The sequence below is a fragment of the Lysobacter sp. N42 genome, assembly GCF_004344885.1.
The window spans coordinates 56,584-100,504 of the sequence record NZ_SKFB01000011.1; the positions used below are offsets into that span (position 1 = coordinate 56,584).

Sequence of the window (43,921 nt, forward strand, 5' to 3'; positions counted from 1 at the left end):
GAAGCCGTCGAAGTTGCGGGCGATGAAGAACCCGCGCGAGCGGCGTTACACCGAGCGCTGGGAGCGGTACAAGGCGAGCCTGCGCGCGAAGGTCGAGCATCCGTTCCGGGTGATCAAGCGCCAGTTCGGCTACACGAAGGTGCGCTACCGCGGCCTGGCGGAGAACGCGGCGCAGGTGCTGACGCTGTTCGCGCTGTCGAACCTGTGGATGGCGCGCCGGCGCCTGTTGCCGGCGATGGGGGTGGTGCGCCTGTAAGGCGGGAAAACCCGCCAGAAACCGCCTGAAAGGGCGGGAAATTGATCAAATCGACGCTGGTCCGGCGCTCTGACGCTGAAATCCAAGTGTCAGAGTGCGTTGTTCAGACCTTCCCTAGCGCGGCCGCAACCGAGCGAAAGCGCTATCGCAGAGAGAGTGCATAGACGCCGTACCGCTCCCCTCCAGTGCGCGCCTGACTTCGACGATAGCGCGGAGCGCCCCGAATACTGATTCGCGCTGGGCGCGGTCGAATGTCGGAGGCGGCTTCGCCAGCTCGTCCTGGAACACGTAGCCCCGGGTCGTCCCAAAGACGGCCTGCTCGGCGCAACTCTCGATGACCGACGCCGCCCATTCCTCGTCGACTTGCCTGCGCCGATGGAATGCCGCGACGAGGTGAGCCGATTCGTGGGCGACGCGCCGCACGGCGTGCCTCGCATACCGCTCATCGCCCTCGACGATCCGGACGACCAGCGGAAGCATCAAAGCCTCGCGGCCCGTGGCGCGGAAGCGCTGCACACCGACCGCGCGCACACCGGTCCCGACACCTGTGACTACGGAATGCAGCGGAGGCCGTAAATGAGCGGCGCGTGCGACGTAATCGGCTGCGTGGGCGGCCTGCGACGCGAGGCCTTCTGAAACCGGGAGTGGTCGCAACACCGGCCGCCCCGGATCGCCTGGCAACGCCGAACCGACCTCGTAGCGGAACACGCCTCCGCGCCAGCGGCCTTCGATGTAGTGCGCGCCCGTCTCCGACAGGTCGGCATTATCGACAATCGCGATCCCCGTCGAGCACCCCACCGCAGCACCCAGAACTGCCGGCGCGATGAGCGCCGGCAGCAGGGAACGACGAACTCTCACTGGGCGTGGCAACGGGTGTATCGACATGAGCCACCACTGCCGGTGTTGACGATCGTGACACTGGAGTTCGCCACACCTTCGTACATGGACGTCACCTGGAGCTCCCCATAGCTCGACGGCGCCGGAAATGGATGGAGCTTGTAGGTCAGCGAGTCCGCGCTTCCGCCGTGCGCGAGCGCCCACCGGTTCACGGAGTCCGGATCCGCCAACACGATCGAGGTACCATTTCGGCGCCAAGGCACCGTCGCCGATGTCACCGTCGCGCCGGACACAGTGTCCACGAGGTTGATGGTTACCAGCCCCGACGACGGTACGCTGAGCGTGCTACCGCCCGTGTCCAGGCTGAAGCTGGCGGCATCGAACGTCTCGGCCGACTCGTAGACGCGGGCGACGAGGGTTTTTGCGGAGGACTTGATGACGCCCTCGATGCTCCCCTCGACTTCGCACCCCCGGCCAGACTGGCACTTTCCGCTGACTCGCCATTTGGTCCCTGCGCACCCTGTAGCTGCCAAGGCAGCCATCAGCGTAGTCATAAGCAGCACGTTCTTCATTTTCCACTCCTTACGCCCACTCCCTGTAGGCACTGGTAGGGTGCCGCTAAGCGCTCGTCCGGCACAGGAGAGAAATCTGACGTGTCCGTAAGGGTTATTTGTCCGCAGGTTCGAACCGCGATCGCGCAGTGGGCGACCACGTGGATAACCAGGGCCAGAGTGGACATTCTCCACTAGCTAGGAGTACCCACTCCGGGCTCTTGCCATTGCCTAGAGAACCATCCATTGCGCCGATTGGCGCGCCTGCACCTCTCACGACAGCGCGTCCCGCTGCAGAGCTTGCTCTTGCGTGACCTGCGCCAGACGCTCCAGCGACTGCTCGGCTGGCGCGGCGAGGGCATCTTCGGTCTTCATGTAAGCAACTCGATTCGTGGTATCCGTCAGCCCGCCTTGGGCCACGAACACGTTTTCGCGTTTCTGGACGGTCGGCGTAGCGTTGCTGAGCACGACATGATCGATGCGGTCGAAGCCGTTCTTGCCGGCGAGATGGGCCAAGCTCGCGGCCATGCGATCACTCGCCTCATCATAGGTGCGGCCCAGTGATTGATCTAGCCCGCGCACCGCATCGCGCGATTGACGCAGCAGCGGATGGGCCGCTTCACCATGCGTGTTAACCGACGGCGAGTCTGCAACGGCGGGCGCTGGTCTGGTTGCCCTGAGTCCCTCCGTGCTCTGCGCCTCCACGTTGTTACTCGCGGAAACGCTATGGGCGAGCGCCCTGCGCGCTGGCGCGAGCGCCGCTTCCAGCGTCGGCACTCGGCCTATTCCGTTGAAAAACTCGCTGTCGCCAACGGGATGGTCGTCCGCTTCGGCCTGATCAGGCGAATCAGTCGATAGAAGCGAGCGATTTCTTCGGCGCGAAAGCGCCTGGCCGCCTCAGACGGCCAGTGCTTTTGATACTTCTTCGCTTTTCGGCATCAGCCACGCTGCCATCCGCCTCAGGTTCTGCGCGGTCGCGGCCAACAGGAACTCATCCCGGGCACCGCTCAGCCCTCGCAGGCGCAGCCGGTCCAGCCGCAGGATGCGTTTCAGGTGTGCGAACAGCATCTCCACCTTCTTGCGATGCCGCCGCGACTGCGCGTAACGCTCGGTGGTGGCAATCCGCCGGGCGACGTCTCGGGCGCTTTCGTGCCGCTGGCGCGTGATCTTGCGGTGCGTCGTATTCGGGCAGCAGCGCGGCTTCAGTGGACAGCCGGCGCAGTCCGCGACGCTGCTGCGGTAGATGAGCGTGTGGTCGCTGATGGGCTTGCCGGTCGAACGCAGCACGTTGCCTTGGGGACAGCGGTATTCATCCTCCGCTTCGTCCCACTCGAAGTCGGAGCGCCCCAGCGACCCGTCCTTGCGCTCGCTCTTGTCCCAGACCGGCACGTGCGGCTCGATCGACTTTTCTTCAACCATCCAGCCCAGCATCTCGGACGTGCCGTAGGCCGTGTCGCCGATCAGGCGCTCGGGCTTGATGTCGAACCGATCCTCGACGCGCTCCACCATCGTGCGCGTCGCCGCGACTTCATCGGTTCGATGCGCCGGCGTGGCCTCGACATCCATGATCACTCCCGACTTCACGTCGACCAGATAGTTGGTCGAATACGCATAGAAAGCAGGGCCACCCGGTGCGGCTGTCCACTGTGCTGCAGGATCGGTGATCGACACGTTCTTCGGCAATCGACGCTCTTCGCTGGATGTTTCCAGCGCCTCCAGGTACTCGCGCATCGGACGCGTCAACGACGCACCGTCGAAGGTCGCCTCAGCTCCGGGCACGCCACGCTGTCGGTTCGCGTCGGCCTTGATGACGCTGGCATCGGTTGCGAAGCCTTCGCCGCCGACCAGGCCTTCGGCCAGGCAACGCTGCAACACCTGCTCGAACACAAAGCGCAGCGTGTCGCTGTCGCGAAAGCGACCGTGCCGGTTCTTCGAGAACGTCGAATGGTCCGGCACGGAGTTTTCGAGCCCGAGCCGGCAGAACCAGCGGTACGCCAGGTTGAGATGCACCCCTTCGCACAGCCGGCGCTCGGAGCGGATGCCGAAGCAGTAGCCGACGATCAGCATGCGGATCAGCAGCGCAGGGTCGATCGATGGGCGGCCGGTGTGGCTGTAGTGCGGCGACAGATGCTGGTGCAAGCCGTCGAGGTCGAGAAACCGGTCGATGCCCCGCAACAGGTGGTTCGCGGGGACGTGGTCCTCGAGGTTGAACGCGTAGAACAACGGCGCCTGCGCTGCCTTCTGCCGACCCATCATCGCGTCGATTCCGCTCGCTCGATGGGATGTCAGTGGACCAGCTTCAGGACCATCGATCAACCGAGTTTTTCAACAGAATAGGCCGGAAGCGGAGACAGGTGGCCTTCACTGAGCACAGTACCCGCGATGCTGTACTCGGGCCCGCCCAGGCAGGTGGCCGAAATGAAAAGCCCCGCCGAAGCGGGGCTTTTCGTATATCAGACCGTCAGCGGATTGGGCTTATCCACATCCAGCTTGTACTGCTTGATCGCCCGCGCCACATCCTTCCCCGTCATCTTCCCCTCCGCCGCCAGCGCCGCAATGGCCGCATGCGCGATGTGGAAGCGGTCCACCTCGAAGTGGCGGCGCAGGTTCGCCCGCGTATCCGACCGCCCGAACCCATCCGTGCCGAGCACCGTGTAGCGCATCGGCACGTACTCGCGGACCTGGTTGGCGAAGGCGCGCACGTAGTCGGTAGCAGCGATGGCCGGGCCGGGGCGGCCCTGCAGCAGCGAGGTGATGTACGGGACGCGCTGGGTGTCCTCGGGGTGCAGGCGGTTCCAGCGCTCGCAGTCCACGCCGTCGCGGGCGAGCTCGGTGAAGCTGGGGCAGGACCAGATGTCGGCGGTGACGCCGAAGTCGCGGTCCAACAGTTCGGCGGCGGCGATGACCTCGCGCAGGATGGTGCCCGAGCCCATCAGCTGCACACGCACTTCGCCCTTCCTGGGCTTGGCGCCGCCCTGCAGCAGGTACATGCCCTTGATGATGCCCTCGGCCGCACCGATCGGCATCTCCGGATGGGCGTAGTTCTCGTTCATCAGGGTGAGGTAGTAGTACTCGTCCTGCTGCTCGGTGAGCATGCGCTGCATGCCGTGCTGCAGGATCACAGCGACTTCGTAGCCGAAGGTGGGGTCGTAGGCGCGGCAGTTGGGGATGGCGCTGGCGAGCAGGTGCGAATGGCCGTCCTCGTGCTGCAGGCCTTCGCCGTTGAGCGTGGTGCGGCCGGCGGTGGCGCCGAGCAGGAAGCCGCGGGCGCGCATGTCGGCGGCCTGCCAGGCCGAATCGCCGATGCGCTGGAAGCCGAACATCGAATAGAAGATGTAGAACGGCAGCATCTGCAGGTCGTTCGTGGAGTAGCTGGTGGCCGAGGCCATCCAGCTGGCGAACGCGCCCGCCTCGGTGATGCCTTCCTCCAGCACCTGCCCGGCGGCGTCCTCGCGGTAGTACATGAGCTGGTCGCGGTCCACCGGCTTGTACTTCTGGCCGTGCGGGGCGTAGATGCCGAGCTGGCGGAACAGGCCTTCCATGCCGAAGGTGCGGGCTTCATCGGCCACGATCGGCACGCAGCGCGGGCCCACCTGCTTGTCGCGCAGGATGATGTTGAGCGCCTGCACGAAGCTCATGGTGGTGGAGATCTCGCGCTCGCCCGAGGACTTGAGCAGGCGGTCGAAGGCTTCGAGCTTGGGCGCTTCGAGCGGCTGCGACGCTTTCCGGCGGCGCTGCGGCAGGAAGCCGCCGAGCGCGCGGCGGCGCTCGAGCATGTATTCGACTTCCGGGCTCTTCTCGCCCGGGTGGTAGAACGGCACGGCTCCGTCGGCGAAGGCGCTGTCCGGGATCGGCACCTGGAAGCGGTCGCGGTAGGCGCGCACGGCCTCGTCGTCGAGCTTCTTGGTCTGGTGCGTGGGATTGAGCGACTCGCCCGCCGCGCCCATGCCGTAGCCCTTCACCGTCTTGGCGAGGATGACGGTGGGCATGCCCTTCGTCTTCGTGGCGAGGTCGTAGGCGGCATAGACCTTGTGCGGATCATGGCCGCCGCGGTTGAGGCGCCAGATGTCGTCGTCGGACAGCGAGGCGACGAGCTGCGCCGTCTCGGGGTACTTGCCGAAGAAGTTCTCGCGCGTGTACTTGCCGCCGAAGGCCTTGCAGTTCTGGTACTCGCCGTCGACGGTCTCCATCATCAACTGGCGCAGGCGGCCGGTGGTGTCGCGCGCGAGCAGCGGGTCCCAGTAGCTGCCCCAGACGAGCTTGATGACGTTCCAGCCGGCGCCGCGGAACTGGCCTTCCAGCTCCTGGATGATCTTGCCGTTGCCGCGCACCGGGCCGTCGAGGCGCTGCAGGTTGCAGTTGACGACGAAGACGAGGTTGTCGAGGCCTTCGCGGCCGGCGACCGAGATCGCACCGAGGGATTCAGGTTCATCGGTCTCGCCGTCGCCCAGGAAGCACCAGACCTTGCGGTCGGACTTGGGCATGAGCCCCCGGCCTTCGAGGTACTTCCAGTTGCGCGCCTGGTAGATCGCGCCGATGGGCCCCAGGCCCATCGAGACGGTGGGGAACTGCCAGTAGTCCGGCATCAGCCAGGGATGCGGATAGGAGCTGATGCCGCGGCCGTCGACTTCCATGCGGAAGTGGTCGAGCTGGTCCTCGGTCAGGCGGCCTTCGAGGAAGCTGCGGGCATAGATGCCCGGCGAGCTGTGGCCCTGGATGCCGATGAGGTCGCCCGGGTGGTCCGCGCTCGGCGCGCGCCAGAAGTGGTTGAAGCCCACGTCATACAGCGTCGCGGCCGAGGCGAATGACGAGATGTGGCCGCCGAGGTCGCCGGGCTTGCGGTTGGCGCGCACGACCATCGCCATCGCGTTCCAGCGCAGGATGGAGCGGATGCGCCATTCCATCGCGGCGTCCCCTGGCGACTTGGCCTCCAGGTGCGGCGGGATGGTGTTGACGTATTCGGTGGTGGGGGAAAACGGCAGGTGCGCGCCGGCGCGGCGCGTGACCTCGACCATGCCTTCCAGCAGCTGGTGGGCGCGCTGCGGGCCGTCGCGGTCGATGACCGCGGAGATCGATTCCAGCCACTCGCGACTCTCGGCGGGATCCGGGTCGTCGTGCAGCATTTCGGAGATGGCGAGGGAAAGGTTGCCGATCATGCGCGTTGCGGCCCCTTGGCCGTTTCATCTGATGCGAGGGAAGGCCGGATTCTAGCAATGCGGCCGCCGCGGCCAGCCGCCCTGAAAACGTTCACAGGTGACAGCGTGAACGGGCGCGCACAGGCGACGGGGCGGTGCTGGCGTCAGCGGCCGCTGCAGGGCGCCATACCAGGGCGAATGGAGGCCAGTGGCCGAGGCCCACGATGAGCGAACGTCTGCAACGTCGGAAACGAATCCGACAACGCCGTGGCGGCCGGTCAGGCGGACGCCCTGCTCCCTTCGATATCCGCACCCGTCCGGGCCCGCGCTGACGCGAGCTGGCCGATCGCGGACGCCAAGCGCCCGGCGAAGGCGCGGTCGTTGTCCACGTACCAACGCCGCGCAGCCTCGCCGAGGCGTTCAAGGTGGGCGGTGTCGGCAACAACCAGGCGCTCGATGGCCTCCTCCAGCGCGTGCTCGTCCACGTAGTAGGTGGTCGCCAGCTGCTGGCGGCCGGTGCGGCCTGCAGGAATACAGACACCACGTCCCGCATCCACCAGCTCGTTCATGGGCTCGGCATCGGTGGTGAGCACGACCGCGCCTACGCTCATCGCCTCCACCAGGTAGTGGCCGAACCCCTCGGTTTCCGAGCAGCAGACGTGGAAGCGGCAGGCGTTCTGCAGGCGCCGCAGCTCGGCGTCGTCGATGTAGTCGACACGGTGTTCGATGTTCGCGGGCGCTGGATCCAGCGCCCGTGCCGTGCGCGGGCTCTGCAGCACGGTGAGCCGCGGCCATTCGGGATGGCGGCGCCAGAGCGCGATCAGCGCGTCGGTGCCCTTGTTGCTGCTGCGTCCGGCGAGGTGGAAGAAGCGCTGCTCGCGCGGAACGCTGGCGTCCAGCCGGTCCTCGCTGGTGAAGCCGATGAAGGCCGTGGCCACGCCCAGTTCGCGAAACAGCCGCTCCGCGTGCCGCGTCTTGGCGAGCACGCCATCGAGGCGAGGCAGCAGCGCGACGTCCACGGGCTGGCACCACTCGGGGTTCGGGATGAACAGGTTGATGCGCGCGCTGCCCAGGTCTTCGGCGCGCACGTGCTCGAGCATGATGTTCACATCGTACGCGGGTGGGCGGCGAAACAGCCGCGCCAGCCGCGAACGCGCACGCAGCAGCGGCGGGCGGAACCACTTGCGCAGCTTGCCGCGGCCGATGGCGGTGACGTGGACCACGTACCCGCTCTCACACAGCGCCTGTTCCAGCAGCCGCAGGTCACGCGTGAGCCCGACGCCGTTGTTCCAGCCGATCAGGTTCACGCGCAGTGGCATGCTCAGCGCCCCCGCGCCGACCGGATCTGCGCATCCACCGCCGCGATCGCCGTCATGTTGACCACGCGGCGCGGCGTCGAGGCCGGGGTGAGGATGTGGGCGGGCTTGTCCAGGCCCATCAGGATCGGGCCGATGGCCACGCCGTCGGTCATCACGCGCACCATGTTGTAGACGATGTTCGCCGCGTCCAGGTTGGGCATGACGAACAGGTTCGCGCGGCCCTTGAGCATGGAGTTGGGGAACATGCGGTGGCGCAGCTCGTCGTCCCAGGCGGTATCGGCCTGCATCTCGCCCTCGATCTCCAGCCTGGGCGCGCGCTCGCGCAGGATCTCCAGCGCGCGGCGCATCTTGCTGGCCGAGGGGTTGTCGTGGCTGCCGAAATTGCTGTGCGAGAGCAGCGCGACCTTGGGCTCGATGCCGAACAGCTTGAGGCGGTAGGTGGCCTGCAGCGTGGCCTCGGCGATCTGCTCGGCGCTGGGGTCGACCTGCACGTGGGTGTCGAGGAAGAACCACGCGCCCTGGTTGTTGATGACCGCGGTCATCGCCGCGGTGCCCGCCACGCCGCGGTCGAAGGAGAACACGCTGCGCAGGTAGCCGAGCTTCTTGTGGAAGCGGCCGACGATGCCGCAGATCATCGCGTCGGCCTCGCCGCGCTCGACCATCAGCGCGGCGATCAGCGTCGGCCGCGAGCGCAGCAGGTTCTTGGCCGCGGCCGGGGTGACGCCCCGGCGCTGGGTGAGTGCGTGGTACTGCTGCCAGTAGCTATCGAAGCGCGGGTCGGAGTTGATGTTGGTCAGCTCGAAGTCCACGCCCGGGCGCATGCGCAGGCCCAGGCGCTCGATGCGGCTGGCGATCACCTCGGGCCGGCCGATCAGGATCGGGCTCGCCAGGCCTTCGTCGATCACCGTCTGCACCGCGCGCAGCACGGTCTCTTCCTCGCCTTCGGCGTAGACCACGCGCTTGAGGTCGGCGCGGGCGCGGTCGTAGACCGGCTTCATCAGCAGGCCGGTGCGGTAGATGAACTGGCCGAGCTTCTCCTCGTAGGCGCGCATGTCGAGGATGGGGCGCGTGGCCACGCCGGAGTCCATCGCCGCGCGGGCCACGGCCGGCGCCAGCATCACCAGAAGGCGCGGGTCGAACGGGCGCGGGATCAGGTAGTCGGGGCCGAAGGTGGGCACGTCGCCGCCGTAGGCACTGGCGAGGTCGCCGGCCTCCATGCGCGCCAGCTGCGCGATCGCGCGCACGCAGGCCAGCTTCATCGCCTCGTTGATCTCGGTGGCACCCACGTCGAGCGCGCCGCGGAAGATGTAGGGGAAGCAGAGCGCGTTGTTGACCTGGTTCGGGTAGTCCGAGCGGCCGGTCGCGATGATGCAGTCCGGGCGCACCGCCTTGGCGGCCTCCGGCAGGATCTCGGGGTACGGGTTGGCGAGCGCGAGGATCACCGGCCGCTCGGCCATGGTGGCCACCATCTCGGGCTTGAGCACGCCGCCGGCGGACAGGCCCAGGAAGACGTCGGCACCGACCATGATGTCGGCCAGCGTGCGCTTGTCGGTGTCGCGGGCGTAGCGCTGCTTGTCCGGGTCCATGTTGTCGCGGCCAGTGTAGAGCACGCCGTCGCGGTCCACCGCGAGGATGTTCTCCGGGCGCATGCCCAGCGCCACCAGCATGTCCAGGCAGGCGATGCCGGCCGCGCCCGCGCCGGCGGTGGCCAGCTTCACGTCCTCGATCCTCTTGCCGACCACTTCGAGTGCATTGAGCACCGCGGCACCCACGATGATCGCCGTGCCGTGCTGGTCGTCGTGGAACACCGGGATCTTCATCCGCTCGCGCAGCTTGCGCTCGACGATGAAGCACTCCGGGGCCTTGATGTCCTCGAGGTTGATGCCGCCGAAGGTGGGCTCCAGGCTGGCGATGATGTCGACCAGCCTGTCGGGATCGCGCTCGTCGACCTCGATGTCGAAGACGTCGATGCCGGCGAACTTCTGGAACAGCACGCCCTTGCCTTCCATGACCGGCTTGCCGGCCAGGGGGCCGATGTCGCCCAGGCCCAGCACGGCGGTGCCGTTGGAGATCACCGCCACCAAGTTGCCGCGCGCGGTGAGCTCGCTGGCGGTGTTGGGGTCGGCGACGATCGCCTCGCAGGCATAGGCCACGCCCGGGGAATAGGCCAAGGCGAGGTCGCGCTGGGTCACCAGCGCCTTGGTCGGCGCCACGCGGATCTTCCCGGGCGGGTCCGCGCGGTGGTAGTCGAGGGCGGCCTGCTTGAGATCGTCGGAGCTGGAAGTCTGGGTCATCGCGATACCGCACCGGACGGGGAACCGATTCTACCCGGGCGGCCGGTGGAGGCTCGCCGGCAGGCAGTGCGTGGGCCACGGATCGACACGGGCCGACGCCGATCGGCGCATGGCCGGCGCGGGCACTCGGGGCGGCAGGGCGGATGGAGCGCCGTGGAGAGTTCTCCGTCAGCCACGGATGGACACGGATGGACACGGATCCGGTGCGTGACCGCTGCGCACGCGCCTGGAAGCACCACCGCACTTGCCATGGCGGGTCGAGCCGGAACGGCGCGTCGCACCCGCGACGGCAGCGATTCCGATCCGCGTCCATCCGTGTCCATCCGTGGCCGAACCCCGGCTCCACGGCCTAGAAATCGAGGAAGCCACCTTCGCTGGCCACGCTGTCCAGGCGAATGCGGTTGGCGAACAGGGAGAAGGCCAGCATGCCCGCCAGACCGCTGGTGCGCGTGAGCCACGGCGGCAGCCAGCGCGGCGGCACCAGCACGCCGGCGTCGAACATGGGCTCGAAGCGCTGCACGTCGGCGAGCGTCATCTTGCCGGCGAACAGGTCGCGGCAGAGCGCGAGCTTGCGTTCGCGCAGCGCCCAGCGAAAGAAGGTGTGCACGCCGACCAGGCCGCGCAGGTAGACCGCGTCCTTGGTGAAGGCGCTGCCGCCGGTGGTGGGCACGCCGCGGAAGATGCGCTGGGCCGAGGCGAAGCTCTCGTGTGGCGTCTGCCCGGCATCGAGGAAGTAGCGGAACACGTCGACGAAGTCGGCGCCGTCCAGCGCCATGGACACGGCCTCGATGCGCAGGCTGATGCGCTTCATGCGGCCGATGTCGATGGTGCCGGTGATCTGCTCGGCGAAGGTCGCCAGGCCCTCCTGCGTGGCCGTGGTGCGCGGCGAGGCCAGCGAGAGCGAGGCCAGCACCGGCTGCTCGCGGCCGTTGAGCGCGGTGAGCGAATGCACGAAGGCCTCGTGCTGCAGCAGCTGGCCGCGGTCGTAGTCGGAGAAGCCCGCGCAGGAGCGCAGGCGGATGCGCGTGGCGCCGGCGGCGGCCTTGGCGATGAGGTCCGGATCGAGCACGACCTCGATCACCCGGCCGTTGAAGTAGTCGTCCAGGTCGCCCTGCAGCTGCAGGCGCAGCGCGGTGGCGGAGATGCGCACGGTCTCGCTGGGCGCGAGCAGGCCGTGGTCGAGCTCGTCGGCGATCGAGATGAAGTGCTGCGCCGCTTCGCGCGTGGTGGGGCCGTTTCCCGGCAACGTCTCGTTCGGCGCGCCGTAGAGCTCGGTGGAATAGGCGGTGACGCGGTGCGTGCCCAGCACCTCGCACATGCGCGCGGCGGTGGCCCAGCTGCGGGCGGAGTCGATCAGGTACTGGCCGAGCGGGTGGCAGGGATCGGCCTCGCGGATGACCGCGTCGAGCTCGGCCCTCGCCTCGCTGAAATCCACCCGTCGATAGGCGACCTTCGGCGGCCGTGCATCGCCACGCGCGAAGGCGGCGAGGAAGTCCTGCTCCATGCCGGCGGGCCAGCTGACCAGCGCGAGCACGCGGATGTCGCGCGCCACGCGCACCAGGCGCGCGTCCAGCGCGGCATGGTGGGCGATGTCCGGCGCGCGGCCCGCCAAGTCAGCGCCTGCCGTTCTTGTCGTCCGCGCGCCTGCCCGCGGCCTTGCCGGGCACGCGCGCCTGCGCCTTCTGCGCCAGGCGCGTGGCCAGGCGGTCGCCCGCGGCGGCGACTTCGCCGGCGAGCTTGCGGAAGCTGGCCAGCCGCTGTGCGCCGAGCGCGCCCGCCTCCACGGCCGCGCGGACGGCGCAGCCGGGCTCCTTCTCGTGCGCGCAGTCGCGGAAGCGGCATTCGGCCGCCAGCGCCTCCACGTCGGCGAAGGTGTCGGTGACGTCCTCCTCGCCGGTGGGCTTGAGCTCGCGCATGCCGGGCGTGTCGATCAGGCAGCCGCCCTGCGGCAGCGGGATCAGCGCGCGATGCGTGGTGGTGTGGCGGCCGCGCGAGTCGTGCCCGCGCACCGCGCCGGTCTTCATGCGCTCGATGCCCAGCAGCGTGTTCGTGAGCGTGGACTTGCCCGCGCCCGAGCTGCCCACCAGCACCGCGGTGCGGCCCGGGCCGAGCCAGCGCGCGAGCGTGTCCACGCTGGCCGCGTCGCGCGCGTTGACGACGACCGACTCGACCCCCTCGGTCGCCACCTGCGACAGCGCCGCGCGCGCCTGCCCGACCGTGGCCGCGCCGGCCACGTCGGCCTTGGTCAGCACGATCACCGCCTGCGCGCCGCTGCCATGCACCAGCAGCAGGTAGCGCTCGATCCGGCGCGGGTTGAAGTCGCCGTCCAGCCCCGACACCACGAACACCACGTCGATGTTCGCGGCGATGAGCTGCTGCCTGTAGTGCTCGCCCGCCGCGCCGCGCTTGATGGCGCTGTGGCGCGGCAGCAGCGCGAGCGCCTTGGCGGCGTTCTCCGGGCCTTCGATCAGCAGCCAGTCGCCCACGCCGGGGCGGGCCTCCGGATCGGTGCGGCCGGCGCGGTAGCCGGGCGGGCGCAGCCAGTCGCCCAGCGACTCCACGCCGAAGGCCGCGCCCGGCGCGTCGGCCGCGATGTAGCCGGTGCGGTGCTGTTCGACCACGCGGGCCGGGCGGCTGCCGGGGTGCGCGTCCAGCAGCGCCTGCCAGGCCGGATCCAGCGGGCGGCCGGCCTCGTCCGACGGCCAGCCGATCGCCCGCAGGGCGGCGGCGTCGGGGCGGGGGGCGGGATCGGGGCGGGACATGGCCGGATTCTAGCCAGAGCGTGCGCGCCGCCCCGGCCGCGGCCGCCGGTTTTGCTAGGCTGGCCGCCATTTCGTCCACCGCCGCCTGCCGTGTCCAGCCTCAAGACCCGCGAACGCCTGTCCGAAGTCCGCTACGAGATCCGCGGCGAGCTCGCCCGCCGGGCCCGCGAGCTGGAGGCGCAGGGCCGCACGCTGATCAAGCTCAACATCGGCAACCCCGGCGCCTTCGGCTTCCGCGCGCCCGCGCACCTGCAGCGGGCGATCACCGAGCGCATCCACGACACCGACCCCTACACCCACCAGCAGGGCCTGCCGGCCGCGCGCGAGGCCATCGCCGAGTTCCACCGCCGCCGCGGCACGCCCAATGCGTCACCCGAGCGCGTGTTCGTCGGCAACGGCGTGTCCGAGCTGATCGACCTCTCCCTGCGGGCGCTGCTCAACCCCGGCGACGAGGTGCTGGTGCCCTCGCCCGACTACCCGCTGTGGACGGCCGCGACCATCCTCAACGACGGCCGCGCGGTGCACTACCGCTGCGCCGAATCCAACGGCTTCCTGCCCGACCCGGACGAGATCGAGCGCCTGGTGACGCCGCGCACGCGCGCGATCGTGGTCATCAACCCGAACAACCCGACCGGCGCGGTGTACCCGCGCGAGATCCTCGAGCGCATCGTCGCCATCGCCGCCCGGCACAAGCTCCTGCTGATGTCGGACGAGATCTACGACGCCATCACCTACGACGGCGCGGCCTTCGTGCCGCTGGCCACGCTGGCCGGTGACGTGCCCTGCCTGTCCTTCGGCGGCCTGTCGAAGGTGCACCGCGCCTGCGGCTGGCGCATCGGCTGGGCGGTGCTCAGCGGCGATCCGGTCACCGTGGGCGACTTCCACCACGCCATGGACCTGCTCGGCGCGCTGCGCCTGTGCGCGAACGTGCCCGGTCAGTTCGCCATCGAGGCGGCGCTGCATGGCGAGGACACCATTGCCGCGCTGTGCGCACCCGGCGGGCGCCTGTACGAGGCGCGCCGCGCCGTGGTCGAGAGCGTGGCGGCCAGCCCGCACCTGCGCATGAGCACGCCCGGCGGCGCGCTCTACGGCTTCCCGCAGGTGGTGGGCGAGGCGGCCGCGGGCTTCGACGACCATGCCTTCGCGCTGGAGATGCTGGAAACCGAGGACGTGCTGATCGTGCCCGGCAACAGCTTCAACGTGCCCTACCGCGACCACTTCCGCGTGACCCTGCTGCCCGAGCCGGACCAGCTGCGCGAGGTGTTCGCGCGCATCGACCGCGTGCTGGCGCGTCGCGCCGCGGCGGCCGGCACCAGCCGCGCGCAGGTGGCCTGACATGCGCCTGCGCTACCTCGCCCTGGGCGACAGCTACACCATCGGCGAGGGCGTGGACGAGCGCGACCGCTGGCCCGCGCAGCTGGTGCGCGGCCTGCGTGGCGACGAATTCCTGCTCGGCGATCCGCACTACATCGCCAGGACCGGCTGGACCTGCGAGGAGCTGATCGCGGCCATCCACGCCGAACAGCCCTCGCCGCACTGGGATTTCGTGACGGTCTGCGCCGGCGTGAACGACCAGTACCGGGGACATTCGCTGGCCGACTTCCGCGAGCAGTACGGGCGCCTTCTGGACATGGCGATCACCCTGGCGGGACATCGCAACGACCGCGTCATGGCGCTGTCGATCCCCGACTGGGGCGTGACCCGCTTCGCCACGCGCGAAGGGCGCGACCGGCAGGAAGTGCGCGAGCAGATCGACCGCTTCAACGAGACGGCCTGCCGGCTCTGCGAGGCCCGGCGCATCGCCTTCGTCGACATCACGCCCACCAGCCGTGCCGGGGGCGACGACGACGACATGCTCGCCGACGACGGCCTGCACCCCTCCGGCGCGATGTATGCGCGCTGGGTGGAGCTGGCCCTGCCGGTGGCCCATTCGCTGCTCGCACCCGAGGCATGAGCCGCGCCGAGGCCCGGCCGCTCGACGCGGCCGCCGCCCGCAGCATCGCCCGCGCCTTCCTGCCGGCCTCGCGCCTGGGCAGCCGCTGGAACTACCACTACGTGCAGGGAAAGCTGCGCAGCGACCCGCTCTACCCGGGCATCGCCGTCGCCCTGCGCGGCACGCGCGCGCCGCTGCTCGACCTGGGCTGCGGCCTGGGGCTGCTGGCGCATACCCTGCGCGCCGACGGCATCGCGCTGCCCTACCGCGGCGTGGACGTGGATGCCGGCAAGATCGCCAAGGCGCGCCAGGCGGCGACGCGCGCGGGCCTGGCTGACGTGGCCTTCGACACCGTCGACCTCGCATGCCAATGGCCCGCGCATTCGGGCAGCGTGGCCATCCTCGACGTGCTGCAGTACCTGGCGCCGGAGGCGCAGGTGGCCACGCTGGACGCGGCGATCGGCATGCTCGCGCCCGGCGGGCGGCTGGTGATCCGCACCGGCCTGGACGACGGCGGCGCGCGCGCCCGCTTCACCCATTTCGCCGACATGGTCGGCCGCCTCAGCGGCTGGATGTACTCGTCGCCGCGCCGCTACCCGCAGGCCGAGGCCCTGCGCACGCGGCTCGAGGCCGCGGGGCTGGCGGTGGCGTTCGTGCCGCTGCGCGGCAATACGCCCTTCAACAACTGGCGCATCGTGGCCGAGCGCCTCGGCTGAGCCCGCGCCGCCGCGGCTCAGTCCGCCTGCGTCGCCGCCGCGGCGCCCACCGCAGGCGGTTCCACGCGCGGCAGCACGCAGCGATAGCCCAGCGCGTCGAGCCGGGCCAGCAGCTTCGCCAGCGTCTCCACGTTGCGCCCGTGCGGCGCCCCCTCGTGCGCGAGCACGATCGCGCCGGGTGCGAGCTGGCGCTCGATGCGCGCCACCACGGCATCCGGATCGGCGCGCACGCCGTCGAAACCGCGCGCGCTCCAGCCCACGCGCGCCAGGCCATGCGCGGCGAGCGCGGGCGCGACGAAGGGATTGGCCATGCCGACCACGGCACGGAACCAGCACGGCGCGGTGCCGGTGAGCTCGGCGATCACGCGCTGGGTTTCGCCGATCTCGCGGCGCATGCGCGCAGGGCCCAGCGCCCAGAACGAGCCGGCCGGGTGCGTGGCGCTGTGGTTGCCCAGCTCGTGCCCGCGGCGGGCGATCTCGCGCACCAGCTCCGGCCGCCGGCGCGCATGCTCGCCGACGACGAAGAACGTCGCCTTCGCCCCGTGCGCGTCGAGCAGGTCGAGGATGGCGAGCGTTTCGTCGGAGGGGCCGTCGTCGATGGTCAGCCAGACCACGCGCCCGGCGTCCCCAAGACGCGTGAGCACCGGGCCGAACAGGCGCGAGTCGGGCCGCAGCGTGCCCCAGAGCGCGAGCGCGTGCGTGGCCAGCAGGGCCGGCAGGCCGATGCGCCAGCCCAGCCGCCACCAGAGCAGCGCGACGATCGCCTGGGACAGCAGCAGCAGTGCCCAGCCGGCATGCGGCGCGCGCGGCGGCCGGTGCACGACGGCGGGAGCAGGGGATGGCATGCGTTCATGATGCCACGCCGGTTCCTGGCGGCCCGCGCCGTAAAATGCCCGCCTCACTTCGAAGGATTCGCCCATGTCGCTCGATCCCGCCCTGCGCGCCCGCATCGACTCGCTGCTGCAGAGCAACCGCGTCGTCCTGTTCATGAAGGGCGAGCCCGGCATGCCGCAGTGCGGCTTCTCGGCCAAGGCCTCCGGCGTGCTGAACGAGCTGGGCATCGACTACGCGCACGTGAACGTGCTGGCCGATCCGGAGATCCGCGAGGGCATCAAGCTCTACGGTGACTGGCCCACGATCCCCCAGCTCTACATCGACGGCGAGCTGGTCGGCGGCAGCGACATCGTCGAGCAGATGGCGCGCTCGGGCGAGCTGCACGCGGCGTTGGGCCTGCAGGCGCCGGACCGCACGCCGCCGGCCATCGAGATCACGCCCGCCGCGGCGGCCATGCTGCGCGAGGCCATCGCCGGCGCGGGCGCCGGCTATGCACTGCTGGTGTCGGTCGACCGCGAGTTCCGCACGCAGCTGCAGCTGGGGCCGGTGGATGCGAACGCGATCGCGGTGGACGTCGACGGCATCCGCGCGCAGTTCGACCTCGCCAGCGCGCAGCGCGCCAGGGGCCTCCGGATCGACTGGGTGGACGATGCACGCGGCCGCGGGCTGGTGGTCGAGAACCCGAATGCGCCGGCCGCGGTGAAGGCGATCGGCGCGGCGGAAGCTGCCCGCATGCTCGCCGACGGCGCGCTGACCCTGGTGGACGTGCGGCCGGTCGAGGAGCGCGCGATCGCCTCCGTGCGCGTGCCCTTCTCCGTGCTCGACGGCGAGGCCGCGGCGGAAGTGGAGAACCTGCCCAGGGACACGCCGCTGGCGTTCCTCTGCCACCACGGCAGCCGCAGCGCCGCCGCGGCCGAGCATTTCCGCCGGCTGGGCTTCACCCAGCTCTACAACGTCGAGGGCGGCATCGACGCCTGGTCCCAGCAGGTGGATGCGGCGGTGCCGCGCTACTGAGCGGCGCCTCGCGACTCGTCCGGAACGGCCGCCCTGCGCGGCCGTTTTCATTGGCGCGCCCGGCGCGCGCACCGCGCCACCCGGGTCCGTGCACGCCGAGCGCACCGGGTCCACGCCGTCGGGCGTTCTTCCACCGGACCATCCACGCAGCCGCCGGGCGCCAAGCCACCGGGCGCGGCTGCGGCCTTGCGCGGCGAGTCGGCCGCTGCCTTCAGCCGGCGAAGCCACCCGCATCGAGGAACGCCTGTTCCTCCACGGTCGTCTCGCGGCCCAGCGCGGCATTGCGATGCGGGAAGCGCCCGAAGCGCTCGATGATGTCGAGGTGGATGCGCGCCCACCGGTCGGCATCGGGCCCGGGCAGCCGCGCATGCAGCGCCATCGAACGGTGCTGGTCGTCCAGCCGTTCGGAATGCTCGAAGGGCAGGTAGAAGAACACGCGCAGCGACGCGTCCACGGCGAGGTCGAAACCCGCGGCCACTGCATGCCCGGCGAAGCTGCGCGCCAGCGGGTCGGTCGCCCAGGCATGCGCGCTGCCGCGCCAGACGTTGCGCGGGATCTGGTCGAGCAGCACCAGCAGCGCGAGCGCGCCTTCGGCGTCGCCGAGCCAGGCGTCGAGTTCACGACGCGCGGCGGCGAAATGCAGCGGGAGAAGGCGCGCGCAGGCGGCATCGAACCCGGCATCGCGCGCGAACCAGCGCGCCGGGCCGGCCTCGCGCCAGAACGCGACCACGTCGGCGGCGGTGCGGGCTTCGTGCATCAGTCGCCTCCCAGCTGGGTCTCGAGCTCGGCGGCCCATGCGCTGGTCAGGCTCTCCAGGGTGACGGCCTGGATCAGCGCGCGGATCGGACCGCGAGCATAGGACTGCGCGATGAAGAGTGCATGGCGGTCGCGAAACGCCAGCCAGGCCGAGTGCGCGCGGTCGAAGGCGGCCAGCTCCTCGCCGTCGAGCTGCGCACGCACCGTCGCCACCACGCGGCGCATGCGTGCATCGGCCAGCAGGAGGCGCTCGCGGGCCTGCGCGGTGAACTCGTCGTCGTGCAGCACCTCCACGGCGCCGCGCTCGACGACCTCCTCCGCACGCGTGACGATGCCGTCGGCGATCTCCACGGCGCTCTGCGCCTTGCCGACCAGCCCGTGCTCGAAGCGCTGCAGCTCGCCCAGGCTGGTCTTCGCGCCTTCCAGGCCCTGCTTGAGCGCGAGCAGCTTCTGGCTGCGCTCGATGGCCTCGGTGGTGCGGCGCCTTTCCACGCGGCGCTGCACGAAGTAGAAGGCCCACGTCAGCGCCGCGCCGAGGACCACCAGGAAGGCCTGTTCCATGTCCTGCTCCTGTCCGGTGGGACAGTCTGCAGGGGCGGCATCTCAGCCGTCGCGACGTGGCGCGCCGCCGGTCGCCGCCGGGCGGGATGCGGAAAACGCCCGGACATCCCGGCGTCTTCCATGGGGCCGGACCACGCGCTGCGGCGCGCGACGGCTACTCGTCGAAGCGCAGGTGGCGCACCGACTTGCCGTGGCGGCGGATCAGGCGCAGCGCCTCGATGCCGACCTGGATGTGGTTGTCGACGAAGTCCGCGGTGACCTTCGCGTCCGACTCGGCGGTCTTCACCCCTTCCGGCGTCATCGGCGCATCCGAGACCAGCAGCAGCGCGCCGCAGGGAATGCGGTTGGCGAAGCCGGCCGCGAAGATCGTCGCCGTCTCCATGTCGATGGCCATGCAGCGCAGCCGGCGCAGGTACTCCTTGAAGGCCTCGTCGTGTTCCCAGACGCGGCGGTTGGTCGTGTAGACGGTGCCGGTCCAGTAGTCGTGGCCGAGGTCGCGGATCATGGTCGAGACCGCGCGCTGCAGGGCGAATGCGGGCAGCGCGGGCACCTCGGGCGGCATGTAGTCGTTGGACGTGCCCTCGCCGCGGATGGCGGCGATCGGAAGCACCAGGTCGCCGAGCCTGTTCTTGCGCTTGAGGCCGCCGCACTTGCCCAGGAACAGCACGGCCTTGGGCGAGATCGCCGAGAGCAGGTCCATCAGCGTGGCCGCGTTCGGGCTGCCCATGCCGAAGTTGATCATGGTGATGCCATCGCTGGTGGCGCTGGGCATGGGCCGGTCCAGCCCCACGATGGGCGCGCCGGTGAGGCGCGCGAAGGTCTGCAGGTAGCCGCCGAAGTTCGTGAGCAGGATGTGCTCGCCGAAATCCTCGAGCGCGACGCCGGTGTAGCGCGGCAGCCAGTTGGAGACGATTTCCGGTTTGTCCTTCATCTGAATTCGTTCACGTTTTCGGCCGATTGTCGCACCGCCCATGACGAAGGTCATGGTGACGCGGCAGGTGCGGCCGGCTAGGGTCGCCTGTCCACCCGTGCCCGATGTCTTCCATGTCCCGAACCCTGCTTTCGCTGCTCTGCGCCGCGGCGCTGGCCGCGCCGCTGGCCGTGCCCGCGCAGGACGCGCAGAAGCCGGCGCGCCCGTCGCGCTTCGTCCAGGACCCCTACCCCAGCACCTACCGCGCGCTGCCGAACCCGCCGGTGCTGCTGCGCAACGCCATCGTGCTCACCGGTACCGGCGAGCGCCTGGACGGCGCGGACGTGCTGATGCGCGAGGGAACCATCGTGCAGGTGGGCCGGGGGCTGCAGGCCCCGGCGGATGCCACCGTGGTGGACGCCACCGGCAAGTGGATCACGCCCGGCATCATCGACGTGCATTCGCACCTGGGCGTGTATGCCAGCCCGGGCACCAACTCGCACCAGGACGGCAACGAGGCCACCAGCCCGGTCACCGCGAACGTCTGGGCCGAGCATTCGGTCTGGCCGCAGGACCCGGGCTTTTCGGCCGCGCTGGCCGGCGGCGTGACCACCCTGCAGATCCTGCCCGGCAGCGCCAACCTCGTCGGCGGGCGCGGCGTCACGCTCAAGAACGTGCCGGCCACCACCTACCAGGCGATGAAGTTCCCCGGCGCGCCCTGGGGCCTGAAGATGGCCTGCGGCGAGAACCCCAAGCGCGTCTACGGCCAGAAGGGCGGCCCGAGCACGCGCATGGGCAACGTGGCCGGCTACCGCGCGGCCTTCATCGACGCCAGCGAATACCGCCGCAAGAACATGCCCAAGCCGCCGAAGAAGCGCTCCTGGTGGCAGCGCGGGGGCGATGCCGACAGCCAGCAGGACACCGGCGGCAAGCGCGACCTCAAGATGGACACGCTGGCCGGCGCCATGAACGGCGACATCCAGGTCCACATCCACTGCTACCGCGCCGACGAGATGGCGGTGATGCTCGACCTTGCCAAGGAGTTCGGCTTCAAGGTCGCCGCCTTCCACCACGGCGTGGAGGCCTACAAGCTGGCCGACCGCCTGGCCGCCGAAGGCGTCTGCGGCGCGCTCTGGGCCGACTGGTGGGGCTTCAAGATGGAGGCTTTCGACGGCATCCAGGAGAACATCGCCATCGTCGACAGCCGCCCGAACGGCTGCGCGATCGTGCATTCCGATTCGGAGGAAGGCATCCAGCGCCTCAACCAGGAGGCCGCGAAGGTGATGGCCAGCGCCCGGCGCGCCGGCATGGAGATCGCACCCGAGCGCGCCATCCGCTGGCTGACCAGCAACGCGGCGAAGTCGCTGGGCGTGCTGGACAGGACCGGCACGCTGGAGCCGGGGAAGATGGCCGACGTGGTGCTCTGGAACGGCAACCCCTTCAGCGTGTACGCCAAGGCCGAGCAGGTCTACATCGACGGCGCGCGCGTCTACGACCGCAACGATCCCTCGAGGCAGCCGGTGTCGGACTTCGTGCTCGGCCAGAACGCCCGCGGAGGTGTCCAGTGAGCCGCCTGAAGACCCTCGCCGGCGCGCTGCTGCTCGCGCTCGCCCCCGCGCTCCCCGCGCAGGAGCTGCTGATCCGCAACGCCACCGTGCACACCGCCACCGCGCGCGGCACGCTGCAGAACGCCGACATCCTGGTCAGCGGCGGCAAGATCGTCGCCGTCGGCCCCAACCTGTCGGCCGCCGACAACGTGCCCAGCGTGGACGCCGCCGGCCGCCCGGTCACGCCCACGCTGTTCGGCGGCATCACCCGCATGGGGCTGGAGGAGGTCTCCGGCGAGGCCAAGACGGTGGACGCCACGCTCACCCTCGGCCGCGGCACGCGCGAGATGACGGTGCGGCCGGAGTTCGACGTCACCCTGGCCTTCAATCCCGAGTCCTCGCTGCTGGCGGTCAACCGCGTCGAGGGCCTGGGCTGGACGCTGCTGGGCCCGGGCACGGGCGAGGGCGGCTCGATCATCGCCGGCCAGGGCGCGGTGGTGCGCCTGGACGGCTCGCCCGACCCGGCCGGCCCGAAGGTGCTGTTCGTCGAGCTGGGCAACGACGCCTCGGGCCTGACCGGCCAGTCGCGCGCGGCGCAGTGGATGCTGCTCGACCAGTTCTTCGACGAGGCCCGCGGGCGCATCCCGCTCAACGCGCCGATGGCGATGCTCACGCCCGCCGGGCGCGCGGTGCTGTCGCGCTTCCTCGAAGGCCGCGGCCGCGTGATGTTCAAGGTGGACCGCGCCGCCGACATCCGCCAGCTGCTGCGCTTTGCCGACCGCCACGGCCTGCGCATCGCGATTTCCGGCGGCGCCGAAGCCTGGAAGCTCGCGCGCGAGCTCGCCGCTTTGAGGGTTCCGGTGTTCGTCGACCCGCTGGCGAACCTGCCCGCCGACTTCGACCGCCTCGGCGCCCGCATGGACAACGCCGCGCTGCTGCGGGCGGCCGGCGTGCCGGTGGGCATCGTGCAATCGGGCGATGCCTCCCACAACGCGCGCAAGGTGCGCCAGCTGGCGGGCAACGCCGTCGCCCAGGGCCTGCCCTGGGAGGACGGCCTGGCCGCGCTCACCCGCGTGCCGGCCGAGGCCTTCGGCCTGGCCGGGGCGGGCGGTATCGCCCCCGGTCAGCGCGCCGACCTCGTGCTGTGGACGGGCGATCCGCTGGACGTGGGCAGCGTCGCGCAGCAGGTCTGGTTCGGCGGCCGCCCCATCGAAATGCGCAGCCGCCAGACCGAACTGCGCGACCGCTACTGGCGCAGCGAGGGCCCGTTGCCGCGCGCGTACACGGTGCCCGACCGCACGCGCTGAGCCCTGCCGCAGCGCAGCACGCCCGTGCATGACGGGCGTGCCGCAGGCCGCGCCCCCGGCGCGCGCCTGCCCGCGCGCGGCAGATGTGGCCGCCGCGCGTCGCCCGTGGCGGCGGTGCGTCGACCATACGGCGACGTCCGGAAAAATCCGCTGCAGCGCCGCCGCGGCGGGCCGATAATCCGCCCGACAGCGAACGATCCTCAAGGCCACAGGGGCCCCTCATGCGCATCGGACTGGTCGTCGACTCGGCCTGCGACCTGCCGCTGGACTACATCCAGCGCAACTTCACCATGCTGCCGATCACCGTGAAGATCGGCAGCGCCGTGCTGGCGGACCAGCGCAACGAACAGGCCACGCTCGAGTTCCTCGACGCGCAGTCGGCCGAGCTGATCGCCCAGGCCGAGACGCAGCCCTTCACGGTGCAGCAGGTGCAGGACCTGTTCCTGCGCAAGCTGGTCATCGACTACGACTACGTCTTCTGCATGACGATCACGAAGACGCGCAGCCCGGTGCACGACAACGCGCAGCAGGCCAGCTTCGCGATCCTCAACGACTACAAGGGCCCGCGCAGCGCCGCCGGCATCACCTCGCCCTTCTCGCTGCGCGTGATCGACACCCAGAGCGTGTTCTCGGGCCAGGCGATCTGCGCCGTGGAGGCCGTGCGCCTGCGCGATGCGGGCGAAGGCGCGCCGCGCATGCGCGCGCGCATCGAGCAGGTGGCGCTGGCCACGCACGCCTACATGGTGCCGCGCGACCTCAACTACCTGCGCAACCGCACCCGCCACCGCGGCGATCGCAGCGTGAGCTTCCTCTCGGCCGCGCTGGGCAGCGCACTCGACATCAAGCCGCTGCTGCACTGCAACCGCGGCGAGACCGGCCCGCTGGCCAAGTTCAAGGGCTTCGACACCGCCTCCGAGAAGCTGTTCGGGCTGGCCGCGCGCCGCGTGCGCGAGGGCCGGCTGCTCACGCCGACCGTGGCCATGAGCTACGGCGGCAAGCTGGAGGAAATGCACGCGCTGCCGGGCTACCGCGAGCTCGTCGACACCTGCCGCCAGCACGGTGTGGACGTGTTCGAGAGCATGATGAGCCTGACCGCGATGGTGAACGTCGGCCGCGGCTCGCTCACCCTGGCCTTCGCCTCGGAAGCGCCGGCCTACGACTGAAAACTGCGCACCCGTCGGCCGGAGGCAGGACTTCCGGCCCGGTTGCGGGCCAAGGGCCTGGGTTAGCCTCGACGGCTGGTCCAGGCCCTTCGTCCTCATGACTCCCAACCGCACGCTCCTCTCGCTGGCGCTCGCCAGCGCGCTCTCCCTCGGCCCCGTCCTCGCGCTCGCCCAGGACGGCAAGCACGCCCCGCCCCCGGACAAGGACCCGAAACTCGAGCAGGACGCGCTCGCACCCGTCGCCGTGGACAAGGCGCAGACGGCCAACGACGCCGGGCGCGGCAGCGCCAAGGCGGGCGCCACCGACGAGAAGAAGTGGGACGTCAACACGCCGCGCGGCGCGAGCAAGACGGTGAGCTTCAGCACCGACGAGGGCACCTGGCTCGACGTCGACGTCTCGCCCGACGGCCGGCAGATCGCCTTCTCGATGCTGGGCGACATCTACCTGCTGCCCATCGGCGGCGGCAACGCGCGCCGCATCACCACAGGGCTCGCCTGGGACGTGCAGCCGCGCTTCTCCCCCGACGGCTCGGAAATCGCGTTCACCAGCGACCGCGGCGGCGGCAACAACCTCTGGCGCATGCGCACGGATGGCTCGAACGCCGTGCAGGTGACCAAGGAGGACTTCCGCCTGCTCAACAATCCGGCGTGGACGCCGGACGGGCAGTTCATCATCGGCCGCAAGCATTTCACCGGCGAGCGCTCGCTGGGCGCGGGCGAGCTGTGGATGTACCACGTGGCCGGCGGCGCGGGCGTGCAGCTGACCAAGCAGAAGAACGACCAGCAGGACCTGGGCGAGCCCGCGGTGTCGCCCGATGGCCGCTACGTCTACTTCAGCGAGGACGTCACCCCCGGGCCGACGTTCCAGTACAACAAGAACCCGCACGAGGGCATCTACGCGATCAAGCGCCTGGACCGCGAGACCGGCCGCATCGACACGCTGCTCTCCGGCCCCGGCGGTGCGGTGCGTCCTCAACCGTCTCCCGACGGCAAGTCGCTCGCGTACGTGAAGCGCATCCGCGACAAGTCCGTGCTGCACGTGCTGGACCTTGCCAGCGGCGCCACGCGCCCGGTCTGGGACGGCCTCTCGCACGACCAGCAGGAAGCCTGGGCGATCTTCGGCCCCTACTCGAACTTCGCCTGGACGCCGGATTCGAAGTCCGTCGTGGTCTGGGCGCAGGGCAAGCTCTGGCGCGTCGACATGGCCAGCGGCAACGCAACGAACGTGCCGTTCACCGCGCAGGTCGAGCAGACCGTCTCGCAGCCGCTGCGCTTTGCGCAGACGATCGACGAAGGCCGCTTCACGCCGAAGATGATCCGCGACGTGGCCACCAGCCGCGACGGCCGCACGCTGGTCTTCCATGCCCTCGGGCACCTCTACCGCAAGACGCTTCCGAACGGCGCGCCGCAGCGCCTGACGAATTCGACCGGCGTCTACGAATACCAGCCGAGCTTCAGCCGCGACGGCGGCCGCCTGCTCTACACCACGTGGTCGGACACCGACCTCGGCGCGATCTGGGTGCGCGATGCGAACGGCTCCGGCCAGGGCCGCAGGCTGACCACCGAGAAGGGCTACTACTACAGCCCGAACTTCTCGCCCGACGGCCGCCGCGTGGTCTATGCCAAGACCCGCGGCACCGGCCTGACCGGCGCGCTGTGGACGCGCGACCCCGGCATCTACCTCGTGGACGCGAACGGTGGCACCCCCAGGCGCATCAGCCTCGAGGGCTACGACCCGCAGTTCAGCGCCGACGGCCAGCGCGTCTACTACTTCACCGGCTCGGGCCTGAAGAAGAAGCTGATGTCGGTGGGCTTGAACGGTGAGGAGCCGCGCGAGGTCTACGACCTCAAGTATGCCAACAACGTGCGCATCAGCCCCGATGGCAAGTGGATCGCCTTCACCGAGCTGTTCAATGCCTACGTCACCCCGCTGGTGAGCGCCGGCAAGTCCATCGAGCTGTCGAAGGACAACAAGGCCATGCCGGTGGTGCAGGTCACCGCCGACGTGGGCAGCCACCTGCACTGGAGCGCGGATTCGAAGTCGCTCAACTGGATGGTGGGCGACCGCTACTTCACGCGCCCGCTGTCGCAGACCTTCGCCTTCCTGCCGGGCGCGCCCTCGGTGCTGCCCAAGCCGACGTCGAGCGAGGGCGGCATTCCGGTGGGCCTGAGCGCCCCGGTCTACATGCCCGACCACACCGTCGCCTTCACCGGTGCGCGCATCGTCACCATGCGCGATGCCGAGCGCACGCAGGAGGTGATCGAGAACGGTACCGTCGTCGTGCGCGGCGACACCATCGTCGCCATCGGTCCGTCGTCATCGGTGCAGGTGCCGGCCGGGGCGCGCACGATCGACGCGACCGGCAAGACCATCGTCCCCGGCTACGTGGATGCCCATGCGCATTCGACGAACTTCGGCAGCGGCATCGTGCCGCAGCAGAACTGGGCGTACTACGCCAACCTCGCCTTCGGCATCACCACGATGCACGACCCGTCGGCGAGCACCGAGTTCGTGTTCTCGCAGGCCGAGCTGCTGAAAGCAGGAAAGATGGTCGGCCCGCGCCTGTTCTCGACCGGCACGATCCTCTACGGCGCCGACGGCGACTTCAAGGCGGTGGTCAACTCGCTGGAGGATGCGCGCAGCCACGCCCGCCGCATGAAGGCTGCGGGTGCGTTCTCGCTCAAGAGCTACAACCAGCCGCGTCGCGACCAGCGCCAGCAGATGAACCAGGCCGCGCGCGAGCTCGGCATGCTGGTGGTGGAGGAAGGCGGCTCGACCTTCCACCACAACATGACCATGGTGCTCGACGGCGCCACGGGCGTGGAGCACAACATCCCGATCGCGCCGCTGTACAAGGACGTGCTCGGCCTGTGGTCGCAGACCGACGTGCGCAACACGCCCACGCTGGTGGTGAGCTACGGCGGCCTGTCGGGCGAGTACTGGTGGTATTCGCGCGATGCGGTTTGGGAGGACAGGAAGCTCGCCCGCTTCTTCCCGCGCGAGACGCTCGACGCACGCTCCATCCGCCGCGAAACCGGCCCGGACTGGGACTACTGGCACATCGAGGTCGCCAAGGCGGCGAAGAAGATGCGCGACGCGGGGATCAGGATCCAGGTCGGCGGACATGGCCAGCTGCAGGGGCTGAGCCCGAACTGGGAGGCCTGGTCGCTGGTGCAGGGCGGCTTCACCCCGTTCGAGGCGCTGCGCGCCTTCACGATTGATGGTGCCGACTACCTCGGCCTGGGCAAGCAGCTCGGCTCGCTGGAGGTCGGCAAGCAGGCCGACCTCGTGGTGCTCAATGCCAATCCGCTGGAGAACATCCGCGCCACCATCGACACGCGCTACGTGATGGTCGACGGCCGACTGTTCGACGTGGAGAAGGACATGGCGGAAGTCGGTGGCCTGAACGCGAAGGCCCCCGAGTTCTTCTGGCACCGCCAGGCCGACGGCCTGACCTTCGGCGAGGGCGGCACGGAGGCGCACAGCCACACCGAGGACTGATCCCCGTCCCCGCGTTCGACCCGACGGCCCGCCTCGCGCGGGCCGTCGTCGTTGGAGCCGACGTCGGACCCGCCTGCGCGCTTACGGCGTCATCGCCTTGATGACGAAGCGCCCCGCGCGCCCGTCCGCCCCGCGCTCGAGCACGATCTCGCGCATGCCGCCGGCGTTCTGCCAGCGGATCGCGTCCGCATCGGCCTGCTGCGGTTCGGCACCGGCCAGCCCGATGCGCGCGATGGTCGCGGCCTCGAACGGCGCGCCGCCCAGGTCCGCCACCACCATGTGGTCGGCCATGCCATTGATGTAGACGATCTCCACGCCGCGCGCATACGTGCAGCGCCGGCCCTGCGCCACGTCGGCGCAGGCCTGCGGCGCGCCCAGAAGCGCCGCCACCCCGGTCTCGGTCTGGCCGGCCAGCGGATGCACGTCGATCGGCCCGCTGGGCGCAGCCGGCGTCGCGCCCACGTCGGGCGCGGCCTCGGCGGTGCCGGGCGAGTCCGCGTCGGCGGAGGGCTGTTCGCGGCTGCAGGCAGCGAGCAGCGCGAGCGCGAGCAGGGGCGCCAGGCGCGCCCGGGAAGCCTTCGTGGTCATCGTGCACCTCCATGCGGATCCGCCCTCGATCGTCGGACCTGCGCGCACGCGCGTCCAGCGCCGTCCGTCCGTTCACCGCCCGCGGATGGCATGCTCCCTAGCATCACGGAACCGCAGGAGATCCCGATGCCCACGCGCTACTACATCAGCCTTCCCGACGGCGCCGCCGCCCGCGGCAGCGATCCGGCGCTCTCCTTCACCGCGCACGGAGCCGAGGAGTTCGCGCACCAGCTGCAGTCCGCGCTGCGTTCGACGGACCTGTTCGACCGCTGGCGCGCGATGCAGGAAGATCCGGACGACGTGGACCCGGGCCTGGGCGCGACCGATCCGGGCGCGACGGTCAAGGGCGAGCAGCACGACCTGCACATCGACCTCGTGCTGGTGACCTCGCTGCCCGGCGACGTGGTCCGCCATCGCCTGCGCCTGCTCGCAGGCAGCGGCTGGCAGCTGCGCGACGTCACCGCGGCCTGAGCGGGGCCGTGGGCCCGCAGGAGCCCGTGCTGCTCGCCTGGAGTGGCGGGAAGGACGCCGCCTGGGCGCTGCACGTGCTGCGCCAGCGCGGCGTGGAGGTGGTGGCGCTGCTCACCACCGTCAATGCCGACCACGACCGCGTGGCCATGCAGGGCATCCGCCGCGACGTGCTCGCCGCGCAGGCGCGCGCGGCGGGCCTGCCGCTGCTCGAGGCCCCGATTTCCTCGCAGTGCGACAACGCGGCCTACGAGGCGTCCTTCGCCGACGCACTCGCACGGGCGCAGGCGCGCTGGCCGCGGGCCGGCACCGTCGCGTTCGGCGACCTCTACCTGTCGGACATCCGCGCCTGGCGCGAGGCACTGTGCGCGCGCCACGGCTGGCGCATCCACACGCCGCTGTTTCCCGCCGACACGGCCGCGCTGGCCCGCACCATGCTGCGCGAGGGCCTGGTCGCGCACCTGACCTGCGTGGACACCACGCAGCTGGATGCGGCCTTCGCCGGCCATGCCTTCGACGATGCGCTGCTCGACGCGCTCCCGCCCGGCTGCGATCCCTGCGGCGAGAACGGCGAGTTCCACACGCTCGTCAGCGCCGGGCCCATGCTGGCCTCGCCCCTGCAGCTCGTGCCCGGCGACCGCGTGCTGCGCGACGGGCGCTTCATGTACGCCGACTTCGCGCTGGCGTCGTGAGCCTCAGCCGTGGCGGCGCAGCCAGCCGCGGCGCAGGAAGAAGGCGAGCGTCATCACCGCCAGGAACACGCCGTAGCCGGTGGCGGTGGCGACCACCTGCCGCCAGATGTTGCCCGCGCTGCCGGTGGGCTCGGCGATCGCATGGCCCCAGCGGATGGTCACCACGAACGCGATGACGGCCACCGCGAGCGAGGCGATGTCGAACGCGCGGCGCGCCGGCGTACGCGGCGCGCGCGGATAGAACCAGAACAGGCCGCCCAGGATCGCGAACCAGGGCAGGAAGAGGATCAGCGCCAGGTGCAGTTGCACCTGCGGGCTCATGCCGCGGCCTCCGCGAGCTCGGCGAGCGCGGCGTCGGCTTCCTCGCGCGTGGCGCCGTCGGCCAGCAGCGCCTCGTCGTCCAGCCGGCCCGCCTGCCTGAGCGCGGCCACGCGCTGGCCGGCCTCGCGCGGCGCGTCGAAGCCGCCGCTCTGCAGCAGCACGCGGTCGCCGCGCACGAGCTTGAAGTAGAACTTCCCGTCGGCCTCGCGGTACTGCTTGAACGTCGCCGGCGCGGGCTTCTCCGCCTCGCTGGACACGGCCATCACCGCCTTCGACAGGTCGCGCAGGCCCACCGCCTCGCGCAGCCGTGCCAGCCGCGGCGTGGCATAGGTCGCGCGCAGGCGCGCGGCGCCGTCGCGCAGGATGGCCTCGATCTCGGCCGGCCGGGCGATCAGCGCCTCGTACTTCTCGCGCAGCGGCGCGATCTCGGCATCGATGCGCTCGAACAGCGCGGCCTTGGCCTCGCCCCAGGCGATGCCGGCCTCGAACGCGCGCCGCATGTCCGCGGCCTGCTCCGCGGTGGCGAAGGCCTGGTAGAGCTGGAACACGTTCGACGCGTCGGCGTCCTTGGGCTCGTTCGGTGCGCGCGAGTCGGTGACGATCGAATAGATCAGTTTCTTCAGCTGCTCGCGCGGGGCGAACAGCGGGATGACGTTGTCGTAGCTCTTGGACATCTTGCGGCCGTCCAGGCCCGGCAGCGTGGCCACGTGCGCCTCGATGGCGGCCTCGGGCAGCGTGAAGTGCTCGCCGAAGAGGTGGTTGAAGCGCTGCCCGAAGTCGCGCGCCATCTCGATGTGCTGGATCTGGTCGCGGCCCACCGGCACCTTGTGCGCGTCGAAGACCAGGATGTCGGCGGCCATCAGCACCGGGTACATGAAGAGCCCGGCGGTGATACCGGCATCGTCGTCCTCGCCCGCCTCGCGGTTCCTGTCGACCGCCGCCTTGTAGGCATGCGCGCGGTTGAGGATGCCCTTGCCCGCCACGCAGGTGAGCAGCCAGGTGAGCTCGGGGATCTCGGGGATGTCGCTCTGGCGGTAGAACCAGACCTGCTGCGGATCGAGCCCGCAGGCCAGCCAGCTCGCGGCGATCTCCAGCGTGGAGCGCTGCACGCGCGCGGGGTCGGACACCTTGATCAGCGCGTGGTAGTCGGCGAGGAAATAGAAGCTTTCCACCGACGGATCGCGGCTGGCCTCGATGGCCGGGCGGATCGCGCCGGCGTAGTTGCCCAGGTGCGGCGTGCCGGACGTGGTGATGCCGGTGAGGACGCGGGTGCGGGTCATTGCGATGCGGCGAACGGGCGGTGCGCGAGTTTACCCCGCGCCGTCGGTGGCCCCGGGCGGCCGGCCCGGCAACACAGCGTGAACGCGGACGGCACGGAGGGCGCGCGATCGCAACCCCGTTAAGCCCGGGCGTGCGTTAGTTCACACACCTTCCACCCCGGCCACCGCCATGAGAACCCGCGCCTTCGCCCTCGCCTCCCTGCTCGCCCTCGCCGCGCCGCTGGCGCAGGCCCAGTACCACCGCGACGGTCCGGTCGAGCTGTCGATCGTCGACCGCGAGGAAGGCATCGAGCTGCCGCAGTACGCCCACCGCGGCCAGCGCTGGGTGCCCGGCATGCCGGGGCACCGCTACGCGGTGCGCCTGACCAACCACAGCCCCGCCCGCGTGCTGGTGGTGCTCAGCGTCGACGGCGTCAACGCGATCTCCGGCCAGACCGCCGACACCGGCCAGGGCGGCTACGTGCTCGAACCCTGGCAGACGACCGAGGTGGCGGGCTGGCGCAAGTCCCTGCGCGATGTCGCCCAGTTCTACTTCGCCGACTTCGGGGACAGCTACGCCGCGCGCACCGGGCGGCCGCACGACGTGGGCGTGATCGGCATCGCCGTGTTCCAGGAAGCGCGTCGCCTGCCGCCGCCGCGCGTGTACCTGCCACGCGCGCAGGCCGGCCAGGACGCCGCGGCCGAATCGGCGCCGGCCGCGCCGACGTCGGCGCCGGAGCTGGCGAAGTCGCGCGCGCAGGAGCTGGGCACCGGCCACGGCCGCCGCGAGTACGCGCCCGCATCGCGCACCGGCTTCGTGCGCGCCAGCCGGCATCCGGTGCAGGTGGTCGAGCTGCGCTACGACGACGCACGCGCGCTGGCCGAGCGCGGCATCGGGCCCTACCGCGGCTACGGCCGCCACCGCGACGAGCCGCGCGCCTTCCCCGGCGGGTTCGTGCCCGATCCGCCGCGCGGCTGGTAACGCCGCCCGCAGAGCCGTGGAAACGGAAAGGGCCGGATCGCTCCGGCCCTTTCCATGTTCAGGCGATGGCGGATGCCTGGATCAGCACTTGCCGTCCTTGCAGTCCTCGGCCTTGTCCTCGACCTTGTCGCCGACCTTCTGCACGTCCTTGCCGACGCCGGCCATGGTGTTGCAGGCGGTGAGGGTGCTCATCGAGAACAGGGCGAGCAGCAGCAGGGCAGTCAGACGCTTCATGGTGTCATCTCCTGGGAGTCCACCCCGCGGGCGGGGCATGGGGAATTTCGTGGGGCGATGACACGCCAGCCGCCGTGAAACGGATGTGGACTGCCGCCTGCAGTGCCGTGCGCCTCCTCATGCGCGGTTCATCCCGGTGGCCGCATCGCGCGCGCGGCCGGCGGAGCCGGCGCCTGCACCCGCCAAGGCCGCGGGCGCGGTTACGAACGCGATGACGGCCCGCCCGCTTCGCGACGCGACGACGCCGCGGCGGCTCAGTCGCGCAGCAGCGTGGACTTGCCGAACAGGCTCTCGACCAGATCCACGGCCAGGACCGCGGTGCGGTTGTGGTCGTCGATCAGCGGGTTGAGCTCGACGATGTCCAGCGAGCCCAAGCGGCCGGTGTCGCAGACCATCTCCATGACCAGCTGCGCCTCGCGGTAGGTGGGGCCGCCCATGACGGTCGTGCCCACGCCCGGCGCGATCGACGGGTCGAGGAAGTCGACGTCGAAGCTCACGTGCAGGTGCGTGTCCTCGTCGAGGCCGGCCAGCGCTTCGTCCATCGCCGCGCGCATGCCCACCTCGTCGATGTAGCGCATGTCGTAGACGTCCAGCCCGTACTGCCGGATGAGCCGGCGCTCGCCCTCGTCGACCGAGCGGATACCGATCTGGCGGATCTCGTCCGGCCGCACCGCGGGCGCCGTGCCCGACAGGTGCGTGAGCGGTTCCGGGCCCAGCCCGCAGAGGCAGGCCACCGGCATGCCGTGGATGTTGCCGCTGGGCGTGACTTCGCTGGTGTTGAAGTCGGCATGCGCGTCGAGCCAGAGCACGCGCAGCTTCTTTCCGTTCTCGCGGCACCAGCGGGCCACGCCGGTGATGGAGCCCAGCCCGAGGCAGTGGTCGCCGCCGAGCAGGATGGGCATGCGGCCGCCGGCAAGCTCGGCGTACACCGCGTCCATCACGTTACGGTTCCACTCGGTGACCTCGGCGATGTGGCGGTAGCCGTCCACCGCATCGGCCCAGGGATTGCGCGGGCCGTCGAGGTTGCCACGGTCGAGCACGTCGAGCCCGCGCGCCAGCAGCGCCTCGCCCAGCCCGGCGATGCGCAGCGCCTCCGGGCCCAGCCGTGCGCCGCGGTGGCCGGCGCCGACGTCGGTGGGTGCGCCGATGAGGGTGACGGCGGTACGGGACTTCATCGCTCGGCCTGCGGCATGGGGGATCGATGCGATTGTAAGCGGCGCTCGGGGCGTGCTCCCGGCAGGCCCGCATGAACGCCCGCCGCGGGCAGCGGCCGTGCTGGCATGCGCTTTGGCCGGGATTCATCGCGCATGCGCATGCTGGCGCCGGCACCGGGCGTGCAACTTCCGCGATGGGCGCCCCGTCGCGCGAGGCCAAGCGTCCGGGGCTCTTTGCCGCGCTGGTGCCGGCTGTCGGAATCGAACCGACGACCTACCGCTTACAAGGCGGTTGCTCTACCAACTGAGCTAAGCCGGCGCGCCGATAGTGTAGCGCCCGTCACGCAGCACGCCGGCGCAGGGAATCGCGGTACCGGTCATGCCGAGCGTGCCCGATGCGGGGTCGAAACCCTGCGCGGCGGCGACGTCGAGCCACAGCACCTCGCGCGCGCCGACGGGTTCGGCGACGGCCGGGAAACCCGCGGCCGACAGGGCCTGCACGCGATCGCGCGCGGCCGCCTCGCTGCCGTAGCGGCCGAGCGCAATGGTGTTGGCGTCCGCCCCGGTGGCGGGCAGCACGAGGTAGTCGGAAAAGCCCGCGGCGCCGATGCGCGCGGCGGTGGCCACGGCCTGTTCGCGCGTGGGCTGCGGCAGCACCACGCGCCAGCCCCGCGCCGCGCCGGCGAGCTCGCGCGCGGTCGCCGTCCACAGCACGTCGCCCGCGATCGCATCACGTGCGGCTTCGAAGGCGCGCGGGTTGCGGAAGGGGCCGTAGCGGTAGCAGGCCGCCGGCTGCGGGCTCGCGGCCTGCGCCGACGCGCCACCGGGGCCGACGAGTTCCAGCCGCGGCACGCCCGGCGGCAGCTCGACAGCGGACGCAGGCTGCGGGGGCTCGCGCAGCGCCCACCACGCGGCCACGCCCGCGTTGAGCACCACCAGCATCACGAGCAGGGCACGCAGCAGCATCGGGCGATTCTAGCCAGCGCGCCGATGCGGCCGGGATGGACGCAGGTCGCAACGTCGCCGCCTGGGGCATGCCCGTGCGTTCCGGGCGCCGGTCATCGCACCGCGCCGGCCCAGATGGCGAGTCCGTCGAGCACCAGCGCGGGCAGTTCGCGTGCCTGCGGCAGCGCAGGCAGGAGCGCCCGCGCGCCGCCGCCATGCATCAGCAGCGGAACGCCGCTGCCGAGCGTCGCGGCGGCCGTGGCCTGGGCCTCGCGCACGAGCGCCGCGGCAGCGCCCAGGCAGCCGGAGGCCAGCGCATCGCCGGTATCGCAGGCCCAGTCCACCCAGGAACCGGCCTGCAGGGGCAGGTGCGGCGCGCGCGCATGCAGCGCCTCGCGCATGAGGTCCGGCGAGGGCGCGATGCGACCGCCGCGGTGGCGGCCGTCGGCGTCCACGAGGTCCAGCGTGATCGCGGTGCCCACGCCGCAGACGAGCACCGCGCCATGCACCTGGCGACGCGCGCCCAGCATGGCCAGGAAGCGGTCGACGCCCAGCCGCGAGGGCTCGGCGTAGGCGATGCGCAGCCCGTCCAGCCCGGGCAGCGTCCGTGCCAGCTCGATGCGCGCGCATCGACGCGTCAGCGCGTCCAGCAGGGCCACGCGAAGCGGTTCGCGGGCGACGCTGGCCACGTGGGCGGTTCCGATGCGCGCGGGCAATGCCGCGTCCAGGCGCGCGTGCAGCGCGTCGGCATCGAGCCCCTCCAGCCCGTCGTGCGCGAGCGCGGTCACCGCGCCGGCGCGATCGCCGGCCAGCGGCGCGCACTTCAGGCGCGTATTGCCCAGGTCGAACAGCCAGGCGCTCATGCGCCGCGCCCGCGCAGGCTGACTTCGCCGGCGTGCACGTCGCGCTCGCGGCCGTCGGCACCTTCCACCCGCAGCGCGCCGCCCTCGCCCAGGCCGAGCACGCGCACGGGTTCGACGCCGGCGGGCAGGTGCAGCTCGGCGTCGCGGCCGCGCAGTGCGTCCAGCGCGCCCCAGCGCCCGGCAAACGGCGCGAAGCCCTCGCGGTCGAAGGCCTCGAGCGCGGCCGCGAGGTGGCGCACCAGCGTGGCCGCCAGCGCGGTGCGTGCGGGCGCAGGGCCCAGCGTGGCGAGGTCGATCCAGGGCTGGTCGATGCGCGCGCCGCTCTCCGGCGGCATCGCCACGTTCAGGCCCAGCCCGATCACCGCGCTCACCGGCCCGCCGTGCTCGCCGCCCCCCTCGACCAGCAGGCCGCCGAGCTTGCGCAGCACCCGGCCGTCGTCGACCACCAGGTCGTTGGGCCACTTGAGGGCGACCTGCGGGAAGCCCAGCGCATGCAGCGCCTCGGCCGCGGCCAGCCCGGCGACCAGGCTGAGCCCGCCCAGCCGCGCCAGGCCGCCCTCGAAGGCGCGCGAGAGCGAGAGGTAGAGGTTGGCGCCCAGCGGCGACTGCCAGGGCCGCCCGCGCCGGCCACGCCCGCCGGTCTGGCGTTCGGCCAGCAGCACGTCGACTCCGCGCGCCGGCGCGCCGCGGCGCAGCAGTTCGGTGTTGGTCGAGTCAATGGACCAGGCCACGTCGAGCCGGGCCACGCCCGCATCCCCGAGCGCCGCGCGCAGGGCGTCGGCGTCCAGCAGGTCCAGCGGGCGCGCCAGCCGGTAGCCCTGGCCCGGCGCGGCCTCGATGGCCACCCCGGCCTCGCGCAGGGCCTCGATGCGCTTCCAGACCGCGGCACGGGTCTGGCCCGCCTCGCGGGCCAGCACGTCGCCCGAGGCCGGCCCGGCGGCCAGCCGCCTCAGGATCGCCTGTTCATCCATGCGGGGCGGGAGCGGGCCGGGTCATCCGCCGATTATGCGCGACGGCCGCCGCGTGCCGACCTGCGGCCGCCCCGGGGGGCCGAATCGCGCTATGCTCGCCCGGCTTCGCTCCCGGTATCCGAGGACCGCCCGCATGCGCCGCATCTGCCTGTGCCTGCTCATCGCCTTCGCCAGCGCGGGCGTCGCCGCGCGCGAGGTCAAGCTGAGCAGCCCCGACGGCGGCAGCTGCGCGGACGAGGACGCCTCGCCGCGCCCGGCCAAGCAGAAGATCGCGCCGGCCGCGCGCGCCTCGGGCCCGGCCCGCGAGACGCGCACGCGCCCCAGCCTGCACAGCGACAGCGACCCCGCCTCCGGCCGGCCGCGCTGGCACAGCTTCCTGCCCGGCATGTTCCGCTGAGGCGGCGCGTCGTCCTGCTTGCGTAGCCTGCTTGGCCGCCTCCTGCGGCGCGATGCCCCCGATGTCCCGCTCGACCCCGCGCTCTGGGCGCAGGTGCGCGCGCGCCTGCCGTGGGCGGCGGCGCTCGACGAGGCCCGCGCGCAACGCCTGTCGGCGCTGGCCGCCTGGTTCCTGCGGCGCAAGGCGATCACCCCGGTGGGCGGGCTGGAGCTCGACGCGGCCGACCGCGCCCTGCTCGCCACGGCCTGCTGCCTGCCGGTGATGGAAGTCGGGGTGGCCGGGCTGCGCGGCTGGTCCGAGCTCGTCGTCTATCCCGATGCCTTCCGCGTCAACCGCAGCCACGTCGACGCCGCCGGCGTGCTGCACGAATGGGAGGACGAGCTGATCGGCGAGGCCTGGGAAGCCGGCCCGCTGATCCTGTCCTGGGCCGACGTGCAGGCCGACTGCGCCGAGCCCGATGCGGGCTTCTGCGTGGCCGTGCACGAGATGGCGCACAAGCTCGACGCGCTGGACGGCATGCTGGACGGCACGCCCCCGCTGGCCGCGGACTTCAACACCGCCTGGGTGCGCGACTTCCAGCAGGCCTTCGACGCCATGAACGCCCTGCTCGACCGCGGCCGCGCGCCGCCCATCGACGAGTACGCCGCCGAATCGCCCGAGGAGTTCTTCGCGGTGGCGAGCGAGTACCATTTCAGCGCGCCCGCGCTGCTGCGCGACGCGTATCCGCAGGTGGCCGCGCACCTGCAGCGCTTCTACGGCCCCTCGCCTTTCGGCTAGCCGCGGCAGGCCGCGCTATTCCAGCAGGCGCGCCCAGCCTTCCATGCCGTCCAGCCGCGACAGCACCAGCTTGATGCAGACCAGCAGCGGCACGGCCAGCAGCAGGCCCACGATGCCCCACATCCAGCCGAACACCATCAGCGCCAGGATCAGAATCAGCGGCGACAGGCGCATGCTGCGGCCGAGGACGATCGGCGTGATCAGCTGGCCTTCCAGCGTGTGCACCACCAGGTAGATGCCCGCCGGCGCCAGCGCCATCCAGTTCTCGAAGCGCAGGAAGCCCATCACCAGCAGCGTGAGGATGCCGATCAGCGGGCCCACGTAGGGCGCGAAGTTCAGCAGCGCGGCCATCGTGCCCCACAGCAGCGCCTCCTGCGGCGGCACGTCGATCCAGATCAGCAGGCCGGCGATCACCATGCCGACCACCGCGTTGATCACGCTGATGGTGAGCACGTAGCGCGAGATCTCGCGCTCGATGGAGGTCAGGATGTCGACGGTGAGCTTCTGCTGCTGCCGCGTGGGCAGCAACGCGAGCGCATGCTTCTGCAGGTTCTCGCCGTAGACCATGAAGAAGAAGGTCAGCAGCACCACCGCCAGCACGGAGCTGATGAGCTTGGGCGTGGTGACCAGCAGCTTGTAGGGGTCGCCCGACTCCTGTACCACCTGCACCTGGCGCTGCTCGCCCCCGACCGCGCGGGCCACGCGCTGGGCGGCCTGGTTGGCCTCGTGCACGGGCTTGACCATGTCGCGGACCTTGGGCGCGAACTGGCGGATGCCGCGTGGCGCCTCGCGGATCCATTCGGTGGCCGGCTGCACGAGCTGCTCCACCAGCAGCACGGTGGTCGACAGCCCCAGCACGATCACCAGCAGCGCGCCGACGAAGCGCGGCACGTAGGCCCGGCGCAGCACGCGGATGATGGGGTTGCCGATCAGGGCGAAGAACATCGCCAGCAGCACGGGCAGCACCAGCCCCTGCGCGGCCCACAGGGTGAAGCCCAGCGCCAGCACGGCCAGCACCAGCACGGCGGCAGGCGCGCGCGGACGCGGCGGAGGCGGCGCACTGCGCGGCGCGGCCGCAGGCGCGTCGCCGGCCACGGCATCGACCGGCAGCGTCGGATCGTGGGAGGTCATACGGCCGCTATACCGCGTCGACCGGCGGTACGGTGTCAACGTGCGCGGCGGGCGCCACGCTCTCGACCTGCTGCGCCACGTGCTCGACCTCCGTGGCCGCCTCCTGCGCCCGGGTGCTGGCGAGCAGCCCGGAGATCGCGGTGATCATCTGCATGATCGTGCCGCCCTTGGCGCCGGCCTTGATCGGCTCGATGCGGCCGATGACGAAGCCGCTCACCAGCCCGGCGATGACGATCCGCCCCGGGGTCCAGCCGGCCTTCCACGAGCCCTTGAGCTGGCGCCAGTCGGCGGCGACGCGACGCTCCTGCGCCTCGAGTGCGGCCTCGGCCTGCGCCACCTTCTGGATGAGTTGCTTGAAGGAGGTGCCCATGGCTCAGGGAGGCGTCACCGGGACGCCGCGCTTGTCGGTCACCGGGTGGCCCGCCGCGTCGCGTTCGCGCAGGTTCTCGGTGGCCTCGCGCGCGGACTGCGGCGAGTCGGGCGTGGGGGTGAGGTCGGCGAGCTCGCCGATGCCCAGCCGTGCCAGCTGGCGGCGCGTGGCCTTGAGGCGGGTGTGCTCGAAGTAGCGCATCGCGGCCCAGGAGGCGAGCGCGGCCACCAGGATGCTCAACGCGGCGCCGGCGAGCATGGAGGTGGTCCACGCCCAGCCGAAGGCGCCGCGCAGGAAGGCGATCAGCGTGGCCATGAGCAGCAGCCAGGCGCTGGCGCCGCAGGCGATGGCCAGCCCGGCGAAGGCGATGGTGCGCCCCAGCGCGCTGCGCGCCAGCGAGACGTCGGCGAAGAACAGGCTGCGGAAGGCCTTGGCGGCATCGCCCGCGGCCTCGAAGCTGGACTTGCCTGCAGCGCCGACCTGGCGCAGCGATTCGGCAAGATCCGGCGCCGGCGTGGACGCAGCCGCGGCCGACGCGCCGGCCTGCGCCGACGCATCGCTCGCCGATGCCGGCCCCGTGGGACCGGCGCCGCCCGCGCCCCCTGCCCCCATGGCGCGTGCTTACTTGCCGCTGCGCGCGAGCTTGGCCAGCACCCAGCCCGTGGCGAAGGCGACGCCGAAGCTCACCAGCGGGCGCTCGCGGATCAGCTCGGCGGCACTGTCGACCAGGTCGCGTCCCTTCTCCATCAGCGCGTCGACCTGCTCGCGCGCCGCGCCGCCCGCGGCCTCGGCCGCGGCGAGGCTGGCGATCGCGCTGTCGGCGAGGTCGGCCTTGAGGTTGGCCTTGCCCACGCGCAGCTCCTCGCCGGCGGCGACGGCTGCGTTGCGCAGTGCATCGCCGGTGTCGACCGCGGCCTGCTTGAGGCTGCTGCCCGCCTCGGAGAGGTTCGAGGTGAACGCGCCGGTGCCCGTCGTGGTGGTGGCGCTGCTGGAGCCGTTGCGGTTGTTCGTGGCCATGCCTGTCTCCTGGGGGTTCGATGGATCGGTCAACGGATGGGCAACACGCCTTGGCGTCCCCCGCGCACGATCTGCAGCGCCAACTCTGACGGCCGCTGCGTGAAGCCGGCGCGGAAGCCGGCGAGGTCGGCGAACGCGCCGGTATTGGCGGCGACCACCACGTCGCCCGGCTGCAGGCCATTCTGCGCCGCGCGCGAGCCGCGCGCGACGGCCTCCACCAGCACGCCGCCCAGGCCCGCCGCGCGCAGGCGCTCGGGCAGCTCGGCGAAGGTGGCGCCGGCCAGGCGCGGGTCGAGCTCGCCGCCGGCGAGCGAACGCGGCAGTTCCTGCAGGCCGGTGGAAAGCTGCAGGCGGCGGCCGTCGCGCAGCACGTCGAGGGTGACGCGGCTGCCCAGCGTCTGCAGGCCCTCGAAGTTGCGCAGCGCATCGCGCCCGGCGATGCGCTGGCCGTTCGCGGCGGTGATCACGTCGCCCGAGCGCAGCCCCGCGCGCTCGGCCGCCGAGCCCGGGTAGACGCGGGTGACCACCGCGCCGCCGTCGGCCGGCACGCCCAGCGCGCGCGACAGGCGCTCGTCGATGTCCTGCGATTCCAGGCCCAGCGTGCCGCGGCGCACCACGCCCTTGTTCTTGACCAGCTGCTCGGCGATGGAGCGCGCGAGGTTGGACGGGATCGCGAAGCCCAGGCCGATGTTGCCGGCGTAGGAACCGCGCGGATTGAAGCTGGCGGTATTGATGCCGACCAGCTCGCCGTTGAGGTTGACCAGGGCGCCGCCGGAATTGCCGGGATTGATCGATGCGTCGGTCTGGATGAAGTTCTGGAAGCCCAGGCCCGGCAGCCCGCTGCGGCCCACGGCGGACACGATGCCGCTGGTCACCGTCTGCCCGATGCCGAAGGGATTGCCCACGGCGACCACGAAGTCGCCCACCCGCAGCTGGTCGGAATTGGCCAGCGGCAGCGCGGACAGGCGCTCGCTGCCCAGCACGCGCATCACCGCCACGTCGGTGTCCGGGTCGCTGCCCAGCGACTCGGCCTGCAGCGTGCGCCCGTCGGCCAGGGTGACGCTGACCTGGTCGGCGCCTTCGATCACGTGGTGGTTGGTGAGGATGAGCCGGCGCTCGGCGTCGACGATCACGCCCGAGCCCAGCGACTCGTTGATCCGCTCCTGGGTGAGCTCGGGGAACATGCGGCGGAAGAACGGGTCGGCGAACGGGCTCACGCGCACGCGCTGCTTGGTATGCACGCTCACCACCGCCGGGGTGACGCGCGCGAGCATGGGGGCCAGCGAGGGCAGCGGCTGGCCGGCGACGGAGGCCGGCAGCGCGCCCACCGTGGGCGCGGGCAGCGCCAGCGCGGGCGGGGCCGGCGCGGCCTGGGCGTCGCGGTCGAACAGTTCGCGCGCGCCGGTGGCGACGAAGCCGCCGAAGGCCGCCGCGGCGGCGAGGACGAGGAGCGTGGTGCGGGGACGGGTCGGGGTCATCGTGGGGAGATGCTTCGATCGACGTTCGGGGATGTCGCGGCGCTGGCGCGACGATTCAAGCGCAGGCCGCGAGCATGCCGCAGCCGCCGCCCTGGCAGGCGGCCGTGCCGTTCGTCGGACCTGCCGCGGTGCAGCAGCGGTTCACGGGAGAAACGCCTGCAACAACGCCCGTCAAGTCGTTGACGCGCAGCCACCGGTGAGCGTAGCGTGAGGGTCCGTCGCAGCCACAAGATCTTGTGGCTCACGACGTGCTTACGGGGAATAGGTTGAGATGCGAGGCGTCGGAACGACGGTTCCGGCCCACGCCTCGCGACGCCCCGGAAGCGGTTCCACGGCCGCTTTGGCGAAGCTTCGGCGCGTGGAACACCCGCCCTATTCCGGCCGCCGCCGAGGCGTCGGTCGACCCCTCACCGGCCGCCCTGTCGCGGCCTCGACCGGAGATGACGCAGGAATGAGCACGGTGCGCCTGGAGGTAGTCGGAATGTCCAAGAGCCCGCACAGCGACGGGGACATCCCGCTGCAGCCCGCGTCCCTCGACATCTGGGACAAGAAGTACCGGCTCAAGACCAAGACCGGCGCCCCGGTGGACGCCGACATCGACGCCACCTACCAGCGCGTGGCCAGGGCCCTGGCGGAAGCCGAACCGACCCCCGAGAAGCAGCGCTACTGGAACGAGCGCTTCCTGTGGGCGCTGCGCCGCGGCGCGATTCCCGCCGGCCGCATCACCTCCAACGCGGGCGCGCTCGAGCACAAGCCGGCCACGTCGACAATCAACTGCACCGTGTCCGGCACCATCGAGGACTCGATGGACGGCATCCTCGAGAAGGTGCACGAAGCCGGCCTCACGCTGAAGGCCGGCTGCGGCATCGGCTACGAATTCAGCACGCTGCGCCCGCGCGGCGCGTTCGTGGCGGGCGCCGGCGCCTACACCTCGGGCCCGATGTCCTTCATGGATATCTACGACAAGATGTGCTTCACCGTGAGCTCGGCCGGCGGCCGCCGCGGCGCGCAGATGGGCACCTTCGACGTCAGCCACCCCGACGTGCGCGACTTCATCCGCGCCAAGCGCGAGGACGGCCGCCTGCGCCAGTTCAACCTCTCGCTGCTGATCACCGACGGCTTCATGGACGCGGTGAAGAACGACGGCGACTGGCCGCTGGTGTTCCCGGTGCACGTCAAGGAGCAGGCCGACCTCGACCTGTCCGACGAGGAGCAGGTGGTCTGGCGCGAATGGCCGACCCACCGCAACTACGTCACGCGCGACGACGGCCTGGTGGCCTGCAAGATCTACGGCCACATCCGCGCACGGCACCTGTGGGACATGATCATGGTCTCGACGTACGACTACGCCGAGCCGGGCTTCATCCTCATTGACCGCGTCAACGAGATGAACAACAACTGGTGGTGCGAGAACATCCGCGCCACCAATCCCTGCGGCGAGCAGCCCCTGCCGCCCTACGGCGCCTGCCTGCTGGGCTCGGTGAACCTCACCAAGTTCGTGCGCAATCCCTTCACCGAGCAGGCCGAGTTCGACTGGGGCGAGTACCGCGAGGTCGTGCGCGTGTTCACCCGCATGCTCGACAACGTGGTGGAGGTCAACGGCCTGCCGCTTGCGCAGCAGCGCGACGAGATCATGCGCAAGCGCCGCCACGGCATGGGCTTCCTGGGCCTGGGCAGCACCATGACCATGCTGCGCATGAAGTACGGCTCGAAGGAGTCGTGCGAGTTCACCGAGCAGATCGCCCGCGAGATGGCCGTGGCGGGCTGGGAGACCGGCCTGGAGCTGGCCCGCGAGAAGGGCCCGGCGCCGATCATGGAGGAGCGCTTCACCGTCACCGCCGAGATGCTGCGCAAGCGCCCGGAAATGGCGCGCGATGGCTGGAAGATCGGCCAGGAGATCCCCGGCAAGGTGCTGCATGCGAAGTACTCGCGCTACATGCAGCGCGTGGCCGAGGTGGCGCCGGAGCTGGTGGAGGAACTGGCCGAGGTCGGCAGCCGCTTCACCCACCACAGCTCGATCGCGCCCACCGGCACGATCTCGCTCTCGCTGGCCAACAACGCCTCCAACGGCATCGAGCCGTCGTTTGCCCACCACTACTCGCGCAACGTGATCCGCGAGGGCAAGAAGTCGAAGGAGAAGGTGGACGTCTGGTCCTACGAGCTGCTGGCCTACCGCGAGCGGGTGAACCCGAAGGCGATGCCGTTCTCGGACGACCCCGAGGCGGCCCTGCCCGACTACTTCATCGCCGCCGACGACATCACGCCGAAGGAGCACGTGGACGTGCAGGCCGCGGCGCAGAAGTGGGTGGACAGCTCGATCTCCAAGACCGCGAACGTCCCTACCGACTACCCGTACGAGGACTTCAAGGACATCTACCGCTACGCCCACGAGAAGGGCCTGAAGGGCTGCACCACCTTCCGCTTCAACCCGGCCGCCTTCCAGGGCGTGCTGGTCAAGGAGAAGGACCTGGAGAACACCACCTACCGCTTCGAGCTCGAGGACGGCTCGGTGGTGGAAGTGCGCGGCAACGAGGAGATCGAGTACGACGGCGAGACCCACACCGCCGCCAACCTGTTCGATGCGCTCAAGGAAGGCTATTACGGCAAGTTCTGATGCAGGCCGACGCGCCGGGCCACGTACCCGGCGCGCGGCACGCGATGCGTCGTCAGCAACGCATCCGCCCCGTGAAAAACCCCGATGCAGTAGGCGTAGTTTTCACACCGTGTTGTGCGCACCGGCTGTATAGCAACCCGCGATAACGCGCACCGTTATCCCGATTCGCAAAAGCAGCGCCCCTAAGGAAGGTCTGAACAACTCCGCCCGATTGCGCGACAATGCCTCACCGTGATCGGGGTGAGTGCGATGCAGCTGTCGTT

General features: G+C 71.0%; 41 protein-coding genes and 1 tRNA gene (1 of these 42 cut by a window edge). 15 read left to right on the forward strand and 27 right to left on the reverse strand.

All coding sequences use genetic code 11. The features are described from left to right. Positions 1–256, forward strand: partial view of an IS5 family transposase gene (locus EYQ95_RS15670; RefSeq protein ID WP_132328156.1) — the 3' end only. Its footprint begins 725 nt before the window's first position; only the last 256 of its 981 coding nucleotides appear in the window; its start codon lies beyond the left edge, outside the window; it ends in the stop codon at positions 254–256. Positions 257–370: 114 nt separating this feature from the next. Here the strand turns inward: EYQ95_RS15670 and EYQ95_RS15675 are convergent, their stop codons facing one another. From EYQ95_RS15675 to rsgA, 9 genes are all read right to left on the reverse strand, one after another. Then, a complete protein-coding gene (locus tag EYQ95_RS15675; RefSeq protein ID WP_132328157.1) occupies positions 371–1,114 on the reverse strand; it encodes a hypothetical protein in 744 nt (247 codons plus the stop codon). Beyond that, positions 1,111–1,665 carry a hypothetical protein gene (locus tag EYQ95_RS15680; RefSeq protein WP_132328158.1) on the reverse strand — a complete coding sequence of 185 codons (555 nt, stop codon included), beginning with the start codon at positions 1,663–1,665 and terminating at the stop codon, positions 1,111–1,113. The genes EYQ95_RS15675 and EYQ95_RS15680 overlap by 4 nt, the downstream gene beginning before the upstream one ends. Before the next feature lie 252 nt (positions 1,666–1,917). Then, positions 1,918–2,421, reverse strand: coding sequence for an XVIPCD domain-containing protein (locus EYQ95_RS15685; RefSeq protein WP_132328159.1), 504 nt, complete (start codon positions 2,419–2,421; stop codon positions 1,918–1,920). A 120-nt stretch (positions 2,422–2,541) separates the two neighbouring features. Next, positions 2,542–3,900: a transposase gene (locus tag EYQ95_RS15690; protein WP_132328160.1), complete on the reverse strand. Its 1,359-nt coding sequence runs from the start codon at positions 3,898–3,900 to the stop codon at positions 2,542–2,544. 197 nt (positions 3,901–4,097) lie between these two features. Continuing rightward, entirely contained in the window at positions 4,098–6,767 is a 2,670-nt protein-coding gene (gene aceE / locus EYQ95_RS15695) for a pyruvate dehydrogenase (acetyl-transferring), homodimeric type (RefSeq protein WP_370451268.1), read from the reverse strand. 290 nt (positions 6,768–7,057) lie between these two features. Beyond that, on the reverse strand, positions 7,058–8,098 hold the full coding sequence (locus tag EYQ95_RS15700) for a glycosyltransferase (RefSeq protein ID WP_132328162.1): 1,041 nt from the start codon (positions 8,096–8,098) through the stop codon (positions 7,058–7,060). Between the two features lie 2 nt (positions 8,099–8,100). After that, positions 8,101–10,392 (reverse strand): NADP-dependent malic enzyme, encoded by a 2,292-nt coding sequence (locus tag EYQ95_RS15705; protein ID WP_132328163.1) that lies wholly within the window; start codon positions 10,390–10,392, stop codon positions 8,101–8,103. Between the two features lie 349 nt (positions 10,393–10,741). Then, positions 10,742–12,004, reverse strand: a complete 1,263-nt coding sequence (locus EYQ95_RS15710) for a flavohemoglobin expression-modulating QEGLA motif protein (protein WP_132328164.1) — start codon at positions 12,002–12,004, stop codon at positions 10,742–10,744. Between the two features lies 1 nt (position 12,005). After that, complete coding sequence (gene rsgA / locus EYQ95_RS15715) at positions 12,006–13,154, reverse strand: ribosome small subunit-dependent GTPase A (protein ID WP_132328165.1); 1,149 nt, start codon at positions 13,152–13,154, stop codon at positions 12,006–12,008. 90 nt (positions 13,155–13,244) lie between these two features. Between rsgA and EYQ95_RS15720 the strand changes: the two genes are divergently transcribed. Genes EYQ95_RS15720 through EYQ95_RS15730 form a run of 3 tightly spaced genes read left to right on the forward strand, consistent with a single transcriptional unit; the run spans position 13,245 to position 15,803 of the window. Beyond that, a complete protein-coding gene (locus EYQ95_RS15720) occupies positions 13,245–14,489 on the forward strand; it encodes an aminotransferase class I/II-fold pyridoxal phosphate-dependent enzyme (RefSeq protein WP_132328166.1) in 1,245 nt (414 codons plus the stop codon). Between the two features lies 1 nt (position 14,490). Continuing rightward, entirely contained in the window at positions 14,491–15,108 is a 618-nt protein-coding gene (locus EYQ95_RS15725; RefSeq protein ID WP_132328167.1) for a GDSL-type esterase/lipase family protein, read from the forward strand. Next, a complete protein-coding gene (locus tag EYQ95_RS15730) occupies positions 15,105–15,803 on the forward strand; it encodes a class I SAM-dependent methyltransferase (protein WP_132328168.1) in 699 nt (232 codons plus the stop codon). Before EYQ95_RS15725 ends, EYQ95_RS15730 begins: the two co-directional genes overlap by 4 nt. A gap of 17 nt (positions 15,804–15,820) precedes the next feature. On the opposite strand, the gene EYQ95_RS15735 is transcribed toward EYQ95_RS15730, so the two are convergent. Then, positions 15,821–16,648 carry a polysaccharide deacetylase family protein gene (locus tag EYQ95_RS15735; protein ID WP_132328196.1) on the reverse strand — a complete coding sequence of 276 codons (828 nt, stop codon included), beginning with the start codon at positions 16,646–16,648 and terminating at the stop codon, positions 15,821–15,823. A 73-nt stretch (positions 16,649–16,721) separates the two neighbouring features. On the opposite strand from EYQ95_RS15735, the gene grxD reads away from it, so the two are divergent. Then, positions 16,722–17,651, forward strand: a complete 930-nt coding sequence (grxD, locus tag EYQ95_RS15740) for a Grx4 family monothiol glutaredoxin (protein WP_132328169.1) — start codon at positions 16,722–16,724, stop codon at positions 17,649–17,651. Positions 17,652–17,862: 211 nt separating this feature from the next. Here grxD and EYQ95_RS15745 read toward each other — a convergent pair whose 3' ends face one another. The 3 genes from EYQ95_RS15745 to EYQ95_RS15755 all read right to left on the reverse strand — a co-directional run bounded on the left by EYQ95_RS15745 (position 17,863) and on the right by EYQ95_RS15755 (position 19,899). Further along, positions 17,863–18,408: a DUF924 family protein gene (locus EYQ95_RS15745; RefSeq protein WP_132328170.1), complete on the reverse strand. Its 546-nt coding sequence runs from the start codon at positions 18,406–18,408 to the stop codon at positions 17,863–17,865. Continuing rightward, positions 18,408–18,968, reverse strand: a complete 561-nt coding sequence (locus tag EYQ95_RS15750) for a lysozyme inhibitor LprI family protein (protein ID WP_132328171.1) — start codon at positions 18,966–18,968, stop codon at positions 18,408–18,410. The genes EYQ95_RS15745 and EYQ95_RS15750 overlap by 1 nt, the downstream gene beginning before the upstream one ends. A 154-nt stretch (positions 18,969–19,122) precedes the next feature. Continuing rightward, positions 19,123–19,899 carry an AMP nucleosidase gene (locus EYQ95_RS15755; protein WP_132328197.1) on the reverse strand — a complete coding sequence of 259 codons (777 nt, stop codon included), beginning with the start codon at positions 19,897–19,899 and terminating at the stop codon, positions 19,123–19,125. 113 nt (positions 19,900–20,012) lie between these two features. Here EYQ95_RS15755 and EYQ95_RS15760 point away from each other — a divergent pair, with 113 nt between their 5' ends. From EYQ95_RS15760 to EYQ95_RS15775, 4 genes are all read left to right on the forward strand, one after another. Further along, entirely contained in the window at positions 20,013–21,446 is a 1,434-nt protein-coding gene (locus tag EYQ95_RS15760) for an amidohydrolase (RefSeq protein ID WP_165924756.1), read from the forward strand. Continuing rightward, positions 21,443–22,732, forward strand: coding sequence for an amidohydrolase family protein (locus EYQ95_RS15765; RefSeq protein WP_132328173.1), 1,290 nt, complete (start codon positions 21,443–21,445; stop codon positions 22,730–22,732). The genes EYQ95_RS15760 and EYQ95_RS15765 overlap by 4 nt, the downstream gene beginning before the upstream one ends. 221 nt (positions 22,733–22,953) lie before the next feature. Then, a complete protein-coding gene (locus EYQ95_RS15770; RefSeq protein ID WP_132328174.1) occupies positions 22,954–23,895 on the forward strand; it encodes a DegV family protein in 942 nt (313 codons plus the stop codon). 97 nt (positions 23,896–23,992) lie between these two features. Continuing rightward, the gene (locus tag EYQ95_RS15775) at positions 23,993–27,397 is read left to right on the forward strand and encodes an amidohydrolase family protein (protein ID WP_132328175.1); all 3,405 of its coding nucleotides are present in this window, start codon (positions 23,993–23,995) and stop codon (positions 27,395–27,397) included. Positions 27,398–27,478: 81 nt separating this feature from the next. On the opposite strand, the gene EYQ95_RS15780 is transcribed toward EYQ95_RS15775, so the two are convergent. Beyond that, complete coding sequence (locus EYQ95_RS15780) at positions 27,479–27,985, reverse strand: hypothetical protein (protein WP_132328176.1); 507 nt, start codon at positions 27,983–27,985, stop codon at positions 27,479–27,481. 126 nt (positions 27,986–28,111) lie between these two features. On the opposite strand from EYQ95_RS15780, the gene EYQ95_RS15785 reads away from it, so the two are divergent. Together EYQ95_RS15785 and EYQ95_RS15790 are read left to right on the forward strand one after the other, a co-directional pair. Continuing rightward, on the forward strand, positions 28,112–28,456 hold the full coding sequence (locus EYQ95_RS15785) for a hypothetical protein (RefSeq protein WP_132328177.1): 345 nt from the start codon (positions 28,112–28,114) through the stop codon (positions 28,454–28,456). 26 nt (positions 28,457–28,482) lie between these two features. Continuing rightward, positions 28,483–29,145, forward strand: a complete 663-nt coding sequence (locus tag EYQ95_RS15790; RefSeq protein WP_243699949.1) for an ATP-binding protein — start codon at positions 28,483–28,485, stop codon at positions 29,143–29,145. Positions 29,146–29,148: 3 nt separating this feature from the next. On the opposite strand, the gene EYQ95_RS15795 is transcribed toward EYQ95_RS15790, so the two are convergent. Beyond that, positions 29,149–29,466 (reverse strand): hypothetical protein, encoded by a 318-nt coding sequence (locus tag EYQ95_RS15795; RefSeq protein WP_132328179.1) that lies wholly within the window; start codon positions 29,464–29,466, stop codon positions 29,149–29,151. Then, the gene (locus EYQ95_RS15800) at positions 29,463–30,746 is read right to left on the reverse strand and encodes a tryptophan--tRNA ligase (RefSeq protein ID WP_132328180.1); all 1,284 of its coding nucleotides are present in this window, start codon (positions 30,744–30,746) and stop codon (positions 29,463–29,465) included. The genes EYQ95_RS15795 and EYQ95_RS15800 overlap by 4 nt, the downstream gene beginning before the upstream one ends. Positions 30,747–30,915: 169 nt before the next feature. Here EYQ95_RS15800 and EYQ95_RS15805 point away from each other — a divergent pair, with 169 nt between their 5' ends. Continuing rightward, the gene (locus EYQ95_RS15805; protein WP_132328181.1) at positions 30,916–31,707 is read left to right on the forward strand and encodes a hypothetical protein; all 792 of its coding nucleotides are present in this window, start codon (positions 30,916–30,918) and stop codon (positions 31,705–31,707) included. An 81-nt stretch (positions 31,708–31,788) separates the two neighbouring features. Here EYQ95_RS15805 and EYQ95_RS15810 read toward each other — a convergent pair whose 3' ends face one another. From EYQ95_RS15810 to EYQ95_RS15835, 6 genes are all read right to left on the reverse strand, one after another. Further along, entirely contained in the window at positions 31,789–31,941 is a 153-nt protein-coding gene (locus tag EYQ95_RS15810) for an entericidin A/B family lipoprotein (protein WP_132328182.1), read from the reverse strand. A gap of 254 nt (positions 31,942–32,195) precedes the next feature. Then, positions 32,196–33,116: an arginase gene (gene rocF, locus EYQ95_RS15815; RefSeq protein WP_132328183.1), complete on the reverse strand. Its 921-nt coding sequence runs from the start codon at positions 33,114–33,116 to the stop codon at positions 32,196–32,198. Positions 33,117–33,338: 222 nt separating this feature from the next. After that, positions 33,339–33,414 (reverse strand) — tRNA-Thr (locus tag EYQ95_RS15820). Next, on the reverse strand, positions 33,405–34,061 hold the full coding sequence (locus tag EYQ95_RS15825; protein WP_132328184.1) for an SPOR domain-containing protein: 657 nt from the start codon (positions 34,059–34,061) through the stop codon (positions 33,405–33,407). The genes EYQ95_RS15820 and EYQ95_RS15825 overlap by 10 nt, the downstream gene beginning before the upstream one ends. A 92-nt stretch (positions 34,062–34,153) precedes the next feature. After that, positions 34,154–34,903, reverse strand: coding sequence for a type III pantothenate kinase (locus tag EYQ95_RS15830; RefSeq protein ID WP_132328185.1), 750 nt, complete (start codon positions 34,901–34,903; stop codon positions 34,154–34,156). Next, positions 34,900–35,874 (reverse strand): biotin--[acetyl-CoA-carboxylase] ligase, encoded by a 975-nt coding sequence (locus EYQ95_RS15835; RefSeq protein ID WP_132328186.1) that lies wholly within the window; start codon positions 35,872–35,874, stop codon positions 34,900–34,902. The genes EYQ95_RS15830 and EYQ95_RS15835 overlap by 4 nt, the downstream gene beginning before the upstream one ends. A 133-nt stretch (positions 35,875–36,007) precedes the next feature. Between EYQ95_RS15835 and EYQ95_RS15840 the strand changes: the two genes are divergently transcribed. Both EYQ95_RS15840 and EYQ95_RS15845 read left to right on the forward strand, forming a co-directional pair. Continuing rightward, positions 36,008–36,271 carry a hypothetical protein gene (locus tag EYQ95_RS15840; protein ID WP_132328187.1) on the forward strand — a complete coding sequence of 88 codons (264 nt, stop codon included), beginning with the start codon at positions 36,008–36,010 and terminating at the stop codon, positions 36,269–36,271. Positions 36,272–36,289: 18 nt separating this feature from the next. Further along, positions 36,290–37,048 (forward strand): zinc-dependent peptidase, encoded by a 759-nt coding sequence (locus EYQ95_RS15845; RefSeq protein ID WP_370451266.1) that lies wholly within the window; start codon positions 36,290–36,292, stop codon positions 37,046–37,048. Positions 37,049–37,063: 15 nt separating this feature from the next. On the opposite strand, the gene EYQ95_RS15850 is transcribed toward EYQ95_RS15845, so the two are convergent. Genes EYQ95_RS15850 through EYQ95_RS15870 form a run of 5 tightly spaced genes read right to left on the reverse strand, consistent with a single transcriptional unit; the run spans position 37,064 to position 41,044 of the window. Continuing rightward, complete coding sequence (locus EYQ95_RS15850; RefSeq protein ID WP_132328188.1) at positions 37,064–38,179, reverse strand: AI-2E family transporter; 1,116 nt, start codon at positions 38,177–38,179, stop codon at positions 37,064–37,066. 7 nt (positions 38,180–38,186) lie between these two features. Continuing rightward, complete coding sequence (locus EYQ95_RS15855; protein ID WP_132328189.1) at positions 38,187–38,549, reverse strand: hypothetical protein; 363 nt, start codon at positions 38,547–38,549, stop codon at positions 38,187–38,189. A 3-nt stretch (positions 38,550–38,552) separates the two neighbouring features. After that, a complete protein-coding gene (locus EYQ95_RS15860) occupies positions 38,553–39,161 on the reverse strand; it encodes a phage holin family protein (RefSeq protein WP_207916474.1) in 609 nt (202 codons plus the stop codon). A 9-nt stretch (positions 39,162–39,170) separates the two neighbouring features. Further along, on the reverse strand, positions 39,171–39,566 hold the full coding sequence (locus EYQ95_RS15865) for a hypothetical protein (protein ID WP_243699950.1): 396 nt from the start codon (positions 39,564–39,566) through the stop codon (positions 39,171–39,173). Between the two features lie 29 nt (positions 39,567–39,595). Then, a complete protein-coding gene (locus EYQ95_RS15870; protein ID WP_132328190.1) occupies positions 39,596–41,044 on the reverse strand; it encodes a trypsin-like peptidase domain-containing protein in 1,449 nt (482 codons plus the stop codon). Positions 41,045–41,495: 451 nt separating this feature from the next. Between EYQ95_RS15870 and EYQ95_RS15875 the strand changes: the two genes are divergently transcribed. Next, on the forward strand, positions 41,496–43,658 hold the full coding sequence (locus EYQ95_RS15875) for an adenosylcobalamin-dependent ribonucleoside-diphosphate reductase (RefSeq protein WP_132328191.1): 2,163 nt from the start codon (positions 41,496–41,498) through the stop codon (positions 43,656–43,658). Positions 43,659–43,921 lie beyond the last annotated feature (263 nt).

Excerpts from the sequence above, each read along its gene's own strand:
- EYQ95_RS15680 (WP_132328158.1), bottom strand. The coding sequence starts at position 1,665 with ATGAAGAACGTGCTGCTTATGACTACGCTGATGGCTGCCTTGGCAGCT.
- EYQ95_RS15690 (WP_132328160.1), bottom strand. The coding sequence starts at position 3,900 with ATGATGGGTCGGCAGAAGGCAGCGCAGGCGCCGTTGTTCTACGCGTTC.
- aceE (WP_370451268.1), bottom strand. The coding sequence starts at position 6,767 with ATGCTGCACGACGACCCGGATCCCGCCGAGAGTCGCGAGTGGCTGGAA.
- EYQ95_RS15700 (WP_132328162.1), bottom strand. The coding sequence starts at position 8,098 with ATGCCACTGCGCGTGAACCTGATCGGCTGGAACAACGGCGTCGGGCTC.
- EYQ95_RS15705 (WP_132328163.1), bottom strand. The coding sequence starts at position 10,392 with ATGACCCAGACTTCCAGCTCCGACGATCTCAAGCAGGCCGCCCTCGAC.
- rsgA (WP_132328165.1), bottom strand. The coding sequence starts at position 13,154 with ATGTCCCGCCCCGATCCCGCCCCCCGCCCCGACGCCGCCGCCCTGCGG.
- EYQ95_RS15725 (WP_132328167.1), top strand. The coding sequence starts at position 14,491 with ATGCGCCTGCGCTACCTCGCCCTGGGCGACAGCTACACCATCGGCGAG.
- EYQ95_RS15730 (WP_132328168.1), top strand. The coding sequence starts at position 15,105 with ATGAGCCGCGCCGAGGCCCGGCCGCTCGACGCGGCCGCCGCCCGCAGC.
- EYQ95_RS15735 (WP_132328196.1), bottom strand. The coding sequence starts at position 16,648 with ATGCCATCCCCTGCTCCCGCCGTCGTGCACCGGCCGCCGCGCGCGCCG.
- grxD (WP_132328169.1), top strand. The coding sequence starts at position 16,722 with ATGTCGCTCGATCCCGCCCTGCGCGCCCGCATCGACTCGCTGCTGCAG.
- EYQ95_RS15745 (WP_132328170.1), bottom strand. The coding sequence starts at position 18,408 with ATGCACGAAGCCCGCACCGCCGCCGACGTGGTCGCGTTCTGGCGCGAG.
- EYQ95_RS15750 (WP_132328171.1), bottom strand. The coding sequence starts at position 18,968 with ATGGAACAGGCCTTCCTGGTGGTCCTCGGCGCGGCGCTGACGTGGGCC.
- EYQ95_RS15755 (WP_132328197.1), bottom strand. The coding sequence starts at position 19,899 with ATGAAGGACAAACCGGAAATCGTCTCCAACTGGCTGCCGCGCTACACC.
- EYQ95_RS15760 (WP_165924756.1), top strand. The coding sequence starts at position 20,013 with ATGTCCCGAACCCTGCTTTCGCTGCTCTGCGCCGCGGCGCTGGCCGCG.
- EYQ95_RS15770 (WP_132328174.1), top strand. The coding sequence starts at position 22,954 with ATGCGCATCGGACTGGTCGTCGACTCGGCCTGCGACCTGCCGCTGGAC.
- EYQ95_RS15775 (WP_132328175.1), top strand. The coding sequence starts at position 23,993 with ATGACTCCCAACCGCACGCTCCTCTCGCTGGCGCTCGCCAGCGCGCTC.
- EYQ95_RS15780 (WP_132328176.1), bottom strand. The coding sequence starts at position 27,985 with ATGACCACGAAGGCTTCCCGGGCGCGCCTGGCGCCCCTGCTCGCGCTC.
- EYQ95_RS15785 (WP_132328177.1), top strand. The coding sequence starts at position 28,112 with ATGCCCACGCGCTACTACATCAGCCTTCCCGACGGCGCCGCCGCCCGC.
- EYQ95_RS15795 (WP_132328179.1), bottom strand. The coding sequence starts at position 29,466 with ATGAGCCCGCAGGTGCAACTGCACCTGGCGCTGATCCTCTTCCTGCCC.
- EYQ95_RS15800 (WP_132328180.1), bottom strand. The coding sequence starts at position 30,746 with ATGACCCGCACCCGCGTCCTCACCGGCATCACCACGTCCGGCACGCCG.
- EYQ95_RS15805 (WP_132328181.1), top strand. The coding sequence starts at position 30,916 with ATGAGAACCCGCGCCTTCGCCCTCGCCTCCCTGCTCGCCCTCGCCGCG.
- EYQ95_RS15810 (WP_132328182.1), bottom strand. The coding sequence starts at position 31,941 with ATGAAGCGTCTGACTGCCCTGCTGCTGCTCGCCCTGTTCTCGATGAGC.
- rocF (WP_132328183.1), bottom strand. The coding sequence starts at position 33,116 with ATGAAGTCCCGTACCGCCGTCACCCTCATCGGCGCACCCACCGACGTC.
- EYQ95_RS15825 (WP_132328184.1), bottom strand. The coding sequence starts at position 34,061 with ATGCTGCTGCGTGCCCTGCTCGTGATGCTGGTGGTGCTCAACGCGGGC.
- EYQ95_RS15830 (WP_132328185.1), bottom strand. The coding sequence starts at position 34,903 with ATGAGCGCCTGGCTGTTCGACCTGGGCAATACGCGCCTGAAGTGCGCG.
- EYQ95_RS15835 (WP_132328186.1), bottom strand. The coding sequence starts at position 35,874 with ATGGATGAACAGGCGATCCTGAGGCGGCTGGCCGCCGGGCCGGCCTCG.
- EYQ95_RS15840 (WP_132328187.1), top strand. The coding sequence starts at position 36,008 with ATGCGCCGCATCTGCCTGTGCCTGCTCATCGCCTTCGCCAGCGCGGGC.
- EYQ95_RS15850 (WP_132328188.1), bottom strand. The coding sequence starts at position 38,179 with ATGACCTCCCACGATCCGACGCTGCCGGTCGATGCCGTGGCCGGCGAC.
- EYQ95_RS15855 (WP_132328189.1), bottom strand. The coding sequence starts at position 38,549 with ATGGGCACCTCCTTCAAGCAACTCATCCAGAAGGTGGCGCAGGCCGAG.
- EYQ95_RS15860 (WP_207916474.1), bottom strand. The coding sequence starts at position 39,161 with ATGGGGGCAGGGGGCGCGGGCGGCGCCGGTCCCACGGGGCCGGCATCG.
- EYQ95_RS15865 (WP_243699950.1), bottom strand. The coding sequence starts at position 39,566 with ATGGCCACGAACAACCGCAACGGCTCCAGCAGCGCCACCACCACGACG.
- EYQ95_RS15870 (WP_132328190.1), bottom strand. The coding sequence starts at position 41,044 with ATGACCCCGACCCGTCCCCGCACCACGCTCCTCGTCCTCGCCGCCGCG.
- EYQ95_RS15875 (WP_132328191.1), top strand. The coding sequence starts at position 41,496 with ATGAGCACGGTGCGCCTGGAGGTAGTCGGAATGTCCAAGAGCCCGCAC.